The sequence below is a fragment of the Janthinobacterium rivuli genome, from assembly GCF_029690045.1.
Lineage (GTDB): Bacteria > Pseudomonadota > Gammaproteobacteria > Burkholderiales > Burkholderiaceae_D > Janthinobacterium > Janthinobacterium rivuli.
In genome coordinates, this window is record NZ_CP121464.1 from 457,618 (window position 1) to 515,288 (window position 57,671).

Below are 57,671 nucleotides of genomic sequence, written 5' to 3' on the forward strand. Positions count from 1 at the left end.
ACGCGCAGGTAGGCGGCCAGCCGGCGCTGGCCATCGACCGTTTGCCAGCCCAGCAAATGCATGGCTTGCTGGTCATGGCCGTCCAGGTCCGGGTAAATGCATTGCTGTTCGATGACGAACACGCGCTGGCGCAAGGCCAGCACCTGGTACAAATCGTGGGGGCCGAGTTCGTCGAACGTGTTCCATTGCCAGCTGATCATGGTTCATCCTTGATTGAGAGTGGCCATGATTTTACCGGCTTCACGCAGCCGGCGCGGGATAGCGCTGCGCATACCACTGCTTCAGGTGCTCGATGCAGCGCGTCACGCGGGGCGCCACCAGCTGGCGCGACGGATAGATGGCGAACAGCGCCAGGCTGGGCCGCTCGATGTCCGGAAACAGCTCGACCAGGGCGCCGCTGGCCAGTTCCTCGCGGCAGACGAAAGTGGGCAGGATGCCGATGCCCAGGCCGCGCAGGATCAGGCTGCGCATGAACAGGGTGTTGTTCGTGCGCACCCAGTTCGGCACTTCGATGTCGCTGTGCGGTCCCGCATGGCGCAGCGGCCAGCGGCTGCCGAACAGCGCGTGGCTGTAGATGAAGCAGCGCTGGCGCGTCAGGTCCGTGGCTTCCCGCAAGGGGCCGTGGCGTTCCAGGTAGGCCGGGGCGCAGCAGATGTGCAGGCGGTAGTCGTGGATATGGCGCGCCACGTAGCTCGAATCGGTGAGCGCGGTGGTGACGCGAAAACCCAGGTCGTAGTTGGCCGCCGCCAGGTCCACGTATTCATCCTTCAGGTCGACGTCCAGGCGCAAGGCCGGCCAGTCGGCCATGAAATCGGCCAGGCCCTCGGCCAGTTCGCCCACGCCCAAGGTCAGCGGCGCGTTGATGCGCAGGCGGCCCGTCACGTGCGCCGTCGAGTGCGCCACCATGTCTTCCGCCTGCGCCAGTTCGTCGAGCAGCTTGCGGCAGTGCTCGAGGTAGGCGGCGCCCGTTTCCGTCAGGGCCAGCTGGCGCGTGGTGCGCGTCATCAGGCGCCCGCCCAGTTCCTGCTCCAGCTGGCCGATGCGCCGGCTCACATAGGAGGCCGACAGGTCCAGTTCATCGGCGGCGCGGCGAAAGCTGCCCAGCTCGGCCACGCGGCGAAACAGCTGCATCGCCTGCAATTTATCCATTTCATTCCTATTCGGCGCTTCTATTCGGTCTTATTCTGCATCAGTGCTGTGCATTATTCATCATTTTTCCATATTTTGATTCGGAATATGCTGGTGACCTCTCTACAGAAAGGCCACACCATGAAAAAATTACTGATCAGCAGCCTGTTGCTCGCCGCCTTTTCCACGGCCCAGGCGGCCGAGGTCCTCGTCGTGCTGTCGGACGCCAATCACCTCGACCTGCGCGACGGCAAGGTCTTCCCGACGGGCTTTTATCTGAATGAATTGATGCAACCCGTGAAAAAACTGCTCGACGCGGGTCACACGGTGACGTTCGCCACGCCGCAGGGCCAGGCGCCCACGCTGGACGCCAGCTCGGATACGGTCGACTATTTTGGCGGCGACGCGGTCGCGCACGCGGCGCACAAGGCGCTGCTGGACCAGCTGGTGCTGACGGTGCCGGGCCGCTCGCCCGTGATCAGCCTGAAGCGCGTGGAGCAGATCGGCTATGGCCACTACGCGGCCGTGCTGGTGCCGGGCGGCCACGCGCCGATGCAGGATCTGTTGAAGGATGCCAGCCTGGGCGCCTTGCTGCGCCAGTTCCACGCGGACGGCAAGCCGACGGCGCTGCTGTGCCATGGCCCCATCGCTTTGCTGTCGGCCTTGCCGCAGGCGGCAGCGTTTGCGGCCGCGCTGGAAGCGGGCCGCCCGCCGCCCACCCCGGCGCACTGGATCTACAGCGGCTACCGCATGACGGTGATCAGCAATCAGGAAGAGCTGGCGGCGCAGGGCGCGCTGCAGGGCGGAACGATGAAGTTCTATCCGCAGTCGGGCTTGCAGGCGGCCGGCGCGCAGTATGTGCAGAACCAGGCGCCGTGGAGCAGCAACGTGGTGGTCGACCGCGAACTGATCACGGGACAGAATCCCGCCTCGGCGCCGGCCCTGGCGGACAAGCTGCTGCAGGCGCTGCAGGTGTCTCGTTAACGTCTCGTTAACGAAAAATCCCCGGCGGCGCCAGGGCGCGGCCGGGGAGGCAGTGCGTGCAGCGGAGATTACACGATCGTCAAGGTCACGTCGATGTTGCCGCGCGTGGCGTTCGAGTACGGGCAGACGATGTGGGCGGCGGCGACCAGCGCTTCGGCGGCGGCGCGTTCCATGCCTGGCAGCGAAATTTTCAGTTCCACTTCGATGCCGAAGCCCGTGTCGATGGCGCCGATGCCGACGTTGCCTTCGATCGACAGGTCCGCTGGCAGGGCGATCTTGTCGCGGCCGCCGACGAATTTCATGGCGCCGATGAAGCAGGCCGAGTAGCCGGCGGCGAACAGTTGTTCCGGATTGGTGCCGACGGCGCCATTGCCGCCCAGTTCTTTTGGCGTGGTCAGCTTGACGTCCAGCACATTGTCGGACGATACGGCACGGCCTTCGCGGCCTCCGGTGGCGGTAGCTTGAGCGCGGTACAGGACTTGTTTGATCGACATGATGGTTTTCCTCGGTGAGTTAAATAGTTAACGACTAAATAGTGTACTACTTGTTTCGTGGGCTGTCGCCCCAGGATCCCCGTCTGCAGAAGCGCTTGCCGGCGTCCATGTACACAATATATATCGCGCGCTATTTAATTGCAAGCGATTTTATTTCGGAGTGGCGCGGATTGACGCTTTATTTTGATGCCTTTGTCGCCACTACCGGGCTTCCATCGCATAATGGCCACCGCCGGTGGGGCCGATGGTTATGCTTGGCTCCACTTCACACCCCAAGGAAAAATCATGACTAGCCTCTTCTTTATCCTGCGCATCACCGTGGCCACGATGGTCGCCTACATCATCGCCACGGCGATCCTGGTCGAGAATTTCTTGCGCTATATCTTCGGGCACACGGAAGGCTTCTTTGTCATCGTTGGCGCGCTGCTGGCCAGCGCCGTCATCACGAATGCGTTTTCGCACGTGCGGCGCGTGCGCCTGATCGCCGGCACCGTCAACGCCGGCACCCTGTCGAGCCGCCAGCGGCGCCAGATCGAGATTCCGTTCGAGGCGGGCGAGGCGTTCGACATGATCGACGCTGCCATCCGCGAACTGCCGGGCAGCGAAGTGGTCGAAAGCGCGCGTGACAGCCTGCAGGTGCAGGCTAGAGTGCGCCGCGCGGCGCCGTACACGCACACGGGCTTGCCGCGCATGCGCCTGCTGGGCTTTCTCGAGCCGCGGCCGAACCAGATCCTCGCCACCGTCACGCCGAATGGCGAAGCGGGCAGCGTGACCCTGATCTGCGAACCGGCGCGCAACGCGTGGACGGACTGGTTCCTCGTCGACCATGGCAGCAACCTGGAAAACGCGGAAGCGGTGACGCGGGCGATGACGCGCCGCGTGGCGCAGCGCCGGCGCGGTGAGCAGGCCGAGGCGCGCCAGACGGTGACGGAAAAGGAACTCACGGTGGCCAAGCTGAGCCTGCTGCATGCGCAGGTGGAACCGCACTTCCTGTACAACACCCTGGCCAGCGCGCAGCTGCTCACGCGCAGCGACCCCGTGCGCGCCGACGAGATGCTGGGCAACCTGATTTTGTACCTGCGCCACTCGCTGCCGCGCACGGAGCAAGCCATGTCGACCCTGGGCACGGAGCTGGAGCGGGCGCGCGCCTACCTCGACATCCTGAAAATCCGCATGGGCGGGCGCCTGAACCTGCAGATCGAAGTGCCGCAATACCTGCGCCAGGCGGAGCTGCCGCCGATGATGCTGCAAACCCTGGTGGAAAACGCCATCAAGCATGGCCTGGAGCCGAAAAGCGGCGGCGGCACCATCTGGATCATGGCGCGCAGCGGCAATGGCACGGTGATCGTCACGGTGGCCGACGACGGCAAGGGGTTCAGCGATGACGGCGCCGGCACGGGCATCGGCCTGCGCAATGTACGCGAACGCCTGCGCCTGACCTACGGCAATACCGCCGCGTTTGCCATCGTCGCCAATTTCCCCGATGGCGTGACGGCCACCATCACGGTGCCCGACAGCACGGCGCAAGGAGTGTCCCATGCATCAGCCTGAGATGACTTGCGTCATCGCCGAAGATGAAACCCTGCTGCGCGATGCGCTCGTGGCCCTGCTGGCCGAGGAGTGGCCCTGCTTGCGCATCGTCGCCGCCTGCGACGACGGCGGCACGGCGCTCGAGGCCATCGCCACGCACAAGCCCGACGTCGCCTTCCTCGACATCCGCATGCCGGGCCTGACGGGACTGGAAGTGGCGGCCGGCGTGCTCGACGCGAGTCCCGCCACGCAGGTGGTGTTCGTCACGGCCTACGACCAGTACGCGATCGACGCCTTCGACAAGGGCGCCGTCGATTATCTGTTGAAACCGATCGCCCGCGAGCGCTTGCAAGCGACCTTGCAGCGCGTGCAGGCGCGGGCCGGCAAGACCCGTGCGGGGGACGGCGCGCTGGCCGGCTTGCTGCAGCAATTGAGCAGTGCCTTGCCGGCCGCCGCCAAGTCGCCGCCGCTGGTGTGGCTGACGGCCAGCAGCGGCAAGGATACGCGGTTGATCATGGTGGAAGACATCGCCTATTTTCAGTCCGACACCAAGTACACGGCCGTCATGACGGCGGAAGGCGAGGCGCTGCTGCGCAAGCCGATCCGCGAACTGCTCGACGTGCTCGATCCGGCCATCTTCAAGCAGATCCACCGCTCCACCATCGTCAACATGAAGATGGTGGCGTCCGTCACGCGCGACGAGGTGGGCCGCGGCGCCTTGCGCCTGAAGACGCGGCCGGAAACCCTGGCCGTGAGCCAGCCGTTCATGAGTTTGTTTCGGAATATGTAGCGCTGCTAAAGCCGGGGTCAGACCCTCAACACCGCTAACGCCAGGCTCACCGTCAACGTGGACGGGGGGTCTGACCCCAGAATTACTCCGCCGTTTCAAAACCTTCCAGCACATTGACGACATTGATGCCGATTTCCTTCACCGCATAGCCGCCTTCGAGGATGAAGGCGGTGGGCAAATTCAAATGCGCGAGGCGCTCGCCCACGCGCAGGTAGTCGCCGCTTTGCAGGGCGAAGTGCGACAGCGGGTCGCCGGCGAAAGTATCCACGCCGAGCGAGACCACCAGCGCGTCGGGCGCATACATATTGATGCGCAGGCAGGCCGTTTCCAGCGCGGCGAACCAGCTGGCCGTGGTGCTGCCGGCCGGCAGCGGCAAGTTGACGTTGTAGCCGAGTCCCGCGCCGCTGCCCGTCTCGTCGGCGTGGCCCAGGTAAAACGGATATTCGCTGCGCGGGTCGGCGTGGAGGGAGGCGAACAGCACGTCGTCGCGCTGGTAAAAGATGCTCTGCGTGCCGTTGCCGTGGTGGTAATCGATATCGAGGATGGCGACCTTGCGCGCACCGTCGTCGAGCAGATGCTGCGCGGCCAGGGCCGCGTTGTTCAGAAAACAGTAGCCGCCAAAGAAATCGCTGCCCGCGTGGTGGCCCGGCGGGCGCGTCAGGGCGAACGTGGCCCGCTCGCCCAGGCGCAGTGCGTGGGCCGCGTTGACGGCGCAGTCGGCGCCCGTCTTGGCCGCCGTCCACGTGCCAGCCGTCAGCGGCGTGCCGTTGTCCATCGAGTACAGGCCCAGCCTGGCCGTGAAGTCGTCCGGTTCGATGTCGCTGCGCAAGGTGCGCACGGGCCAGACGGATGGCAGCGCGTCCTTGCCCGCATTGTCCGGGTCGAGCGCCAGCCAGTCGTGCCAGGCGTGGCGCAAAAAATGCAGGTAACGGGGCGTGTGGATGCGCTCGAGCGAGGTCAGCGGCACGCCGTGGGGCGTGACGATGCGGCCCAGGTTGCGCCGCCCTAGCTCGGCCACCACCATGTCGGCCCGTTCCGGTGCCTCGAAGCACGGCACCATGGCGCCGCGAAACCATTCGAAACGGCCTCGATGCTGGCCGTGCAATTCATTGTAGAAGGTCAGCATGGGGGCGTTTTGCGCAAGGTCCGGCTCAGGTGTGCGAACACAGGGTGCTGGCGCGGTAGGCGGCGACGAAAGCGTCGAAGCTGCCGGCTGGCGCCGCTTCCATGGCGCGCTGCTCGGTCAGCGAGCTGGCGGCCATCGCGTCGAAATACGCACTTTGTTCCGATGTTGGCGGATGCGCGCGGAAAAACGCCGCATGGCGTTCGCTTTGCTGCAGGCCGAAGGCGGCAAATGAGCCGCCATTGGCGCGCAGTTCGGCCAAGACTTTGGCCGATGGCGTCGCATCCGGGTCGGCCAGTTTGACGGCTTGCGCCGCCAGGCTGTCCGCGTGCTGCGTGCCGCCATGGCGAGAGTCGAGCAGGGCCGCCACGGGGGCGATGCGCGCCAGCAATTGCTCGCCCCAGGCCTGCAGGGTGATCTCTTCGCCATCGCGGCGCAGGGTCAGGCCCGGCTTACGGCCTTCCTTGACGGTGCGGGCGAAATTGTTCGTGTAGCAGGCGCTTTGCTCGGCCGAGATGGGAGCGCTGTCGTCGAGCGCGCAGAACAGCAAAAAGGCGTCGAGGAAGCGGCCCGTTTCCAGGCTGATGCCCACCGGTTCGAACGGGTCTACATCCATGCAGCGCACTTCGATGTATTGCACGCCGCGCAGGCACAGGGCCTGGATCGGGCGCTCGCCCGTGCGGATCACGCGTTTCGGGCGAATGGTCGAATAGTATTCATTTTCGATCTGCAGCACGTTGGTGGACAGCTGAATCCACTCGCCATCTTTTTTGGTTCCCAGCGCTTCGTACGGCGGATACGGGTCGTTGACGGCGTGCGTGAGCGCGTTGACGTAGTCTTCCAGGCTGTTTTCGTGCGGGCGCAAGCCGGACTGGGCATCGTTCTGGTAACCGAGGTCGCTCATGCGCAGGCTGGTGGCGTAGGGCAGGAACAGGGTGTCGTCGGACAGGGTGTCGAGCTTGTGCGCGCGGCCGCGCAGGAAACCGGCGGACAGGGCCGGCGAGGCGCCGAACAGATACATCAGTAGCCAGCTGTAGCGGCGGAAATTGCGGATCGTCGCCAGATAGCTCTCCGACTGCACGTCTTTCGGCGTGGCCACCGCTTGCGTGGCGCTGGCGCTGGTGTCTGGGTTGCTGGCCAGCACTTGCCACAGCTGCTCGTCGAGCGAGTAGTTGTAATGGATGCCGGCGATGCATTGCATGGCTTTGCCGTAGCGCAAGGCCAGGCCGCGCCGGTAGACATGCTTGAGCATGCCCATGTTCGACGTGCCGTAGTTGGCGATTTCGATGTCCGCTTCGGGCGGCAGCTGGCACGGCATCGACTGGCTCCACAGCAACTCGTCGCCGAGGCGGCTGTAGGCATGGCGGTGCACGGTGTCGAGCTTGTCGAGCGTGACGCCGATGTCGGCTTCGGCCGGGGTGATGAATTCGAGCAGCGCTTCGGCGTAGTCGGTGGTGATTTCAGGGTGCGTCAGCGCCGAGCCCAGGGCTACCGGGTGGGGCGTGGAAGCCAGATGGCCGGCGTGGTCGACGCGCAGGGTTTCACGTTCGATGCCGCGCAAGCCGCCCAGCAGCGCGCGGTTGGCATCTTCAGTCAGCAATGCCAGGCGGCGAGTCAACAGGTTGGGCAATTTGAGCTTCCTTTCTTGTGCAGCATATAAATAATTTGTGCTGAGATTAACCGAATTTTGGCAAATGCGTCGGCGCCGGCCCAAAAAACGCCGCGTCGCCAGCGTCCGCCCCGAGGAACGTGGGCGGCGCTTCGGTCAGGAATTCGCTTGATATTTTAACAAACTGCGATGGCATCTGGCGCGCCGCCGGATCAAGCTTTGCGCAGGTGGCGGCGGTCAGCCGAGGCGGGCGCCGCTGACTCGTTCGATGCCGGCCAGGTCGCGCCAGCTTTGCACTTTGTTGTAGCCGGCGTCGGCCAGCAAGCCACGCACGGATGCGGCCTGGTCGTAGCCGTGCTCCATCAGCAGCCAGGCACCGGTTGCCAAGTGGCGCGCGGCGCCGGAGACGATGCTGCGCAGGGCCGACAGGCCGTCCGCATGGTCGGTCAGCGCGCCCGCCGGTTCAAAGCGCAAATCGCCTTCAGCCAGGTGGCGGTCGCCGCTGGCGATGTAGGGGGGATTCGAGACGATCAGGTCGAACTTTTCCGTGCCCAGTGCTTCGAACCAGTCGCTGGCCATGAAGGTTATGTTGACGCCGTTGGCGCTGGCGTTGCGGCGCGCCACGGCCAGCGCCGCGCTGCTCACGTCCAGAGCCGTGACGACGGCGTCGGGCCGCGTATGCGCCAGCGCGACGGCGATGGCGCCGCTGCCCGTGCCCATGTCGAGCACCCGTCCGCCGGGCGGCAGGCGCTCGAGCGCCAGTTCCACCAGCACTTCCGTGTCAGGGCGGGGGATCAGCACGGCGTCGTTCACTTCGAACGGCAGGCCGAAAAATTCGCGCTGGCCGACGATGTAGGCGATCGGCTCGCCCTGCAGGCGGCGCGCCAGCAAGCCGGATAAACGTTCGGCTTCAGCGGGAGTGAGTACGCGCTCCGATTGCGTGATCAGGCTCACGCGCGACAGGCCCAGCGCGTGGCCCAGCAGGATGCGGTTGTCGAGCGGATCGAGCAGTGGACGGATTTGCAGGGCGCCGACAGTGCTGCCGGCGGGAATCAAGGTTTCTGTCATGGTGCTTTCAATTATTTCTGACGGCGCAGCAAGGTCCACAGCATGGCGATGGCGAAGATGGCGAACCAGGCGAATGCCCATTGCGGGATCGACAGGCCGAAGAACGGTTCGCCGGCGCTTTCGCAGGCGCCATACGATTCAAACATGAAGGGCATGAGTTCGGCCGTGAAGACCTTGTTCAGCGCCGTTTCCACCGGATCGATGCCGCACGAGAAGCCGGGGTTGGCCAGCACGTACAAATGCTTGGCGCCCACGCCCAGGCCGCCCAAGGCTGCCAACAAGCCGACGCTGGCGCCGATTTTCGGTTTGTTTGCCGCCGCGCCGGCCAGGCAGGCGATGCCGATAGCGAGGAACAGGTAGCGCTGGATCACGCACAGCGGGCACGGCGCCATGTTCATGGCATGCTGTAAATACATGGCCACACCGAGCATCAGGAAACACAGGGCGGCGATCGACAGGAGGACGGTGCGTGAATTTTTCATGGGCGACACGGTGAGGTGGATGGAATCGAGCTGGTCATTTTCGCACAAGGCTGGATTTTTATTGCTTAGCCGCTACTTAAACCCCGGGGTCAGACCCCCGCTTGCGCCGACGCCTGATCTGCCGTCAGCGGTGGAGAGGGTCTGACCCCAGCCGTTAGTCCCCCAGCGCCGCCAGCAACTCCGCCTGGTGCTCCGCCGCCAGCGCATTCGTCAAATCCGTCAAATCCCCATCCATGATGAAGTCCAGCTTATATAAGGTCAGATTGATGCGGTGGTCCGTCAGCCGGCCTTGCGGGAAATTGTAAGTACGGATGCGCTCGCTGCGGTCGCCCGAGCCGATCAGGCTCTTGCGGGTGGCCGCTTCCTTCGACTGCTGCTCGCGCAGCTGCACGTCCTTGATGCGCGCGGCCAGCACTTTCATCGCCTGCGCCTTGTTCTTGTGCTGGCTGCGGTCGTCCTGGCATTCCACGACGATGCCGGTCGGCAAGTGGGTGATGCGCACGGCCGAATCCGTCTTGTTGATGTGCTGTCCACCGGCGCCCGAGGCGCGGTAGGTGTCGATGCGCAAGTCGGCCGGGTTGATGTTGACGTCTTCCACCTCGTCCGCTTCCGGCATCACGGCCACCGTGCAGGCGGACGTGTGGATGCGGCCCTGCGTTTCCGTGGCCGGCACGCGCTGCACGCGGTGGCCGCCCGACTCGAATTTCAGTTTCGAATACGCGCCATTGCCCACCACGCGCACGATCACTTCGCGGTAGCCGCCCAGGTCGGAATCGGACGAGGACACGAGTTCCACCTGCCAGCGGTTGCGCTCGGCAAAACGCGTGTACATGCGCAGCAGGTCGCCGGCGAACAGGGCCGATTCATCGCCGCCCGTGCCGGCGCGAATTTCCAGGAAGATATTGCGTTCGTCATTGACGTCCTTCGGCAGCAGCATGGTCTGCAATTCGCGTTCGAGGCGCGCCATGGTGGCCTTGGCCGCTTCGATTTCTTCCTGGGCGAATTCCTTCATGTCGGGATCGCCCAGCATCTCTTGCGCCGTCGTAATATCATTGCCCGCTTCCTGGTAGGAACGGTACAGGGCCACCAGCGGGCCCAGTTCGGCGTGCTCGCGCGTCATCTTGCGGTAGCTGTCCATGTTCGACGTGGCGTCCGGATGCATCAGCAGTTCGTCGAGTTCGACCAGGCGGTTCGCCAGTTGATCGAGTTTGGCCAGCATGGATGGTTTCATAGCGATTCGCGGTAAAAGAGTGTGGGGATGAAGCAGGCCCGGCAGGCGGGCAGGGGGTGGCCGCGCGGGCGGCCAGCGGGGCTGCGCTAACGGCGGGGGCGGAACAGTTTCGGCAGCAGGGTGACGAGCTGCTTGCGCTCGTCGCCTTGCGCGTGGTGCAGCGCCTGCTGCGGACCGTGCAGGAACTTGGCCGTCAAGCCTTTTGACAGCGCTTCCAGGACGGCGTCGATATCGGCGCCCTTGGCCAGCATTTTGCGCGCCCGTTCCACTTCCATCAGGCGCAGCGCTTCGCTGTTTTCATGCAAATGCTGGATGACGGGCACCATGGCGCGGTCGTCGACCCAGCTCATGAACGATTGCACGCGCGTCTCGATGATGGATTCGGCTTGCGCCACGGCCGCTTGCCGGCTTTCCAGGCCCGTCTGCACGACCTTGCCCAGGTCGTCGACCGTGTACAGGAAGACGTCGTTCAAACGGCCCACTTCCGCTTCGATGTCGCGCGGCACGGCCAGGTCGACCATGAACATGGGCTTGTGGCGGCGCGCCTTGATGGCGCGCTCGACCAGGCCCAGGCCCAGCAGCGGCAAGGACGACGCCGTGCACGAGATGACGATGTCGAATTGGTGCAGCTGCTCCGGCAGATCCGCCAGGCGGATGGCCTTGCCGTTGAAGCGGTGCGCCAGTTCCTCGCCCCGTTCCATGGTGCGGTTGGCAATGGTGATGCTTTTCGGGTTTTGCGCCGCGAAGTGCGTGGCGCACAATTCGATCATTTCGCCGGCGCCGATGAACAGCACGTTCTGCTCGGCGATCTTGTCGAAGATGCGCTGCGACAGGCGTACGGCGGCGGCCGCCATGGACACGCTGTGGGCGCCGATTTCCGTGCTGCTGCGCACTTCCTTGGCGACGGAAAAGCTGCGCTGGAATAACTGGTGCAGATACGTGCCCAGGCCGCCCGCCTCGTCGGCCGTGCGGATGGCATCCTTGATCTGGCCCAGGATCTGCGTTTCGCCCAGCACCATCGAATCGAGCCCGGAGGCGACGCGGAAGGTGTGGCGCACGGCATCGTGCTGCGGCAGCATATATAAGTGGGGGCGCAGCTCGCTGTAGTTGAGCTTGTGATAGTCGGCCAGGAAATGCGCGCCCGCGTCGAGCGGGTTCGGCACGTGGCTGGCCGCATACAGCTCGGTGCGGTTGCAGGTCGACAGGATGGCCGCTTCGTCGTTGTCGCGCAAGTCGATGCGCTGGAACCAGGTACGCGCCGCCATCACCGCCGAACCCAAGTGCTCAGGCGCAAACGCCAGCTGTTCGCGGAGCGACACTGGAGCGGTGGTATGGTTGAGGCCGACGGCGAGCAGTTGCATTTCAGGGCTGTTGGGGTGACTTATGCCGACATTATAACGCTTTGTGCCCGCGCTTTGAGCAGGTCAGCCGTTTGCCGCCATTCAGCCGCCCAGTTTTTCCAGGCGATAACCGTAGCTGTAGACGGGCACGAGCCTGTAGCCGTGTTCCGGTTTCAGCTGCAACTTGTTGCGCACGCGCGAGACGTGGGTATCCATGGTGCGCGAAGGCAGGGCCGTGTCGCGCTGCCACACGGCTTCGTGGATGTAGGCGCGTGACAGGGGACGGCCCAGGTTGCGGAAAAACAGCAGCGCCAGGGCGAATTCCTTGTGCGTCACATCCAGCACTTCGCCATCGCGCAGCAGGCGGCCGGGGCGGGTTTCAAACGTATATTGACCGAATTGCAAGGTCTCGGCGCCATTCTGGGCCGGGTAGGCCACGCGCAGCAGCGCCTGGGTGCGCAAGGTCAGTTCGCTGCGCCGCAGGGGCTTGATCATGTAGTCGTCGGCGCCGGCCGTCATGCCCGCCACCACGTCGTCTTCGCCCGAGCTGTTGGTCATAAACAACACGGGTGCCTTGGGCGCCAGTTTTTCCCGGGCACGGCGCAAGACCTCGGCACCGTCCAGATCGCTCACATGCCAGTCGAGGATGAGCATGTCGCAACTGTCCTTGCGCAATTGGCCCAGCATTTCCTTACCACTTTGAAACTCGTGGCAAGCGTGGCCGGCGGCGGTGAGCACCTGGCAGATCAGTTCTGCCTGGCTATGGTCGCTATCGAGTACGGCAATTCGCATAATTGGCTGGAGTGTGTAGCAACAAACAGACGGTCCGCTCTGCTTATCGTAATGTTAAGGAATGCTCAAGTGAAATATAACAGAGATTGCAACTGTGTCCAGTGAAATCGGCAGCGCAGGCCTTTACGTTACACTTGTTCATCTACCCCCCTACTGTGGAGAAACGGCCATGTCAGACAAGAGCACTACCGATTGGACCCTGATACCGGCCAGTCGTGCGGACATCGAGCAAGTGCGCGAGCGTTGCCGGCGCCTGGTGCAGCGGCGTGCCATGATGTCGGCGGGCGCGTCGGCCATTCCCATTCCCGGCATCGACCTGATGTCCGACGTGGGCCTGTTTTCCATGCTGATCAACGATATCAACCACGAATTCGGCCTGACGCCCGAGCAGATCGAGCGCCTGAACCCGCAGTTCAAGATGATGGCCTACCGCGCGGCGGTGGGCATGGGTGGCATGCTGGTGGGAAAGCTGGTGTCGCGCGAACTGATCCTCCACCTGCTCAAGCGCAGTGGCGTCAAGATAGCCACCAAGCAGGTGGCGCGCTTCGTGCCGTTCGCCGGCCAGGCGGTGGCGGCAGCCATCGGCTACGCCGTGTTCCGCCAGATCGGCAACCAGCACGTGAACGCCTGCGCCGCGGTGGCGCAGGAGTTGCTCGCGGTGAGGCCGGATTAACTATTATGCGTCCGGCAGCACCACGTTGACGTCGAGCACTTCCAGGTTGCCCTGGCGGTCCAGCGAAATCTTGATGTCGTCGGCATTGACCTTGGTGTACTTGGAAATGACGGCGATCAATTCCTTGTGCAGGGCGGGCAGGAAGTCCGGACCATCGCGTCCGCTGCGTTCGCGGGCGATGATGATCTGCAGGCGTTCCTTGGCCGCGGTGGCCGTCTTCGGCTTGGGGGGGAAGAGGAAAGAAAGCAAGGCCATATCACTTCGCCCCAAAAATGCGCTGGAGTAATCCAGGCTTTTCATAGTTGGTAAAGCGCAACTCGACTTCTTCGCCGAGGAAACGCGAGACCACGTCTTCATAGGCTTGCGCCACGTCCGTGCCCGTGAAATGGATGGCCGGGTTACCCTGATTTGAGGCGGCCAGCACTTGCTCCGATTCCGGAATGATGCCTACCAGCGGGATGCGCAGGATTTCCTGCACGTCCTGGTAGGACAGCATTTCATCCGATTCCACGCGTTTCGGCGAGTAGCGGGTGATCAGCAAATGTTCCTTGACCGGCTCGCCGCCCGTCTGCGCGCGGCGCGACTTGGCTTGCAGGATGCCGAGGATGCGGTCCGAATCGCGCACCGACGACACTTCCGGGTTGGTGACGATGATGGCTTCGTCGGCGAACGTCAGCGCCATCAGCGCGCCATGCTCGATGCCGGCCGGCGAATCGCAGATGATGAATTCGAAACCCATGTTGATCAGGTCGTTCAACACGCGTTCCACGCCTTCTTCCGACAAGGCATCCTTGTCGCGCGTTTGCGACGCGGGCAGGATGAACAGGTTGTCGCAGTGCTTGTCCTTGATCAGGGCCTGGTTCAGGGTGGCCTCTTTATTGATCACATTGATCAGGTCGTAGACGACGCGGCGCTCGCAACCCATGATCAGGTCGAGGTTACGCAGGCCCACGTCGAAGTCGAGCACGGCTGTCTTGTGGCCGCGCATGGCCAGGCCAGTGGAAAAACTGGCGCTAGAGGTCGTCTTGCCGACACCGCCCTTGCCGGACGTCACAACAATAATTCTTGCCACAAATAATCCTTTTCAGATATCTCTTGAATTGTGCAGCTTAAGAGCGGTTCACGGGAGTGACCGGATTGACAGAGTGTATATCGATTCTGTCGCCAGCCAAACGAATTTGCGCGGGTCCGCGCGCCATTTCTGCGGGGAAACCATCCTCGAACGTGCGGTACACGCCGGCGATCGAGACCAGTTCCGGTTCCATGGCCAGCGCGAAGATGCGGGCCTGGGCATTGCCCGAGGCGCCGGCCAGCGCGCGGCCGTACAGCGAGGAATATACGTGGATGCTGCCGTCGGCGATGATTTCGGCGCCATTGTTGACGACGGCGGTGATGATCAGGTCGCAGCCGCGCGCATAAATGCGCTGGCCGGCCCGCACGGGCGTGTCGATCACCATCACCTGGGCGTCGGCGCCCGACTGGGCGGCGGCCGTGGGCGTATCCTTGGGGCCATCCTTGGGCGGCGCATCGTCGCGCGTCTTGCCGCTGTCGAGGCTCAAGCCTTGCGCCAGGATGGCGTCATGCATGTCGGCTGGCGCATTGCGCACGGCCACGGCATTCAAGCGGTATTTTTTCAGCAGGGCCACGAGGGCGGCCCAATCAATGGGCACGCTGCCGGGCGGCAAGGCCGCCACGTCCAGCACGGCCAGGTCGTCCTCGAAAAAGTCGGCCACGCCGCCCGTCATGTCGCGCAGGGCGGCATCGAGTGCCTGCGTATCGGCGCTATGCAGAATGGCGGAGACAGCAACGACGGTGGAAATCTTGATTTCGATAGGCTTCTGCGACGGGCTTTTGGACATAAACATTTATCAAAGTGAAACTGCGGCAGGCCAGATGTTCCGTACGGCAACAATGGGAGCAGTAAATTTCTTGCATTCTACTGCAAAAAAATCAGCATCAGGGGCCTGGCGCGTGCTATTCCGCAGGGCAACACCTACTTCAGGTCAAAAAAAACGGACGGCGCCCCGGAAAACCGTTGCGCCGCCCTGAAAGCAGCCGAGAATGCGCCCTGAGGGCGCGGTCCTAGATCAAGCTGCGCGCATCTGTCGCGCCGCCACGAGCATATTCTTTAAAGCCGCTTCCGTTTCCGCCCAGCCCCGCGTCTTCAGGCCGCAGTCCGGGTTGACCCGTAACTGGGCTGGCGGAATGACGGCGATGCGGTAGGCGCGCGTGGCCCAGTCCAGCCAGGCGTCCCACTGGCTGCGGCGCAGCGGCAAGCCTTCGCGCATGGCCGGTTCGTCGATCTGGATGATGCCGATGCCGGCCGTTTCCAGGTCCGCCACTTCATCGCGGATGGCCAGGGCCAGTTGCAGCGCCGTCGTGGCGCGCGGCTGGTCGTCGCGCACGAACGAGCATTGCAAGATCGTCACCGGGCCCGTCAGCATGCCTTTCACCGGTTTATTGGTCAGGCTTTGCGCGTGCACCGTCCAGGCCACCGTCATGGCGGCCGGGCGCTGCACGTCGCCGTAGATGACGGGCGGTTTCACACAGCGCGAGCCGTACGATTGCACCCAGCCGTGGCGCGTGAAGATAAAACCGTCGAGTTGCTCGTCAAAGTAGTCGACCATGTCGTTGCGTTCCGCCTCGCCATGCACGAGCACGTCCAGGCCCAGCGCTTCCTGGCGGCTGACGGCGTGGGCGATTTCAGCGCGCATCGGTGCTTCATACTCGGTGGATCCAAGTTCGCCCCGCTTATGGCTGGCGCGGCGGCTGGCAATGGCCTGACGGGAAGTGGCCAATGCGGCCAGTGCGCTGTCATCGGGGTGGCCTTCAAGCGCGTCCTTGAGAACGGCGATTTCCGTCAGTTTTTCCGTGGCGAACGCCAGCCAGGTCCGGATTTCACCGTCGAGCTCCGTTTCCGCTTCCAGGCTGAACGGCACGTGCAGCAGCGAGCACGACGGCGCCAGCCACAGCTGGCCGTTGCGCTTGGCCGCCAGCGGCTGCAGCACGGCCAAGGCCGCGTCGAGGTCGGTGCGCCAGATATTGCGCCCGTCGACGATACCGATCGACAAGACTTTATGCGCTGGCAGCCAGTCCGTGACGCTGATCAGTTCATGCGGCGCGCGGATGCCGTCCACGTGCAGGCCGGCCACGGGCAGGCGGCAGGTCAGGCTGAGGTTTTCTTCCAGCGGCGAGAAATATGTGGCCAGCAGGATATTGATACCCACCTGGTTCAGTTGCCAGTACGTGCTTTCGAAGGCGCTGCGCCACGCGCCGGGCAAGTCCAGGCCCAGGATCGGCTCGTCGACCTGCACCCAGGCCACGCCTTGCTGCTTCAGGCGGTCGAGCAGGGCGCCGTAGACGGGCAGCAATTGTTCCAGCAGAGCCAGACGATCAAAGCTCGACTCGCCTGGCGTCTTTTCCTTGCCCAGCCAGAGGAAGGTGAGGGGGCCGATCAGGGTCGCCTTGATCTGGTGGCCGAGCGCCTGCGCCTCGGCCACTTCCGCCAGCAGGTGCTCGCCAGCGAGAGAAAATTGGGTTTGCGGCGACAATTCGGGCACCAGGTAATGGTAATTGGTGTCAAACCACTTGCTCATTTCCAGCGCGGCAGTGCCTGCGGCGTTGCTATGGTGCGCATGGCCGCAGCCCGCGTGCTCCGCATGCGTTGCTTCACCGCGCGCCATCGTGAAATAGCGCGCCAGCGGCGATTGCTCTGGCGCAAAGTTGAAACGGGCCGGTTCGCAGCCCAGCAGCTGGATATGGCTGGCGACCTGGTCATACAAGGCGAAGTCGCCCACGGTCACGTAATCGAGACCGGCATCGCGCTGCAGCGCCCAGTGGCGCGCGCGCAATTGCTGGCCCGTCGCTTCCAGCGCCGCCTCGGACAGCTCGCCGCGCCAGTGGCTTTCCAGCGCCAATGTCAGTTCACGCGCGGCGCCGATGCGGGGAAAGCCCAGGGTGTGGGTACGAATGGTCATGATGTCATCGAGATTTAATGTGAATGCGCTAGAGTGTGCGGCAACTTGGTCTATAATCAAAACGAAACATTTTATCGAATAACATGAAAATAATTCACGCACATCCCCCAACTTCCCGATGCTAGAAATCCGCCACCTGCGCACCCTGAGTGCCCTGCGTTCGTCCGGCAGCCTGGTGCGCGCCGCGCAGCTGCTCAACCTGACCCAGTCGGCCCTGTCGCACCAGATCCGTTTGCTCGAAGAGCGCTACAAGGCGCCTTTGTTCGAGCGCAAATCGATGCCCATCGCCTTTACGGCCACGGGCAGCCGGTTGCTGGAGCTGGCCGACAAGCTGCTGCCCGAGATCGAGCTGGCCGAGCGCGACGTGGCGCGCCTGTCGCAGGGCGACAAGGGGCAGCTGCGCGTGGCGCTCGAATGCCATACCTGTTTCGACTGGCTCATGCCCGTGATGGATGCGTTCCGCCAGCGCTGGCCGGAAGTGGAGATCGATCTTGTCTCCGGCTTTCACAGCGAACCGGCGGACTTGCTGCGTTCGGGCGAGGCGGACCTCGTGATCGGCTCGCCGTACGGCCCCGATTTCACCGTGTTCCCATTGTTCCGCTTTGAGATGCTGGTGGTGATGGCGCAGAAACACCGGCTGCAGGCGCAGCGCCGGCTGGTGGCGGCCGATTTTACGGGCGAGACCTTGATTACCTATCCGGTGCCGGAAGAGCGCATCGACCTGATCCGCGAAGTGCTGCGGCCCGCCGGCATCCAGTTTGAACGCCGCACGGCCGAATTGACGGTGGCCGTGCTGCAGCTGGTGGCGAGCCGGCGCGGCATCGCCGCCTTGCCGAACTGGGCCACCAAGAATTACGTCGATTACGATTATGTGGTGGCGCGCCCGGTGGGCGAGCACGGCCTGTGGAGCGATTTGTACGTGTCCGTGCCGGACAATCTGCAGGACAAGGCATACGTGCGCGATTTCGTCAGCGTGATACGCGAGCAGTGCGCGGCCTCGCTCGACGGTATCAAGTTGTTGTCTTGATCAACGTTGAGTTGGAAACAAACCAACAGGAAAGCTTGATAAATATCAAGGTTCAGCAATGAACCACCGCTTACAGTTGAGCACTGTGCGGCGCAACATGGCGTCGCCTACTCTTTGGGGAGAAACGACATGTTTTCATTTTCCGAACAATGGGCACTGGCCGGCAAGGCCGTGGTGGAAGCACAATTGATCAGCGCGCAAGCGTATGCCCAGGCCGTCGTCGACAGCGGTGCCAGCGTGTTGGAATTGCAGCTCGATACGGCCCGCTCGGCGCTGGCCGCCGCTACGGTAGCGGGCAATCAGCTGCTGTCCGTGAAGGATACGCAAGCGCTGCTGCAACTGTCGCGCACGCAGTCGCAACTGGCCATCGAGCGCATCGGTGCATATGGCCGCCAGGCAAAGGATGTTGCTCAAGAAACCCAGGAGAAATTCGAGACTGTGACAAAGGGTGAGTTTGCTGCATCGCGTCAAAAATTTGGCGAGCTGTTGCAGGTGGTAAAGCAAACGCCCGTGCCCTTGATTATTCCCTTCAATAATTTTCTAAAAACCACTTTCGGCGGCGCCGATGAAGGGTATGATAAAAATAAAAATACGCGTCCTGCTCGCCAGGCGTAAGCGTGTTGCGGCCCGGCAGCGGCTATCCGCCGCGCCAGTCCGCCCGCCAGTACCGCAAGCAGGTTGTCATCGCCGCCGCCTGCGGTGCGGCGCTGGAACTGCGGCGCATGCCGCGCTAGAATGAAACGCAGCTTGCTGTGTCTTCCCCGGATTCTCATTGGATTCTATTAGCACCTTGACCTTGGCCCTCGTGGCCTGCATATCGGAGAAATAAATGGATGATGTCGTAATCGTGGCCGCCGGCCGTACCGCAGTCGGCAAATTCGGTGGCAGTCTGGCCAAGATTCCTGCGTCCGAACTGGGCGCGCATGTAATCAAGGGCTTGCTGGCACAAACCGGCATCGACCCGAACCTGATCGGCGAAGCGATCCTGGGCCAGGTACTGACGGCCGCCGTTGGCCAGAACGCCGCGCGCCAGGCCGTCATCAAGGCTGGCCTGCCCAGCTCCATCCCGGCATTCACCATCAACAAGGTATGCGGCAGCGGCCTGAAGGCCACGCACCTGGCGGCGCAAGCGATCAAGTGCGGCGACGCCAACATCATCATTGCTGGCGGCCAGGAAAACATGAGCGCCTCGCCGCACGCGATGAACGGCTCGCGCGACGGTTTCCGCATGGGCGACTTCAAGATGATCGACACCATGATCGTCGACGGCCTGTGGGACGTGTACAACCAGTACCACATGGGCATCACGGCGGAAAACGTCGCCAAGAAGTACGAAGTGACGCGCGCCGAGCAGGATGAGTTCGCGCTGCAGTCGCAACTGAAGGCGGAAGCGGCGCAAAAAGCGGGCAAGTTCAAGGATGAAATCCTGCCGCTGGAAATCGCCAACAAAAAAGGCACCGTCGTCTTCGACAGCGACGAATACATCAAGCCCGGTTCGACCCTGGAATCGCTGTCCGGCCTGCGCCCCGCGTTCGCCAAGGACGGTACTGTCACGGCCGGCAACGCTTCCGGCCTGAACGATGGCGCCGCCGCCGTCATCATGATGTCCGCCGCGCAAGCGAAGGAACTGGGCTTGAAGCCGCTGGCGCGCATCAAGGCCTACGCTTCGTCGGGCCTGGACCCGGCCGTCATGGGCATGGGCCCCGTCTCCGCATCGCGTCTGTGCCTGAAAAAAGCCGGCTGGACGCATGAAGAGCTGGACCTGATGGAAATCAACGAAGCGTTTGCCGCGCAAGCGATTGCCGTCAACAAGGAAATGGGCTGGGATACCAGCAAGATCAACGTGAACGGCGGCGCGATCGCCATCGGCCACCCGATCGGCGCGTCCGGCGCGCGCATCCTGGTCACCCTGATCCACGAAATGATACGCCGCGACGCCAAGAAAGGCCTGGCAGCATTGTGCATCGGCGGCGGCATGGGCGTGGCTCTCGCGATCGAGCGCGATTAAGTAGCTGGCACCGCACCCAAGCTACTACGCGGCGCGCTTTGCGGCCTGCGATGCTCACCGTGCTAGAGCACGGTTGCGCTTCTTAGCCACAAATCATCGCCGCTCGCTACGCTTGGGTGCGATGCGGTACGCCGCCGTCATGCGGCGGTTTTGTGCTGCTTTATTTAAATAATTAACTTTTTAGCAACAGAACGACACTGAGGGGATGAAAATGGCAAGAGTTGCATTGGTAACTGGTGGCATGGGCGGTCTGGGCGAAGCGGTGTGTTTCAAGCTGGCGGCGCTTGGCTATCGCGTGGTGACCACATATTCCCCAGGCAATCCGAAGGTCGCGGAGTGGCTGGCGACGACGAAGGACATGGGCTATGACTTCAAGGCCTATCCGTGCGACGTGGCCGACTACGATTCGGCGGCTGCCTGCGTGGCGGCCGTGGAAGCGGAAATCGGTCCTGTGGACGTGCTGGTGAATAACGCCGGCATCACGCGCGACATGACGTTCAAGAAGATGGACAAGCCGAACTGGGACGCCGTGATGGGCACCAACCTCGATTCCGTCTTCAACATGACCAAGCCCGTCTGCGACGGCATGGTGGAACGCGGCTGGGGCCGCATCATCAATATCTCGTCCGTGAATGGCCAGAAGGGCGCCTTCGGCCAGACCAACTATTCGGCCGCGAAAGCCGGCATGCATGGTTTCACCAAGTCGCTGGCGCTGGAAGTGGCGCGCAAGAACGTCACCGTCAACACCATCTCGCCAGGCTACATCGGCACCAAGATGGTCATGGCGATTCCGCAGGAAGTGCTCGACAGCAAAATCATCCCGCAAATTCCGATGGCGCGCCTGGGCAAGCCGGAAGAAGTGGCCGGCCTGGTCGCTTACCTGGCTTCTGATGAAGCGGCGTTCGTCACGGGCGCAAACATCTCGATCAACGGCGGCCAGCACATGTCGTAATCGTTGTTGAGGTAAAACGGAAAAGACAGCTGCGGCTGTCTTTTTTTATGCTTGCCAGCAAAACAAGGGGATGGCCGGATTTGCCTTAGAATCAGCATTTCCTCACCGCATCATTCCATGACCCTAGTTCCTGCCTTGCGCCGCGCCAGCGTGGCCGCCATCTTTTTCCTGGGCGCCAGCGCGGCCCAGGCCAGCGTCGCCTTCCACGTCACGGTGACGACCGAGCGCATCCTCAAGCCCGGCGTGAAAACCAGCCTGCCCGCGCGCGCTACGCAGGACAGCGATGTCGTGCTGGGCGAACATTACCTCAGCGTGCGTGATGGCAAGAGCTTGACCGTGCTCGACTTTGCCACGCGCCGCCGCCACCTGATCGATATGGCGGCGTCCACCTACGATAGCTATTCACTGTTCGACGTGGCGGGTTTCCGCCGCATCGAGATCGCGCACCGCCAGGGCATGGCCGGCGCGCTCCAGGCTGGCGGCTTGCAAGCCCACGTCACGCCGCCCGTGTATGAAGAGCAGGCGTTGTCCGTGCCGGCGGCAAGGCGGCGCAACGCGCTGGCGCCGCACGTGCTCGACGGCGCTGTGCTGTGGTCGCTCGACGGACAGCCCCTGCTGCGCCTGGGGATAGCTGGCAGCCCCGTCAGTAATGACGATGCGACGGCGTTTGCCCAGTACTTGCGCTACACCTGGGGCGGCCATCCGCTGGTACTGAAGCTGCTGGCCGACGGCAAGCGTATTCCCGCCGACTTCACCTTGCACTATGAGGAAGTGGGCGGCAAGGTCGCGCGCCATTTCCGCATCAGCGCCATGACGGTGGGGGCGCCCGCCACGTATTCCCTGGCCGCTTACCGGCCTCGCCCGCTGGCGGCCGATGCGCCGCCGCTCGAAAGCGTGCTGGCGCAGGCGGCGTCGCTGCCGCCGCTGGGCCCGCAGGCACATCTCGCGCTGCGGGCCGAAGCGGAGCGCCTGTTTGCGGCAGACAAACCCTTCGAGGCTTTCTTGACCATGCTGGAAGACCATTTTTCCACGGGCGAACTGGTCGACAAGCTGTCGCCCCAGCAGATACGGGCCATGCAGGAATGTCAGCCCATCCACGATCTGACGCGGGGATTGCTGGCCAAGGACAAGGAGGGCATCGCGGACGCGCTGGCTACCGTGCAGGAATTGAGAAGGCAAACGGGGATGGCGCAGCCCGTCCTGGCCTTGTTCGAGGGAAATTTGCGTGCCAAGCTGGGGCAATGGCCGGAAGCAACCGCCTTGTATCTGCAAGTGCTGCAGGCCAGGCCGCAGATGGCGGCCGCGTACCAGGACCTGGGCGACGCCTTGCTGGCGCAGTTCGATGCGCCGAATGCCTGGCGCAGCTGGGATGCGGGACGTGCCATGGCGCCGTCGCTGCGGCAATTTCGCAAGGCCAACGATTTGGAGCGCAGCCTGCTGAACGATTACCCCGCCTTCTTTGCCGAAGGCACGACGCTTCCGCCTGAAGGTCAGCCCAGCACCAGCCGCCCGGCCAACAGCACGAAGACGGTGGGCAGCACGAACTTGCCGTAAGGCGAGGGTTTGCCGCGCAGGCGGCGCGCCAGGCGCGCGGCCAGGACCGCATACAGGGCATCGAACAGCAAGCCCATCAGCACCAGCACGGCGCCCAGGCGCAGGTATTGCATGCCGACCTGCTCGCTGCCGACGACGAATTGCGGCAGGAACATGCTGCAAAACAGCAGTGCCTTCGGATTGAGCAGATTCGTCAGGAAGCCGCGCACCAGGCTGGCGCGGGCGCCATGCGCCGTGGCGGGAGCGGCTGCTTCCTGCGCCGTTTTGCTCGACAGGGCCGACTGCAGCAAACGCAGCGCCAGGTACAGCAGGTAGGCGGCGCCCGCCCATTTGACCCACTGCAAGGCTTGCGGATGCGTCACCATCAAGGCCGCCAGGCCAGCGCCCGACAGCGCCACATGCACGGCGCGCGCGCCGGCAATGCCCACGGCCGTCACCAGCGCCGTGGCCACGCCGCGCGCGGCGCCCGTCGCCAGCACCAGCGCCATATCGGGGCCTGGTAATAAAAAGGCGCCAGCCAGTGCCAGCAGGTACATCAGGAAGGTAGAATCGGACATGGGCCAGTCGAAAAGAAAGCGGGAGCATGCGCACGGTGCAGCCTGCTCGCCGGAGCTCATTATGTTCTTGCTGCGATGAAATGTGCTTGCTTTTCCTGCCCTGCATGCCCTAGTATTCGGGTAGATTCCACTCGTATAAAAACAAAAATTAGATGAAAATTTCAGAAGTTAGCCTCGACGCCACCGATTTGCAGATACTCAGGCTGTTGCAGGATGAAGGACGGCTGTCGAATGCGCGCCTGGCCGAGCGCTTGAAACTGAGCGAAACCCCCGTCTGGCGCCGCTTGCGCCGCCTGGAAGAGGAAGGTTTCATTACCGGCTACCAGGCTTTGCTCAACCGCAAGAAGCTGGGCATCGGCCTGGTGGCCTTCGTGCGGGTCGTGTTTGCCAACCATGGCGGCGAGCAGCCGTCGCAGTTCGAGCAAGCCATCGCGACGATTCCCGAAATCTTGTCGTGCCACAATGTGGCGGGCGAAGCCGATTACTTCCTGCAAGTGGTGGCGCGCGACCTGGAAGCGTATGGCGAATTCGTCTCGACCGTGCTGCGCCGCCTGCCTGGCGTGGCGGAGATCCAGTCCAGCCTGTCGATGCGCGAAATCAAGTCGTCGAACCGCCTGCCCTTGCTGCTGGCCTGAGGCGCCGGGGGCGCACTATAATTGGAATAGTTGCCAGGACTCGCGCCTGGCGCCCTGACCGCCACTCCAAGGACCGCCATGCCAGATACCCTGTCACCCCTGTTTCCCGCCCTGTCGCCGAACCGGCACGGCATGCTGGCGGTCGATGACATCCACACCATTTATTGGGAAGAGTGCGGCAACCCCGACGGCATTCCCGTGCTGTTCCTGCATGGCGGCCCCGGCGCGGGCCTGTCGCCGCAGCACCGCCGCTTTTTTGACCCGCAGCGCTACCGCGTGATCCTGTTCGACCAGCGCGGCGCCGGCAAGTCCACGCCGCTGGGCGAATGGCGCAACAACACGACGCAGTTGCTGATCGAGGACATCGAACGCCTGCGCGCCCAGTTCGGCATCGGTCAATGGCTGGTGTTTGGCGGCTCCTGGGGGTCGACCCTGGCGCTGGCGTATGGCCAGGCGCATCCGGCAGCGTGCCTCGGTTTCGTGTTGCGCGGCATTTTTCTGTGCACGCAGGCGGAAATCGACTGGTTCATCGAAGGCGTGCGCTGGTTTTATCCGGAACTGTACGAAGAATTTGCCGCGCCCATTCCGGCCGTGGAGCGGGGCGACTTGCTGGCGGCCTACGTGCAACGCATCCTCAGCAGCGATCCTGCCGTGTACTGGCCGGCGGCGCGCGCCTGGAGCCGCTTCGAAGGGCGCCGCGTATACCTGATGCCGCAGCCGGAAGATGCGCCGAACGATGCGCTGGACCTGGGCGTGGGCCGGCTCGAATCGCATTACATGGCCCATCTCGGTTTCTTCGAGGAAGACCAGCTGATCCGCAACATGGGGCGCATCGCGCATTTGCCGGCCGTCATCGTGCAAGGACGCTACGACGCCATCTGCCCGCCGCTGTCGGCCTACCGTTTGCAGCAAGCCTGGCCCGGCGCGCAGCTGGAAATGATCCCCGATGCGGGCCATGGCGCGCTCGAACACGGCATCGCTTCGGCGCTGGTGCGCGCCACCGAGCGCTTCGTGCCGGGGCGCGGCTTCGCATGACGCCAGACCACGCCGGTTGGCAAAGCGGCCAGCCGGCGTGCGCCACCTGCTACACTATGGCCTGTGCTGGCGCCAGGGTCGGGCGCCGGTGTGAACCCACGACTTTTTATCCATGAACATACAGATCGGCGACATCGGCCATATCATCCAGCTGGCGATTGCGCCGGTTTTCCTGTTGACCGGTATCGGCACCATGCTGGTGGTGCTGACCAACCGCCTGGGCCGCATCATCGACCGCACGCGCGTGCTGGAAGACCGGCTCGACATCGGCTACAACGATTTCTATATGGATGAGCTAGATACCTTGTATCAGCGTACCCATCTGATCAATTATTCGATTTCGCTGAGCACGGCGTGCGGTTTCTTCGTCTGCGTCATCATCGCCATGCTGTTTTTGGGCGATATTCTGAACCTGACCCTGGACAAATACATCGCGGCCTTCTTTGTGCTGGCCGTGATTTGCCTGATCGGCTGTTTTATTTATTTACTGCGCGAAATTTATCTGGCCGCGACGGCCCAGCGCATCCGGCGCCATATCCGCCCGCCACGGTAAGCGGCGCGCCGGTTTACCCTACTATTGAAGAACGAGTCCAGCATGCACGATTACAAACGTCCCCCCACCCTGCACCGCTACGGCCAGCGCAGCGAACTCGAGCTGGCGCTGAGCCTGGGCCAGTTCCGCCTGGCGCCTGCGGGCAATTGTTTGACCCTGAGCTTTTCGCAAGTGTGGGACAAGCAACTGTTCGACCTGTTCGCCCCGGCCGACGCCTGTCTGATCATCCACAATACGGAAGAATTCGGCGAACGCCTGCACCGCGCCGTGCAGCGCACCCTGCCCAGCTGGGCCGGCATCGATGGCGTCGTTGAGTATGGCCAGCGCGCCGCCCTGGGCGCCGCTTTCACCAAGACGCGCGCCGAAGCAGCCGAGCAGGAATGGCTGTTCGCCTGGCGCTCGATGCAGCCGCAAGCGAGCCTGAACCCCGTGACGGTCAAGCTGGGCAGCCTGGAAAACTTCGCGGAAATCCGCGACCGCGACACGTATCTGGCGTAATTCAGCCTGACTTTTCCATGTGCTGGCTGTCGATGCGGGTGAGCACGGCCGCCATCATGCGCTCGATATCGCCGCGTATCATGGTCGTGCCCAGCATGCCGGGCACATAGAAGCCTGGCATCAGCCGGCTGGAAAAGACGATGCGCGTGCCGCCCGTTTCGGGGATGGGATACAGATTCCAGCGCGATTCGTAGTGCCGCATGTCGCCTGAAACGAGGGCGATATCGATGGCCGTGAACGGCGTTTCCGTGGCCCGCACCACCAGGTGGATGGGGTGGTTCATGAACAGGAAGCGCGCCATGCCCTGCTGCTCGATGATGACTTCATTGCCGTTGCGCGACAGCACGCGGCAGGAACTGAGGTCGGGCACGAATTCATTCATGCGCTCGTAGGTGGTCAGGGTCTTCCACACGGACGCCGGCGGCGCCTGCACGCTGCCGCTGGCATCGACTTCATACATGCGCTGCCCGTCGACCTCGATGCGCTTGACGTCGACCTTCAGCTTGTCCAGGCGTGTCGCCTGTGCCAGCGCGGTCGCGGGGACGGCGCACAGCATCAGCAGGCAAAGGAAGAGTCGCGTCATGCACCTAGCCTACGGGAAACTTGCGCCCGGCACAAGCTGTACCCATCGCCGGCCCGCGCGCCGGGCGATTTAGAACTCCCGGTCTAGAGAAATACACTGCGGCGATCGGCAATGCTTGCTACCGTACGGCCTGCATACCACCTCTACCGGACCGATCACCATGACTGCCTATCCCCACCTGCTGGCCCCGCTCGACCTGGGTTTTATCTCTTTGCGCAACCGAGTCATCATGGGGTCCATGCACACGGGCCTGGAAGACCGCTTTTATCATTATGGCAAGCTGGCCGCGTTTTACCGCGAACGGGCGCGCGGCGGCGTGGGGCTGATCGTCACGGGCGGCATCTCGCCGAACCGCCAGGGCTGGCTGCTGCCGTTCGGCGGCACCCTCAATTTCCTCGGCGACGTGCCGAACCACCGCAAGGTGACGCGCGCCGTGCACGAGGAGGGCGGCAAGATCGTCATGCAGATCCTGCATGCGGGCCGCTACGGCTATCAGCCGTTCGTCGTGTCGGCATCGGCCAAGAAGTCGCCGATCTCGCCATTCCGTCCCCGTCCCCTGAGCGAGCGTGGCATCGAACGCACCATCTGCGACTACGTGCGCTGCGCGCGCCTGGCGCAAAAGGCGGGCTACGACGGCATCGAAGTGATGGGCAGCGAAGGATATTTGCTGAACCAGTTCCTGTGCGCGCGCACGAATCTGCGCCAGGACCGCTGGGGCGGCACGATCGAGAACCGCATGCGCCTGCCCGTGGAGATCGTGCGCCGCATCCGCGCCGCCGTCGGCCCCAACTTCATCATCATGTACCGCCACTCGCTGCTCGACCTGGTCGAGGGCGGCAATACCTGGGACGACGTGGTGACGGTGGCCAAGGCGCTGGAGCAGGCCGGCGTGACGATTCTGAATACCGGCTTCGGCTGGCATGAAGCGCGGGTACCCACCATCGTCACCTCGGTGCCGCGCGCCGCCTTCGCTTCCGTGGCGGGCCGCTTGCGCCGCGAAGTGACGATACCCGTGGTGGCGTCGAACCGCATCAACATGCCGCACGAAGCGAACGCCATCCTCGAGCGGGGCGACTGCGACCTCGTGTCGATGGCGCGCCCTTTCCTGGCCGACCCCGACTTTGTCGCCAAGGCCGCCTCGGGCCGCGCCGACGAGATCAACACCTGTATCGGCTGCAACCAGGCGTGCCTGGACCACACGTTCGCCAACAAGCGCGCCAGCTGCCTGGTCAACCCGCGCGCCTGCCATGAAACGGAACTCGTGTACGCGAAAAAGGCCGTGCCGCGCCGGGTGGCCGTCGTCGGCGCTGGCCCGGCCGGCCTGTCCGCCGCCTGCGTGGCCGCCGAATGCGGGCACGCGGTGACCCTGTTCGACAGCAGCGACAGCGTCGGCGGCCAGTTCAAGGTGGCCATGCAGATACCGGGCAAGGAAGAATTTACGGAAACCATCCGCTATTTTGCGCGCCGGCTGGCGCTGCTGGAAGTCAAGCTGCGCCTGGGCCAGCGCGTCACGCGCGAGCAATTGCTGGCCGGCGGCTATGACGACGTCATCGTCGCCACCGGCATCAAGGTGCGCTTGCCGGCCATTCCCGGCATCGACCATCCGAAGGTGCTGTCGTACCTCGATGTGCTGCAAGCCAAGAAGCCCGTGGGCGCGCGCGTGGCCATCATCGGCGCGGGCGGCATCGGCTTCGATGTGGGCGAGTATCTGCTGCACGACCCGGCGCATCCATTGCCGCAACCCGTGGCCACCTGGGCGGGCGAGTGGGGCGTGGACTTGAACGCGGCCACCGGTGGCGGCCTGGTGCCGCCCGTGGCCCCCCATCCCGTGCGGCAAATCTTCCTGTTGCAACGCAAGACCTCGAAAGTGGGCGCTGGGCTGGGCAAGACCTCGGGCTGGGTGCACCGCGCGGCGCTGGCGAGAAACGGCGTGGCCATGCTGGCCGGCGTGAGCTACGACAAGATCGACGAGCAGGGCTTGCACATCACCGTGGGCGGCGAGCAGCGCCTGCTGGCGGTGGACAACGTGGTCATCTGCGCTGGCCAGGACAGCTTGACGGAACTCATGCCGGAAACGGACAAGGACGGCAAACCGCTGGCTGCAGGCGGCCCGCGCTTCCATAAAATCGGCGGCGCCGCGCTGGCGGCGGAACTCGATGCCAAGCGGGCGATACGGGAAGGGGCGGAGCTGGCGGCGAGTTTATAACCCGGAGAAAAACTGGGGTCGGACCCTCAGGGTCCGACCCCGGCATTTGCATGGGTCAGAGGTTCGGCATCAAAGAACCTTAATGGCCATGCCCCTTCTTCGCCGTCTCAAAACTCTGCAGCACGTGCTCGGCCATGCCATTGGCCAGCTCGTGCTCGCCGATAAAGACCTTGCCCGCGTTTTCCGCGCGCAGCAATTCCGCCTCTTCCTCGCTGTGTGTGCGCACCACTGTCAGAATGCCCGGGTTCAGCGCGCGCGCCGTCTCGATCATGGCGCGCACGTGGAAGGTATCGGGCGTGGCGATGACGAGCATGGTGGCGTGCGTGATGTGCGCCTGGATCAGCACGGCCGGTTCGCCCGCATTGCCGGCCACGGCCGGGATGCCCTGCTTGCGCAGCTGATCGACGATTTCGCGGTTCTCCTCGGCGACGACAAAATGAATACCGCGCTCCATCAGGGCGGCGGCGATGCGCCGGCCCACGCGGCCATAGCCGACCAGGACGATCTGGCCCGACAGCTTTTCCTGCGGCACCGTCATCGGCAGCTCGGCCAGCGGGTCCGTGGTGCGTTCGAACTTGCGCGCGAAATCGCTGTTGTTCATCACGCGCAGCAGCGGCTTGGCCATGCTGAAGACGAGCGGGTTGAGGGCGATCGACAGGATGGCGCCAGCCAGGATCAGGCTTTGGCCTTCCTGCGGCATCAGGCCCAGGGAGAGGCCCAGCGCGGCCAGGATGAACGAGAATTCACCGATTTGCGCCAGGCTGGCCGAGACGATGATGGCCGTTTTCGGCGGATAGCGCAGCGCCATCACCAGCAAAAAGGCGGCGATCGACTTGCCGAAGATAATGATGGCGCACACGGCCAGCACTTGCAGGGGCTTGTCGATGAGGATGTTCGGTTCGAACAGCATGCCGACGGAAACAAAGAACAGCACGGCAAACGCGTCGCGCAGAGGCAGCGACTCTTCCGCGGCGCGGTGGCTCAGTTCGGATTCGCGCAGCACCATGCCGGCGAAGAAGGCGCCCAGCGCGAACGACACGCCGAACAGCTTGGTCGAAGCGTAGGCGATGCCGACGGCGGCGGCGATCACGCACAGGGTGAACAGCTCGCGCGAGCCGGTGCGCGCCACTTGCCACAGGATCCATGGGAACAGCTTGCGGCCGACCACCAGCATGAAGACGATAAAGCCGGCTACTTGCCCCAAGGTCACGGCCAGGGTTTGCCACAGGCTGACGGCCTCGGCATCCGGCGCGACCTTGCCGCCCAGCACGCCGGCAAACGCCGGCAGCAGCACGAGGACCAGCACGGTGACGAGGTCTTCCACCACCAGCCAGCCGACGGCGATGCGGCCATTGAGGGAGTCGAGGATGCCCCGTTCTTCCAGCGCGCGCAGCAGCACCACGGTACTGGCCACGGACAGGGCCAGTCCAAAGATCAGTCCGCCACCGAGGGTCCAGCCCCACCAGTGCGCCAGTCCCATGCCCATCGCCGTGGCGACACCGATCTGCAGGATGGCGCCGGGCAGCGCGATCTTGCGCACGTCCCACAAGTCTTCAATGGAAAAGTGCAGGCCGACACCGAACATCATCAGCATCACCCCGATTTCCGCCAATTGTCCCGCTATTTCCGCATCCGCCACGAAACCGGGCGTGGCCGGTCCGATGATGATGCCGGCGGCCAGATAGCCGACCAGTGCCGGCAGTTTCAGGCGCGCGGCGATGAAGCCGAAGATGAGGCCGAACCCGAGGGCGGCGGCGATGGTGGTAATCAGGCTGATGTCATGGGGCATGCGTGTGGGGTTCCTTATGGGGACGTGCGGATAGAAAAAGATGTTGCTCAGCGACCAAGTATAAACGCATCAAAGCCCCTGCCGGAAAATTTCCTGCGGCTTTATTGCAAAAAACCTGTGCTATATCTTCGTCCAGGTGGCCGCGAACGCATGTCATCCACCTCGAACATCGCCTAATTCAGGAGTCAGGCGATGTTACACCCATGCGCTCAGAGCTTGCGCACGACCACGCAGCCGATGGAATAGCCGGCGCCGAACGAGCAGATGACGCCCGTGGCGCCCGCCGCCATGTCATCCTGATATTTATGGAAGGCGATGATGGAACCGGCTGACGAGGTATTGGCATAGGTGTCGAGGATCACGGGCGCTTCGTTCTCTTGCGCGTCGCGGCCCAGGATCAGGCGCGCGATCAGCAAATTCATGTTCAGGTTGGCCTGGTGCAGCCAGTAGCGCGAGACTTGCGCCACTTCCACGCCGGCCTTGGCCAGGGTCGCCTTGATCATCTCGGCCGCCATCGGGCACACTTCCTTGAAGACCTTGCGGCCTTGCTGGCGGAACAATTTGTCCGCCTGGCCCACGCCGGATTCGTCAAAGCGGTTGAGGAAGCCGAAATTGTTGCGGATGGCATTCGAGAAGCGCGTTTTCAGTTCCGTGCCGATGATCTCGAATTGATGCTGCGACACGGCCGTGTCTTTTGCTTCGACGATGATGGCGGTGCAGGCGTCGCCGAAAATGAAATGGCTGTCGCGGTCGCGCCAGTTCAGGTGGCCGCTGGTGATTTCGGGATTCAACACCAGCACGGCGCGCGCCTGGCCGCTTTGCACGGCGGCCACGGCTTGCTGGATGCCGAAGGTGGCGGACGAGCACGCCACGTTCATATCAAAACCATAACCATCGATGCCCAGCGCATCCTGCACTTCCACGGCCATGGCCGGGTAGGCGCGCTGCATATTGCTGCAAGCGACCAGTACCATGTCGATATCGGCCGGCGTGCGGCCGGCGCGGGCCAGCGCATCGTGCGCGGCGGCGACAGCCATTTCCGCCTGCAGCGACAGTTCGTCATCGCCCCGTTCCGCAATGCGCGAGACCATGCGCGCCGGATCGAGGATGCCTTCCTTTTCCATCACGAAGCGCGACTTGATGCCGGACGCCTTTTCGATGAAGGCCACGCTCGACAGATCCAGCGCCGTCACTGTGCCCGCGGCGATCGCGTCGGCGTTGTCGGCATTGAATTTTTCCGCGTAGGCATTGAAGCAGGTGACCAGCTCTTCGTTGGAGATCGAAAATGGCGGCGTGTACAGTCCGGTACCGCTGATGACGACTTGTTTCATGGTTAAACTTTCAAATTTGGCAATCGACGTGGCGCCGATAAGTGAAGCAAATTTTACACAAACAGGCTCGACTGTAGAGAGTTTCGTGTTGCGGGGCAGGGGAAGTGTGGCGGAAGATTGATTTTTGTCGCGTGGAGCGGTGCTGGGGGTATTGCGTGTGATGGGGTCAGACCCGCCGGGTCTGACCCCAAACTGCTTACTTCTTCTGTTCTTTCTTGACGTCGGCCTGCACCACCACCGGTTCGGCCTTGGCCAGCTGCACCGGCAAACCTTTCAGGTGGTTCAGCGCCTGGTGCAATTGGAAATCGTCCTTGCTGCCAAATTCCAGCGGCTTGCGGGTCTTTTCCAGCGCGATGATGCGCAATTGTTCTTCCATCTCGTCGTTGACGGGGGCCGCCTTGGTGCTTTCCTTGTCGCGGTCGTTGCTCAGGTGTTTGGTCAGGTCCGCTTCGCGGATGCGCAAGCCGTTCAGGCCGTCGCCGTCCGCATTTTCATCGACCAGCAAATCGGGCACGATGCCCTTGGCCTGGATCGAGCGGCCGTTCGGCGTGTAGTAGCGGGCCGTCGTCAGCTTGACGGCCGTGTCGGCCGTCAATTGACGGATGGTTTGCACAGAACCCTTGCCGAAGGTTTGCGTGCCGATGATGGTGGCGCGCTTGTAATCCTGCAAGGCGCCGGCGACGATTTCCGAGGCCGAAGCCGAGCCCGTGTTGACGAGCACCACCAGCGGCACTTTCTTGATGGCGGCCGGCAATTTCGCCAGCGCGTCGCCTTCCGAGCGGAAGGTATAGTATTCGGCGCGGCCATAAAACACCTGTTTCGAGTCCGGCAACTGGCCATTCGTCGAGACGATGGCCGCGTCTTTCGGCAGGAAGGCGGCCGAGACGCCGATGGCGCCCTGCAGCACGCCGCCCGGATCGTTGCGCAGGTCCAGCACCATGCCCTTGATGTTCGGATCTTGTTTATATAGCGCCGTGATCTGCGCGGCCATGTCGTCGACGGTCGGTTCCTGGAATTGCGACACGCGCAGCCAGGCGTAGCCCGGCTCGACCATCTTCGCCTTCACGCTTTTTTGATGGATTTCTTCGCGCGTGATGGTAAAGGCCAGCGGCTGCGCTTCATCCTTGCGGGCAATCGTCAGCGACACTTTGGTGCCCGGCTCGCCGCGCATGCGCTTGACGTTGTCGTCCAGGCTGACGCCCTTCACGGGCTGGCCATCGAGGCGGGTGATCAGGTCGCCGGCCTTGATGCCGGCGCGGTAGGCGGGCGAATCCTCGATGGGCGAGACGATCTTGATGTAGCCGTCTTCGCTGAGGCCAATTTCAATGCCCAGGCCGACGAATTTGCCTTCGGAGCCTTCGCGCAGTTCGGCGTAGGCTTTCTTGTCGAGGTAGGCGGAATGGGGGTCGAGCGAGGCAACCATGCCGGAAATGGCGTCTTCCAGCAGTTTCTTGTCTTCGACGGGTTCCACGTAATCGGACTTGATCAGGCCAAACACATCGGCCAGCTGGCGCAACTCTTCCAGCGGCAGGGGCGGCTCGACGTTTTTTTGCGCCATGGCGGAAAATTGCAGCGACACGGCGACGCCGGCCACCACGCCCAGGCCGATCAAGCCGGTATTTTTGAGTTTGCCCATCATTGCACCTTTGCAGCTAGCGTGTCTTGCACAAGCGCCAGTCCCCGTGGAGCGGCGCTTTGTTGAAAGTATAGACCTGAATCTCTGCCGGCGTGGGCCGGCCATGGAAAAAGCGTGCCTGGGCCCAGTCTACGCGCGAAAACGGGGCTGCCAGCTTGCCATATGTTGCGGTTTTGTATGCGATGTATAGTTACTCTTGAGGGGAGTAAGCATTTGTAAGAGTCGAAAAAAAGCGTGTGCCGCGGCCCTATAGTGGACTCGCATTCTCGACCCGAAGTGGTTTTGCCTGCGTCCACGGACGCAGGCTTTTTTTATCTGCGGGCTGCGGCTCATTTAGACTGGAGCTTCTTTCTTCCCAGCAGATAAAAAATGTTAACTGATTTGCAGGCACGTGTCTCGCTCGAAGCGCTGATTGAAAAGTATCTGAGGGGGCGGGATCCTGATGTCGGCCTGCTGATCGACATCGTTCAGGATCCGTCACGGCAAGTGCCGATTAGAAGCGTGCTCGAAGCTATCGGGCAGTTCAACAACACGCAGTTCACGCAACAGGAACTGGCGCTGATCGACGACCTGTTCTATCTGTATGGATAAACGCTGCATGCGCTGTTCCAGCCCACGCCATGCTCGCCGGACTGGACAATGAAAGCCCCTTGAGCTTGGCCGAACTGAGCGGCGCGTGCTACATTCCTGCAGCACCTGGCGCGGCAGGCTATCCGCCCGAAGCTATCCGCCCGGTCTTTTTGACATGCCCCATAAGGACAATCCGTGAATCGCTATCTCTTGAGCAGTCTGACCCTGACCCTGTTGGCTGCGTTTGCCCATGCCGCCGAACCGGTATCCGCCGCTGCCGCCCCGACCGTGGCCCCAAGCGCCGCACCTGCCGCCGCTGGCGTCGTTTCCGGCATCGACGTGCAGTACATCGACCCCGCCGTGCGCGTGCAGGACGATTTCTTCACCCATTTGAATGGCAAGTGGCTGGCCACGGCCGAGATTCCTGCCGATAAGTCGAGCTGGGGTTCGTTCGCCAAGTTGCGCGATGACACGACGCCGCAATTGCGCGGCATCATCGTCGCTACGCAACAGGACAAAAACAAGAAGGCCGGTTCCGAAGCGCAGAAAATCAGCGACCTGTACGCCAGCTACATGGATGAAGCCAAGCTCGAAGCGCTGGGCACGAAGCCGCTGGCCGGCGAATTGAACCGCATCCGCTCGCTGCGTGACAAGAAGGGCGTGCCCGCCCTGATCGCCCACCTGAGCCAGGCGCGCGTGTCGACCCCGTACGCCGTCTACGTGGGCCAGGATGCGCGTGCCTCCACCAAATACGCCGTGTATGTGAGCCAGAGCGGCCTGGGCATGCCTGACCGCGATTACTACCTGGAAGCCAAGCAGGCTGGCGTGAAAGAAAAATACCAGGCGCACGTGGAAAAAATGCTGGCCATGGCCGGCGACAAGAATGCCGCCGCCCGCGCCAAGGCTGTCGTTGCGCTGGAAACGGCCCTGGCCGAAGTGCAATGGACCAAGGTTGAGAACCGCGACCCCGTGAAACGCTACAACAAGACCGACATCAACAAGCTCAACGAGCTCACTCCCGGCTACGACCTGAAGTCCAGCCTGGCTGCCTTGGGCATCGCCAACAAGGTCGATTACGTCATCGTCAACCAGCCGAGTTACCTGGCCGGCTACAACAAGGTACTGGCCGCAAGCGACCTGGACACCGTGAAAGCCTACTTCGAATGGCAGTTGCTGAACAGCTATGCCAGCTATCTGTCGAAAAACTTCGTCGACGAGAACTTTGCCTTCTATGGCACGGTACTCAGTGGCGTGACGGAAAACCAGCCGCGCTGGAAGCGTGGCGTGGGCGCCGTCGAAGGCGTGCTGGGCGAAGCCGTCGGCAAACTGTATGTCGCGCAATATTTCCCTGCGGAGCGCAAGGCGCACATGCAGGAACTGGTGAAAAACGTGCTGGCCGCCTACAAGGACAGCATCGACACCCTGGACTGGATGAGCCCGGAAACCAAGAAGGAAGCGCAAGCCAAGCTGGCCAAGTTCACGCCGAAGATCGCGTATCCGAACAAATGGCGCGATTACACGAAGCTGCAAATCGTCCAGGGTGACCTGGTGGGCAACATCATGCGCGCGGCGAATTTCGCTTCGGCGCGCCAGGTGGCCAAGCTGGGCAAGCCGATCGACCGCGAAGAGTGGGGCATGACGCCGCAAACGGTGAACGCCTATTACAGCTCGACGATGAATGAAATCGTCTTCCCGGCCTCGATTCTGCAGCCGCCGTTCTTCGACGCCAACGCGGACGACGCCGTCAACTATGGCGCCATCGGCGCCGTCATCGGCCATGAAATCAGCCATGGCTTCGACGACAAGGGCAGCCAGTCCGATGGCGACGGCAACCTGCGCGACTGGTGGACCCCGGCCGACCGCAAGAATTTCGCCGCCAAGGCCGACGCGCTGACCAAGCAATACGATGGCTACAGTCCATTGCCGGGCTACAACGTCAACGGCGCGCTGACCCTGGGTGAAAACATCGCCGACAACTCGGGCGTCGCGATCGCCTATAAAGCCTACAAGATTTCGCTGGGCGGCAAGCCGGCGCCCGTACTCGATGGCTTGACGGGCGACCAGCGCTTCTACATGGGCTTTGGCCAGGTCTGGCGCAGCAAGATGCGCGAAGCGCAGCAGATCGTGCAAATCAAGACCGATCCGCATTCGCCGGGCCAGTACCGTGCGAACGGCACCATGGTCAACCAGCCTGGTTTCTATGAAGCGTTTGGCGTGAAACCGGGCGACAAGATGTATGTTGCCCCGGAAAACCGCGTGATCATCTGGTAAACGTCATATCCATGTAAACGTTATCTTGTCACAACAAAAAAGACCACTTGCGTGGTCTTTTTTGCATTCTGGTCAAAGTTTTTTCTGTCGTTTCGGCCGGTATGCTACAGTCAAAAACCGGGCCAGAAGCCTTGGGCCTTCTGACCCTTATATTCCACACAATATAATATAGAGGACAATCGTGAATCGTTATTTGTTAAGTGCATTGACCCTGAGTTTGCTGGCCGGCGTGTCCGGCATGGCTGGCGCCGCTGATAGCGCCAAGAAAGCCGCTCCCGCCACGGCCGTCGCCGCCGCGGCGCTGACGTCCGGCATCGCCGTCGAATACGTCGATCCTGCCGTGCGCGCGCAGGACGATCTGTTCCAGCACCTGAATGGCAAATGGCTGGCGGAAACCGTGATTCCTGCCGACAAGTCGAGCTGGGGCAGCTTTGCCAAGCTGGCTGATGATACGCAAACGCAGCTGCGCGGCATCGTCGAAGGCGCCGCCGCTGACAAAGCCCGCGCGGCCGGTTCGAATGCACAGAAAATCGGTGATTTTTATAACAGCTTCATGGATGAAGCCAAGCTGGAAAGCCTGGGGTTGAGCCCATTGAACGCGGAACTGGCGAAGATCGCCGCGCTGCAGGACAAGGCGGAATTGCCAGCCGTGATTGCCCACTTCAGCAAGCTGGGCGTGACTTCGCCTTACGACTTCGGCATCCACCAGGACGCCAAGGATTCCACCAAATACGTGGCCGACATCGTGCAAAGCGGCCTGGGTTTGCCTGACCGCGATTACTACCTGGAAGCGGGCAAGGCCGATACGCGCGCCAAATACCTGGCCCACGTGGAAAAAATGCTCAGCCTGGCTGGCGACGCGAATGCCGCCGCCAATGCCAAGGCCATCCTGGCGCTGGAAACGGAACTGGCCAAGGCGCAATGGAGCAATGTGCAGAACCGCGATCCCGTCAAGACCTACAACAAGGTGGAATTGGCGAAACTGGCCAGCGTGGCGCCAGGCTACGACTGGGCCCGTTACCTGAAGGACACGGGCATTGCCGGCAAGGTCAATTATGTGATCGTCAGCCAGCCCAGCTATCTGAAAGGCTTTGCCGAGATCGCCAACAAGACGCCGCTGGACACGTGGAAAGCATACTTCCAGTGGCACTTGCTGCACGCTAACGCCGGCTATCTGCCAAAAGCGTATGTCGATGAAAACTTCGCTTTCTATGGCACCACCCTGACGGGTGTGACGGAAATGCGTCCGCGCTGGAAACGCGGCGTGGGCGCCGTCGAAGGCGCGCTGGGCGAAGCCGTGGGCCAGCTGTACGTGGAACAATATTTCCCGGCCGAACGCAAGGTGCGCATGGAAGCGCTGGTGAAAAATCTGATGACGGCCTACCAGCAAAGCATCGACAAGCTCGACTGGATGAGCCCTGTCACCAAGAAACAGGCGCAAATCAAGCTGGCCAAGTTCACCACCAAGATCGGCTACCCGAACAAATGGCGCGATTACTCGGGCCTGACGGTGGCGCCGGACGATTTGATCGGCAACATCCAGCGTTCGCACTTGCTGAACTACAACCGTGAATTGAACAAGCTGGGCCAGCCGATCGACCGCGACGAGTGGGGCATGACGCCACAGACCGTGAACGCCTATTACAACCCGGAACTGAACGAAATCGTCTTCCCGGCCGCTATCCTGCAAGCGCCGTTCTTCGACGCCAACGCGGACGACGCCGTCAACTATGGCGCCATCGGCGGCGTCATCGGTCATGAAATCAGCCACGGCTTCGACGACCAGGGCGCCCAGTACGACGGCGACGGCAACCTGCGCGACTGGTGGACCAAGGCCGACCATAAAAACTTCGCCAAGAAAACCAAGCAGCTGGTGGCGCAGTACAACAGCTTCAGCCCCGTCAAGGACCACTTCGTCAATGGCGAACTGACCCTGGGCGAGAACATCGCCGACAATTCCGGCGTGGCGATTGCGTACAAAGCGTATAAATTGTCGCTGAACGGCAAGAAAGCTCCCGTCATCGACGGCTTCACGGGCGAGCAGCGTTTTTATGCTGGCTTTGCCCAGGTATGGCGCATGAAGATGCGTGAAGCGCAGCAACTGGTCTTGCTGAAAACGGACCCGCACTCGCCAGGCCAGTTCCGCGCCAACGGCACCATGCGCAACCAGCCCGGCTTCTATCAAGCCTTCGACGTGAAACCGGGCGACAAGATGTACCTGCCACCGAAAGACCGCGTCATCATGTGGTAACAGCAGTGCTAACGCGCTAGCACCGGGCCGCCCCGCTATCAAGCCGGGCGGCTTTTTCACGCCGTGTGATCTGGCACAAACTGCGGACGAAAAAAAACCGCCCATCCGGGCGGTTCCTGGTTCAGCGCGCTGGCTGAATTATTTGGCAGGCTCGGCTGCAGGAGCAGCGCCATCAGCGGCCGCGGCTGGTGCCGGCACTTCCGGTTCCTTGAACTTGCCGCCCGACGCGTTGGCGATATAGACGACGGCGCGCGCCACTTCCACATCGTCGAGGTCGGGATTGCCGCCCTTGGCCGGCATCGCGCGCAAGCCTTCGATGGCGTGTTTCAGGACCGTATCGTAACCCTGGGCCAGGCGGGCCGACCAGCCACCCGCGTCGCCAAACTTCGGTGCACCGGCCACGCCGGCGCCATGGCAAGCCACGCAGGTCGCCGTGTACACGGCTTCACCGCTTTGCAGCACTTTCGGACCGCTGGCATCCTTGAAGGTAAAGCCGGCGTTGGCCACCGGGCTCAAACGCTCGGCAATGGCTTCCGGCGACTGGCTGTCCGTACCGGCGCCCGTCAGTTTTTGCGCCGTGACGAACTGCACCAGCAGGATGATGCCGATGACGGTGATGAGGAAGAAGCCAGCTACGGCGGCAAGCAATTGTTTAGGCGTTTTGATCGCTGATTGTTGTTCGTTATGTGCGTCGCTCATGATGTCCTTAGTCCAGATTTGAAACTGATGGCCGTGTAAGGTAGCATTTTTACATGCTTGGATGTAAACCTTTATGAAACCCACAATTATAGGCACAAAAATTGAGCAGTGACATGCAATTGCCAGCGATACGACAGTTTCCGTAGACGTAGGTAAAGAAAAACGGTATCCTTCGCATCACTTCAGAAATTCCCCCTACGCGGCTGTAGCTCAGTGGATAGAGTATTGGCCTCCGAAGCCAAGGGTCGTGGGTTCGATCCCCGCCAGCCGCACCAAGATGTCCCTCGTCGTTTCCTCAATTATTCTTCCCCTCTGTTCGCAGTTGATGGCTTGCCCCGTGCTTGTCCCTGCACACATTGTTATACTATTTTGGTTGCGTTTATTGCGTTTGACTCGTAAGCTTGAATGAAAAGCAGGGAGGAATGCCATGTCGAATGTAATCGATCGTCTGGAAAATAAAGAAGATCTGGAACTGGCGAAAGCGGCGCAACGCTGTCTGGTCAGTGCGCTGGATCATTCGCGTGCCGTGCAGATTGCCGTTCTGGAGGAGGGAGCGCAAGACTTGGGCGATGCCCCCTTGCTGCGCTTGCCGCCGAATGTGTTGCGCCTGTTTGCCGATGTCCTGGGTACCCTGGCGCAAGGTAAGGCCGTGACGGTCATGCCGAAGGAACATGATGTGACAACGCAGGAAGCGGCGATGTATTTGAATATGTCGCGGCCTTATCTGGTGCGCCTGCTGGAGGCTGGGAAGATTCCCCATCATAAGGTGGGTACGCACCGACGGTTGCGCTTTGAGGATGTGGTGCAATACAAGGATGAGCGCAAACGGCGTTCGCAACAGGCCTTGCAGGCCTTGGCAGATCAGGCGCAGGAGCTTGAACTGGGGTACTGATGGCCGGATACCACCGTTACACTGCCGTCCTCGATGCCTGTGTGTTGTACCCGGCATCCTTGCGCGATTTATTGCTGAGTTTGGCGGCGGACGGTATCTTCAGCGCACGCTGGACTGCGCAGATACAGGAGGAGTGGCAGCGCAACTTGCTGCTCAAGCGGCCTGATCTGGACCCTTCGGCCTTGGCGCGCACCAGCGCGCTGATGGCCGAGGCAGTGGAGGACGGCGTAATCGAGTCATACGAATATCTGATTGATGCCTTGGTCTTGCCCGATGCCGACGACCGGCACGTGTTGGCGGCAGCCATCGTGGGGCATGCAGACGCTATCGTCACATTCAATCTCAAAGACCTCCCGGACGCGATCATGCGAGGGCACAACATTGAAGTCTTGCACCCCGATGATTTTCTGGTAGCGCAGTATGAACTCGCGCCGATACGCACGCTCAGTGTCGTCAAGGAAAACCGGGCGCTATTGCGAAAACCAACCAGATCCGCCGCCGAACTGATTGCCACTTACGAAGCGCAAGGCTTGCCGCAACTGGGCAAGTTGCTGCGTTCCGCGATTGCCTTGCTCTAGCGCCCGCTCCCACCACTCCGCTGCGACCCTTGAATACATGCCTGCGTTTTTCTGAGGCTTGAACTGCCGTTTTTTCAGGCATGATCCTGCCTGAAACATCCCTGACGCCCCTGCCGTTGTCGCTTTACAACCTCCAAAGTCCTTCCAGCGCCGATATCAAAATTGATATCGAAACAGTGGAAAAATTGATTGGAGAGATTATCGCCCAGCCCCTAAGATAAACGCCGAGCATGCGAACGACATGCAAGCGATACAAAAAATATCAATACAATATCTGGAGATTCATGATGCGCAACGCCACCGGCCCGCTCGCGGCCACTTCCCCTCGTCCATTCACCTTGAAGGCAGCCGTTGCGGCACTGGCCGGTATTGGCTTGCTGAGCACGGCTTCGGTCTGGGCGCAGGAGGCGGTGGCGGCCGGTGCCAGTGCCGAGTCGGCTGCGGAAGTGTCGGTCGTGACCGTCAGCGGCGTGCGCCGCTCGGCCCAGAATTCCCAGCAGATCAAGATGCGTTCGGACCAGGTCATCGATTCCATCGTTGCCGATGATATCGGCAAATTCCCCGATAACAACGTGGCCGAGACGCTGGCGCGCATTTCCGGCATCCAGATCCGCCGCGATTCGGGCGAGGCGAGCGCCGTCATGATCCGCGGCTTGCGCGATGTCACGACCCTGCTCAATGGCCGCGAACTGTTCACCACCACGGGCCGCTACGTCAACCTGGCCGACATTCCCGCCACGATGCTGCAGCGCGTGGACGTCTATAAGTCGCAGGGCGCGGACCAGGTCGAAGGCGGCGTGGCCGGCATCATCGACGTGCGCACGAATCGCCCCTTCGATTTCAAGGAGTTTACCGCCAGCGTGAATACGCGCGCCGTCTACAGCGACAAATCCAAGGCTACCGACCCGAACATCAGTGGCATGCTGTCGAACCGCTGGAAGACGGGCATCGGCGAAGTGGGCGCGCTGCTGGGCTTGTCGCAGCAGCAGCACCGCTACCATGAAGAACGCGCGTTCAATACGGCGCCCGTGGATAAAAGTTTCCTGTTGCCTGGCTTGACGGGGCCGGATCAGGTGGGCTTGCTGCCGATCAAGGGCGACCGCCGCCGCACGACCGCCAATGCCGTGCTGCAATGGCGCCCGAACGCCGACGTCGAACTGTATGCGGAAGGCATGGCCACGCGCTTCCTGCTCGATGCCGAGTCCGATTACTTCGTCGGCTTGCCGTGGTGGGGCACGGCCGTGTCGGCAACAAAAATTCCCGGCACCGACCAGCTGCAAACGCTCACATCCACCAACGTCAACACCATCATGTCGACGCAGGCGAACAAGAACCAGACGAAGACGCATCAGTTTGCCGTGGGTGGCTTGTGGGATATCAATCCGGAATGGCGTTTCACGTCGGAAGTGGCCAGCACCAAGAGCACCTATGCCTGGCGCAACCCGATTCTCGATGCGATTACGGTCGTGCCGAATGCCCGCATCAATACCAATCAGAACGGCACCTTGCACGTCGACTACACGGGCGTCGATTTGCAAGACCCGTCGAACTACTATCTGAAGGGCTTTTTCGACCGCTACGGCCGGGATCAGGGCAGCTCGAACGATGTGCGCGCCGACCTGGCGTACACGCCGAGCGCCGGCGGCATCTTCAAGGAAATCAGCGTCGGCTTGCGCGGCGTGAAGCGCGAAGCCGAATCGATCAAGAGCTTCGAGGGCAATGCGGAAGCACCGGACGTGTCCGGCGCCGCGTTTCCGTTCAGCCGTCAGAGCGTCACGTCGATTCCGGGCCTCAATTGCCTGTCGGAACCGATGTCCAGCGGCGGCCCCGACTATGGTTTGAAGCAGTGGTACACGCCGTGCGCCAGCTTCCTGCTCAATAACACGGGCACCATCCGCGAAGCCGTCACGGGCAGCAGCGCGGCACGGGCCATGGACCCGGGCTCGTTCTTCAAGGACACGGAAAAGACGTATTCGATCTATACCAAGGCCAAGGTCGCCTTCAAGCTGGGCGCCTACCCCGTCGACGGCACTGTGGGCGTGCGCGTCGTACGCACCGAGCAAAGTCTACAAGGCAACAGTTCGCAAGATGGCGTCTACACGCCCGTCATCAGCGACACGGCCAGCACCGACGTGCTGCCGAGCGTGGCCTTGAAAATCAAGCTGCGCTCTGACCTGGTCGGCCGCTTCGCTGCGGGCCGCACCATCAGCCGTCCGGGCTTTTCCCAGCTGAACCCTGGCGTGGCTCTGGTCAACTCGACGGAAACGGTGAAGGCGACGGGCGCGGGCGGCAATCCGAACTTGAAACCGGTGACGGGCGACAATGTTGACGCCGCACTGGAATGGTATTTCGCGCCAGCCGGTTCCGTGACGGCCACCGTGTTCCACCACAAGTTCGACGGCTATATCCAGCAACGCATTTCCAGCGAAACCATCGCCGGCAAGACCTATGATGTGGATCGCCCGTACAACACCGCCGCCGGCAAGTTGCAAGGCCTGGAAATTGGCTACCAGCAGTTTTATGACGGCTTGCCTGGCCTGTTGAGCGGCCTGGGCTTGCAAGCGAACGGCACCTACATGAGCGGCAAGACCAACGACGAGACGGGCAGCCATGCCATCACGGGCGTGTCGCGCTATGCCTACAACCTGGTCGTGCTGTACGAAAAAGATGCCTGGTCGGGCCGCCTGGCCTACAACTGGCGCTCGAAATTCATCGACAGCTACAACCAGGGCGGCCCTGGCCTGGACTTGAAAGTGGCGGCCACGGCCCAGCTCGACGGTTCGCTGTCGTACAAGATCAATGACCAGTTCACCGTGACCCTCGATGGGAATAACTTGCTCGACACCAAGTTCAAGGATTACTGGAACGAGCCGGGCGTGTATGCGCGCGATACGCGCCGCTATGACCGGACAGTTGGCGTATCACTGCGCTGGAAGATGTAGCTTGATCGCATCGTAAAAAATCAAGGGCGTTGCCAAGGTTTCGGCCGGCAGCGCCTGTGTCAGTTGGGCAGTCACGCACGATTCATCATAAAAAGAATGGACGGAAAGCATGGAGACGCAAAAATTATCTACCGTTGAAAAGGTCGGCTTCGGCGCCGGCGACATGGCGCTCAATGTCGTCATCTCGTCGATGATGTTGATCATCACCTTTTTCTATACCGATATCTATGGCTTGAAAACCACCGACCTGGCCCTGCTGTTCGTGGCCGTGAAAGTGGTGGGCGCCATCGCCGACCTCGTCATGGGGCAGATCACCGACCGCTACAGCTTCGCCTCGGGCCGCTACCGCCCATACCTGCTGTGGCTGGCCGTGCCCTTCGGCATCAGCGTGTTTTTCGTCTTCACCACGCCGGAATGGGGCTATGACGCCAAGCTGATCTGGGCATATTCCACGTATATCCTGATGACCATCATGACGGCCGGCGTGGGCATTCCCTATATCTCGCTGATCAGCGGCCTGACCAGCGACCCGCATGAGCGCCTGTCGGCCAATGGCTACCGCTTGTTCTTCGCCAAGATCGGCGCCTTTATGGTGACCATCGTCGTGCCGATCCTGTCGCAGCGCTGGGGCGGCGGCAACCCGGCCGTCGGCTACCAGGCCGCCATGGCCGTGATGGCCGTCATGGGCGTGGCCCTGTTCCTGTTCTGCTATTTCACCACCACCGAGCGCGTCGTACATGTGGTGGAGAAGCAATCGCTGCTGGCGCAATTGAAGGTGCTGCTGCAGAACGACCAGTGGCTGGTGCTGTGCGGCGTGTGCGTCACGGGCACGGTGGGCTACGTGGTGCGCGGCTCCGTCGCCATTTATTACGCGAAATATTACTTGGGTGGCAGCACGGAAACGGTGGCCGCTTTTCTGACCACGGGCGTGGTGGCCGCCATCCTGGCGATGATCGCCTCGACCTGGATCACCAAGTTTTATTGCAAGGTCAAATTGTTCCGCTACACGCAGATCGGCGTCGCGCTGATCAGCCTGGCGATCTATTTCTTCGTCACACCGAGCGACACCGTGCTGGCCTTCGCCCTGTATTTCCTGCTGTCCTTCGTGGTCGACTTGCATGCGCCCGTGTTCTGGTCGGCCATCGCCGAGACCATCGACTATGGCCAAGTGAAAACGGGCAAGCGCGTCTCCGGCTTCGCCTTTGGCGGCATCTCCGTGTGCCAGAAGGCCGGCATGGCGGTGGCCGGCTTTTTGGTCGGCATGCTGCTGTCGTATTTCGACTACCAGCCCAACCATGAGCAAACGCAATTCGCCCTGAACGGCATCGCCCTGATGCTGTCGGTCATCCCCGGCTTCTTCCACTTGCTGATGGGCTTGCTGATGTTCAAATACCGCATCAGCGATACGTACTACAGCGGCGTGAAGTCGGAAATGCACAAGCGCGGCTACGTGGCCGCCTAAGAATAATTGAATGGAGCAAGCAACATGGCTGACATCTTGAAACCGCTGATCGAACAGCGCGCCGACCCGCATATCTACCGTCACAGCGACGGTTACTATTACTTTACGGCCTCCGTGCCGCAGTACGACCGCATCGAACTGCGCCGCGCCGACAGCATCGCCGGCCTGGCCGGCGCGCAAACGGTCGACGTGTGGCACAAGCCGGAAACGGGGCCGTACAGCGAACTGGTGTGGGCGCCCGAGCTGCACTTCAACCAGGGTGCCTGGTATGTGTATTTCGCCGCCGCGCCGAGCCGCGAGATCAAACATAAACTGTTCCAGCACCGCATGTATGCGATCCGCAATACCAACGCCAATCCGCTTGAAGGTGAATGGGAATTCATGGGCCAGATCGATACAGGCATCGACACCTTTTGCCTGGACGCCACCACGTTCGAGCACGACGGCGTGCTGTACTACCTGTGGGCGCAGAAAGATGTGGCCATCGAGGGCAACTCGAACCTGTACATCGCGCCGATGGCCACGCCGTGGCAGCTGGCCGGGCCGCCCGTGATGCTGAGTAAACCTGAATTCGACTGGGAAATCCGCGGCTTCTGGGTCAACGAGGGGCCATCCGTGCTGAAGCGCAACGGCAAGATCTTCATCAGCTATTCGGCCAGCGCCACCGATGAAAACTACGCGATGGGCTTGCTGTGGGCCGCCGACTCCGCCGACTTGCTCGATCCGGCGGCGTGGACCAAGTCGCCCGAGCCCGTGTTTGCCACCTGCTACGAGCACGGCATCTATGGCCCCGGCCATAACAGTTTCACGACGGCCGGCGACGGCGACGGCGATGGCGTATTGCTGGTGTACCATGCCCGCACCTACACGGAAATCGTCGGCGACCCTTTGTGGAACCCGGACCGCCATACCTTTGTCAAACCGCTGCGCTGGGATGCGCAAGGCATGCCCGTGTTTGGCCGCTCATCGACCCTGTAACGCTTCGGACCCGACGCCATGACCCCAGTTGATTCTGTTTCAGTGACGCAAGCGCCGTTCGGCATCCTGCCCGATGGCCAGCCCGTCAGCGTATTTACCCTGACGAACCGCCAGGGCATGCAAGTCAAGGTGCTCGACTTTGGCGCCATCATCAGTGAAATTCACGTGCCTGACCGCGATGGCAGCTTTGCCGACGTGGTGCTCGGTTTTGATCGCATCGAGCCGTATCTGGCCAACGGCGCTTTCCTGGGCGCCGTCATCGGCCGCTACGGCAACCGCATCGCCGAGGGACGTTTTAGCCTCGACGGCAAGGATTACCAGCTGGCCGTCAATAATGCGCCGAATCACTTGCATGGTGGAAACCAGGGCTTTCACCAGGTCATGTGGCAAGCCGAGCCGTTCACCCGGGACGATGCCGTCGGCGTGACGTTTACGCGCAGCAGCCCGCACGGCGAAGACGGTTATCCGGGCAAGCTGGACGTCACCGTCGTGTACGAACTGGACAACGACAATGCGCTGAGCCTGCGTTACCACGCCGTGACGGACCAGGCCACGCCGATCAACCTGACCAACCACAGCTATTTCAATCTGGCGGGGCAGGGCACTATCCTCGGCCATGAGGTGACGATCAACGCGGACCGCTACCTGCCCGTGGACGCGGGGTCGATACCCACGGGCGAACTGGCGGACGTGTCCGGCACGCCGTTTGACTTGCGCCAGAGCACCATTATCGGCGACAGCATAGCCCTGCCGCATGAGCAGCTGCGCATCGGCCGCGGCTACGACCATAACTTTGTGCTCAATAAACAGGCAGATCACGGGCTGAACCTGGCCGCCACCGTGCGCGATCCGCAATCGGGCAGGGTGATGCAGGTGTACACGCAGGAGCCCGGTGTCCAGTTTTATTCGGGCAATTTCCTCGACGGCAGCCAGCCCGGCAAGCTGTGCGCCAACAGTTATCGCAGCGCGCTATGTCTGGAAACCCAGCATTTCCCGGATTCGCCGAACCAGCCGCATTTCCCGAATACCATTTTGCGCCCGGGCCAGGTGTATCAGACGGAAACGGTCTATCGGTTTTCCGCAGAATAATCGTTTAACCCCAAACGAAATCTGGGGTCGTACCCTTAGGGTACGACCCCGGCCTTTGCTGGGGTAACGCGGACTGAAAACCTTCCACGCCCTGCCGCCACGCGCGCGCAGGGCGTTTTCATTGGTGCTGATGGATATCGTTTTCGATATCGGAACGCATTAAAAATTGATTGGAAAGGCATGGCAGGATTCTTTAGTATTCCAACATCGCTGCCCGGGCCGACGACCTTAGATCCGGCATGGCACAACCAGGAGAATGGCATGTCTGAGACAAAAAAGAAGGTAGCCCTGCGCTCGGCCGAGTGGTTCGGCTCGCAGGACAAGAATGGCTTCATGTACCGCAGCTGGATGAAAAACCAGGGCATACCTGACCACGAATTTCATGGCAAGCCCATCATCGGCATCTGCAATACCTGGTCCGAACTGACCCCCTGCAACGCGCATTTCCGCCAACTGGCCGAGCACGTCAAGCGCGGCATCCTGGAAGCGGGCGGTTTCCCAGTGGAATTTCCTGTCTTCTCGAATGGCGAATCGAATTTGCGCCCGACAGCCATGCTGACGCGCAACCTGGCCTCGATGGATGTGGAAGAATCGATCCGCGGCAATCCGATGGACGCCGTCGTGCTGCTGGTCGGCTGCGACAAGACCACGCCAGCGCTGCTGATGGGCGCTGCCAGCGTCGATATCCCGACCATCGTCGTCAGCGGCGGTCCCATGCTGAACGGCAAGCTGAACGGCAAGGACATCGGTTCCGGCACGGCCGTATGGCAGTTGCACGAGCAGATGAAGGCGGGATCGATCACCCTGCACCAGTTCATGTCGGCCGAATCGGGCATGTCGCGCTCGGCTGGTACCTGTAACACCATGGGCACGGCTTCGACGATGGCCAGCATGGCGGAAGCGCTGGGCACGTCCCTGCCGCACAACGCCGCCATCCCCGCCGTCGATTCGCGCCGCTACGTGCTGGCCCATATGTCGGGCATCCGCATCGTCGAAATGGTGCATGAAGACCTGCGCCTGTCGAAAGTGCTGACGCGTGAAGCGTTTGAAAACGCCATCAAGGTCAACGCCGCCATCGGCGGCTCGACCAATGCCGTGATCCACCTGAAGGCGATTGCCGGCCGCATCGGCGTGCCGCTGGAGCTGGAAGACTGGACCAAGGTAGGCCGCGGCACGCCGACCATCGTCGACTTGCTGCCGTCGGGCCGTTTCCTGATGGAAGAGTTCTATTATGCGGGCGGCTTGCCGGCCGTGATACGCCGCCTGGGCGAGGGCGATCTGCTGCCGCACAAGAATGCGCTGACCGTCAACGGCAAGTCGTTGTGGGACAACTGCGTCGAAGCGCCGATCTACAACGACGAGGTGGTGCGCACGCTGGACAACCCATTGCTGGCCGATGGCGGTATCTGTGTGCTGCGCGGCAACCTGGCGCCACGCGGCGCCGTCTTGAAACCGTCGGCCGCTTCGCCGCATTTGATGCAGCACCGCGGCAAGGCCGTCGTGTTCGAAGACTTTGAACATTACAAGGCCCGCATCGTTGATCCTGATCTCGATGTGGACGCGAACTCCGTGCTGGTCATGAAAAATTGCGGCCCGAAAGGCTATCCCGGCATGGCCGAAGTGGGCAACATGGGCTTGCCGCCGAAATTGCTGGCGCAAGGCATCACCGACATGGTGCGCATCTCGGATGCGCGCATGAGCGGCACGGCCTACGGCACGGTCGTCTTGCACGTGGCGCCGGAAGCGATGGCCGGTGGCCCGCTGGGCATCGTCAAGGATGGCGACATGATCGCCCTCGATTGCCACAACGGCAGCCTGAACATCGACATCAGCGACGCGGAAATCGCCGAGCGTCTGGCAGCTCGCGAACTGGGCAGCGCGCCTGGGCCGAAGAGCGGCTACCAGCAGCTGTACATCGAACACGTGTTGCAGGCCGACGAAGGCTGCGATTTCGACTTCCTGGTCGGCAATCGCGGTTCCGCCGTGCCGCGCCACTCACACTAAGCGGAGAATCCCATGCTGTTGCTGCAATTTACAAATGAACACGGCGGGCGCCTCGTCGGCCTGCTGCAAGACGACGTCATCCGCGTCATCGAAGGCTACAACACGACCTATGCGCTGGCGCAAGACGCCATCCGGAAAAAGGTCAGTCTGGCGGACCTGGTGAACGCCACCGTCGGCAATACCACGCATTCCTATGCCGACGTGGCCGCTGCCGGCCGCGTGCTGCCGCCGCTCGACCACGCCGATGAAGCGCACTGTTACGTGACGGGCACGGGCCTGACCCACCTGGGCAGCGCCGGCGCGCGCGATGCCATGCACAAGAAGATCGGCGGCGACGCGGAATCCTTGAGCGACTCGATGAAAATGTTCCGCCTCGGCGTGGAAGGCGGCAAGCCGGCTGACGGCACGGCTGGCGCCCAGCCAGAATGGTTCTATAAAGGCGACGGCTCCATCGTGCGCGCCGGCGGCCAGCCGCTGCGCATGCCGGACTTTGCTCTCGATGGCGGCGAAGAGCCGGAAATCGCCGGCCTGTACGTGATCGGCGACGACGGCCAGCCCTACCGGGTCGGCTACGCCATCGGCAATGAATTTTCGGACCACATCACGGAGCGCCAGAACTATCTGTACCTGGCCCACTCGAAACTGCGCGCCTGCAGCGTGGGACCGGCCCTGCTGGTGGGCGAATTGCCTGCGCATATCGCCGGTACTTCGCGCGTGCTGGACGCGGCTGGCAATGTGCGCTGGGAAAAAGCGTTCGTCAGCGGCGAAGAGAATATGTCGCACACGATTGCCAACCTGGAACACCATCACTTCAAGTATCCGCTGTTCAAGCGCCCTGGCGACGTGCACGTGCACTTCTTCGGCACGGCAACGTTAAGCTTTGCCGATGGCGTGAGCGTGGCGCCGGGCGAAACCTTTGAAATCGAAGCGCCGGCCTTTGGCCCTGCCTTGCGCAACCGCCTCGATGTCTTCCCAACCGAATTTGCGAAAGTGAGCACATTATGAGTTTCAATATCACCGGTGATGCATTGATCGGCGGCGTCGCCGTCAAGGGCAATGGCGGCTCCTTCGAAGCGTGGGACCCGGCCGCGCGCGCGCACATCGCGCCCGCCTTCCACATGGTTGACGTAGCGCAAATCGACGAGGCATGCCGCCTGGCGCAAGCCGCATTCGACCCGTTCCGCGCCACCACGGATGCGCAGCGCGCCGATTTTCTCGACACCATCGCCGCGCAAATCGGCGAACTGGGCGACGACCTGATCGTGCGCGCCATGACGGAAAGCGGCTTGCCGCGCGCACGCCTGGAAGGCGAACGTGGCCGCACGGTGGGTCAATTGAAACTGTTCGCCGGCTTGCTGCGCGAAGGATCCTGGACCGATGCGCGCATCGACAGCCCGCTGCCTGACCGCACGCCACCGCGTCCTGACTTGCGCTTGCGCATGATCGGCCTCGGCCCCGTCGCCGTGTTTGCGGCCAGTAACTTCCCGCTGGCCTTCTCGGTGGCCGGTGGCGATACGGCCTCGGCCCTGGCTGCCGGCTGCCCTGTCGTGCTGAAAGCCCACTCGGCCCATCCGGGCACGTCGGAGCTGGTGGCGCGCGCCATCGTCAAAGCGATTGCCATCTGCAAGCTGCCGGCCGGCGTGTTCGCCTTGCTGACGGGCACGGGCAATGGCATCGGCCAGGCCCTGGTCGCCCATCCCGCCATCCAGGCCGTCGGTTTTACGGGTTCGCGTTCGGGCGGCATCGCCCTGATGAAGGTGGCGGCGGAACGTCCACAGCCAATTCCCGTGTATGCGGAAATGAGCAGCATCAACCCTGTGTTCGTGCTGCCGCAAGCGCTGGCCGCCCGTGGCGCGGCGATCGCCAGCGGTTTTGCCGCCTCGCTGACCATGGGCGTGGGCCAGTTCTGCACCAATCCCGGCCTCGTGCTGGGCCTGGAAGGTCCTGACTTTACGGCCTTTGCCGCCGCTGCCGCCGAAGCGCTGGCGCCGGCGCCGGCCGCCACCATGTTGACGGCCGGTATCGCCAGCAGCTATGCCAAGGGCGTCGCCGCCCTGGCGCAGCACGCCGATGTGACGCCGCTGGTGCAAAATACGGGCGATGAAGGCAAGGGCGCCGCCGCCCTGTTCGTGACCTCGGGCGAGGCTTTCCTGGCCAAGCACGATCTGCGCGACGAAGTCTTCGGCCCGGCCTCGCTGCTGGTCGCTTGCCGCGACATCGAGCAATTGCTGGCGATCACGGAAAGCCTGGAAGGCCAGCTGACGGCCACGCTGCAGATGGATGCCGGCGACGTGGACGATGCGCGCCGCTTGCTGCCCGTGCTGGAGCGCCGCGTGGGCCGCATCCTGGCCAACGGTTTCCCGACGGGCGTGGAAGTGTCGACGGCCATGGTGCACGGCGGCCCGTTCCCGGCCACCTCGGATGGCCGCAGCACCTCGGTCGGCACGGCGGCCATCAACCGCTTCCTGCGTCCTGTGTCCTACCAGAATCTGCCGCAAGACTTGCTGCCAGAGTCGCTGCGCGACGATAATCCGCTGGGGATTTGGCGCCGTCACGATGGCGTGCTGGGCAAAGACTAAAACCTACTGCGCGGCGCGATTTGCGGCCTGTGATGCTCACTGTGCATGCGCACAGTTCCGCGTCTCGGCCACAACTCGTTGCCGCTCGCTACGGTTTTATTGGTAAAAATAAAAAATAAACAGGTGGAGACAAGATGAAGCAATTGGCGAAATATGGCAGCTTGCAGGGCAAGCGCGTGTTCATCACGGGTGGCGGCAGCGGCATCGGCGAATCCCTGGTGGCGGAGTTTGCCGCCCAGGGCGCGCTGGTGGCGTTTGTCGATATCGCCGTGGAAGCGAGCGAGGCCCTGTGCCGCCGCCTGGCCGAAGCGGGCCTGGCGGCGCCATTGTTCCGCCATTGCGACATCACGGATATTCCATCGCTGCAAGCCGTCATGGCCGAACTGGCCGGCAAGCTGGGCGACTTCGATATCCTCGTCAACAATGCCGCCAACGACCAGCGCCACCAGGCGCAGGACGTCACGCTGGAATACTGGAACGAGCGCATTGCGATCAATCAACGTCCCATGTTCTTCACCTGCCAGGCCGTTTTCGAGGGCATGAAGCGCAAGGGTGGCGGTTCCATCATCAACGTCAGCTCGATTTCCTGGCACATGAAGTCGGGCGGCTACCCTGTGTATGCCACCACCAAGGCGGCCGTCGTGGGCCTTACGCGGGGCCTGGCGCGCGATTATGGCGCGCACAATATCCGCGTCAACACCGTCACACCGGGCTGGGTCATGACGCAGCGCCAGATCGACCTGTGGGTCGACGACGCGGCGGAAGTGGAAATCAAGAAAAGCCAGTGCTTGCCAAGCAAGCTGATGCCACAGGACATCGCCGCCATGGTGCTGTTCCTTGCCTCGGACGATGGTGCTATGTGTTCCTCCCAGGAATTCATTGTGGATGCCGGCTGGATCTAAGCCTTAGCGCATCGTTCAATCCGCGCCGGGACTGACCGGCACCTCCGATCTAGAAATACCCTCTTGCCGCCCCAACCCCGCGGCAGGAGAGGCCTCGCCATTACATCGCCGGGTTGATCCCGGCCCTTGCTTTTCACTAAAAAACAGGAGACAGCATGAAATTCATCCATACCAGCATCGTGGCCCTCAGCCTGGCCATGGCCGGCAGCGCCTTTGCCGCGCCCGTCAGCGTCACCATCGACGTGGCCAAGCCCGGTTCCGTGATCAACAAGAACGTGTACGGCCAGTTCGCCGAGCATCTGGGTACCGGTATCTATGAAGGCATGTGGGTGGGGCCGGAGTCCAGCATTCCGAATACCAAGGGCTGGCGCAATGACGTGCTGGGCGCGCTGAAACAGTTGCACGTGCCCCTGGTTCGCTGGCCGGGCGGCTGTTTTGCCGATGAATACCACTGGAAGGACGGCATCGGCGCGCGCGCCCAGCGTCCGACCAAGGTCAACACCAACTGGGGCGGCGTGGAAGAGTCGAACGCCGTCGGCACGCATGAATTCTTCGACCTGGCCGAGCTGCTTGGTGCGCAGACCTACATCAACGGCAACCTCGGTTCCGGCACGCCGCAGGAAATGTCCGAATGGCTCGAATACATGACCTCGGACAGCAAATCGACCCTGGCCGAGCTGCGCCGCAAGAATGGCCGCGCCCAGCCGTATAAAGTCGATTACTTTGGCATCGGCAATGAAGCGTGGGGTTGTGGCGGCAATATGCGTCCGCAGTACTACGCCGACCTGTACAAGCACTATCACACCTTCATGAAGACGCCGGAAAGCGCGCGCCCGAAATTCATCGCCAGCGGCGGCAATGACGACGACATCAGCTGGTCCAGCACCCTGAGCCGCGAAATCAAGCCGAACATGATGGACGCCATCAGTTTCCACTACTACACGGTGCCGACCGGCGTGTGGGAAAAGAAGGGCGCCGCCACGGGTTTTGGCGAAAATGAATGGATATCGACACTGAGCCGCACCTTGCGCATCGATAGCTTGATCAAGAACAATATCGCCGCCATCGACAAGAACGACCCATCGAAAAAGACGGGTTTGTACGTCGATGAATGGGGCACCTGGTACGACGTCGAGCCGGGCACCAACACGGGTTTTTTGTTCCAGCAAAACAGCTTGCGCGATGCGCTCGTCGCCGCTCTGAACTTCAATATTTTCCATGCCCACGCGGACCGTGTGCGCATGACGAATATCGCGCAAATGGTCAACGTGCTGCAGGCGATGATCATCACGGACAAGGACAAATATTTCCTCACGCCTACGTATCACGCGTTTGAAATGTATGTGCCGTTCCAGGACGCCACCTCGCTGCCGGTCGCCATCAGTGGCAATGGAAAATACAGCCTGGGCAAGGTCAGCATTCCGGAAGTGAGCGCCTCGGCCGCGCGCGCCAAGGATGGCAAGGTGTATCTGTCGCTGGTCAACACGAACCCGCACAAGGCCGTCGACGTGAGTGTGGCGCTGGCCGGCAAGCAGGTGGCCAGCGTGACGGGCCGCGTGTTGACCGCAGGCAAGATGGATGCCGTCAACAGCTTTGCGCAACCGCAAGCCGTGCAGCCGGTGGCGTTCAATGCCAAGGCGCAAGGCGGCAAGCTGACCGTGTCGGTGCCCGCCAAGGCTGTCGTGGTGGTGGCCGTCGAATAAACCTGCCGATTTTGATGTATCCAGCCGGCCCGCATGACGGGCCGGCTGGTCATGTGGAGAACACGATGCGATTTTCGATAACGATGGCCTTGGCGGCCATGCTTGCCTTCAGCTCCGTCCAGGCGGCCCAGGTCAGCGTGCACGACCCCGTGATGGCGAAAGAAGGCGACACGTATTATTTGTACAGCACGGGGCCCGGCATCACCTTTTACAGTTCGAAAAACATGGTCGACTGGCAGCCGGAAGGGCGCGTCTTCGCGGGCCAGCCGACCTGGGCAAAAACAGCTGCCCCCAGCTTTGACGACCATATCTGGGCGCCCGACGTGCAATTTCACGACGGTAAATATTACCTGTACTACTCGGTATCCGGCTTCGGCAAGAATACGTCCGGCATCGGCGTGACCGTCAACACGACCTTGAATCCCCGCGCGCCCGACTACCGCTGGGTCGACCAGGGCATGCTGCTGCAATCGGTGCCCGAGCGCGACGAGTGGAACGCCATCGACTCGAACATCATCACCGATGCCAAGGGCACGCCATGGATGTCGTTCGGCTCGTTCTGGAACGGCATCAAGCTGGTGAAACTCAACAAAGACTGGACCCGCATTGCGGAACCGCAAGAATGGCACTCGCTGGCCCGCCGCGTGCCGCTGCCGCCAAGGGCTGGCGAATTCAAGCCCGCACCGGAGGAAATCGAGGCACCGTTCGTCTTCCAGCGCGGCAACGATTACTTCCTCTTCGTTTCCTGGGGCTTGTGCTGCCAGAAAGAAAAAAGCACCTATCACCTGGCCGTGGGGCGCTCCAACAGCGTGACGGGTCCGTATCTGGACAAGGATGGCCGCGACATGGCGCAGGGCGGCGGCACGGTGCTGCTGAAAGGCGACAAGGATTGGAAGGGCCTGGGCCACAACAGCGCCTACACGTTCGACGGCAAGGATTACCTGGTGCTGCACGCGTATGAAACGGCGGACAATTATTTGCAGAAGCTCAAGATCCTGCCCATGACGTGGGACCCGGATGGCTGGCCGCACGTCGATGCGCGCGACTTGAACCGCTATCAAAGCCGCCAATTGCCGGCCGCCAAACCCTAAGGGCGCGCCATGCACAAGACCTTGTTGACGCTGGCGCTGGCCGCCAGCGGCCTTGCCACGCCTATCCTGCAGGCAGCCGAGCTGTTTCCCCTCTCGTCCGTGCGCTTGAAAGCGGGCCCATTCCTGGACGCGCAAACGACGGACTTGCACTATCTGCTGGCCTTCGAACCGGACAAATTACTGGCGCCGTTTCGCCGCGAGGCGGGCTTGCCGCAAATCCAGTCCAGCTATGGCAACTGGGAAGCGACGGGGCTCGATGGCCACATGGGCGGGCATTATGTGTCCGCGCTGGCGCTGATGGTGGCGTCCACGGGCGACGCGCAGGCGCGCGAACGCCTGAACTATGTGGTGGCGGAACTGAAGAAATGCCAGGACGCCAATGGCAATGGTTATCTGGGCGGCATCCCCGATGGCAATGCGGCCTGGCAAGCCATCGCCAAGGGAGAGTTGCAGGCGGACACCTTCTCCGTCAACGGTAAATGGGTGCCGTGGTACAACCTGCACAAGGTGTTTGCAGGCTTGCGCGACGCGTATCAGTATGCCGGCAATGCCGAGGCAAGGAGCATGCTGATCGCCTTGTCGGACTGGGCCGTGAAACTGTCGGGGTCCTTGAGCGATGAGCAGATGCAAGCCATGCTGCGCGCCGAGCACGGCGGCATGAACGAAGTGCTGGCCGACGTCTACACGATGACGGGTGACCAGCGCTACATGGACCTGGCCGTGCGCTTCTCGCACCAGGCGGTATTGCAGCCGCTGGTGGAGCAACAGGACAAGCTGACGGGCTTGCATGCGAATACGCAAATTCCGAAGGTGATCGGTTTCGAGCGCATCGGTGCGCTGACGGGCCGGCACGACTGGCAGCAGGCGGCGCAATTCTTTTGGCAAACCGTGCACGACAAGCGCACGGTGGCCATCGGCGGCAATAGCGTCAAGGAGCATTTCCACGACGAGCACGATTTTTCGTCGATGGTGGAAGAGGTCGAAGGGCCGGAAACCTGCAATACCTACAATATGCTCAAGCTCACCGAGCAACTGTTCAAGCGTGACGAGCAAGTGCGCTACGCGGATTACTATGAGCGCGCCCTGTACAACCATATCCTGTCGTCGCAGCGCCCGGGCACGGGCGGCTTCGTGTATTTCACGCCCATGCGCCCGAACCACTACCGCGTATATTCGCAAGTGGACAAGGGCATGTGGTGCTGCGTGGGTTCCGGCATCGAAAGCCAGGCCAAGTATGGCGAGTTCATCTATGCGCATGACGGCGACGCCCTGTACGTGAACCTGTTCATGGCGTCCACCCTGGACTGGGTAGAGCAGGGCGTCAAGATTGTGCAATCGACCCAGTTTCCCGACCAGGACACGACGCGCATCAAAGTGCAGGGAAATAAAACCTTCAGCATGAAGATACGCTATCCCCAGTGGGTAGCCAAGGGCAAGCTGCGCGTCAAACTCAATGGCAAGGCCACACGTGTGAACGGCGCACCGGGCGACTATGTGACGATTACGCGGGCCTGGAAGTCCGGCGACACCGTCGATGTCACGCTACCCATGACGACGCGTCTGGAACAGATGCCGAACCAGTCGAATTACTATGCCGTGCTGCATGGCCCCATCGTGCTGGCGGCCAGGACGCAGCCGTTCGCCAACGAAGCCTTGAACTATTTTGCCGACGACTCGCGCATGGGGCATATCGCGCAGGGGCAAGTGTGTCCGCTGGAATCGTCACCGCTGTTCGTCAGCGATGAGAAGGATTTCATGCGCAGAATCCGCCCCGTGAAGGGCCAGCCGCTGACGTTTACGGCGCCCGGGCTGATCCAGGGCAAGGATGCGGCGAAGATCAAACTGATCCCGTTCTTCCGCCTGCATGACTCTCGCTACATGCTGTACTGGCCCGTGTCCACGCCGGCCAGGCTGGCGCAGCTGCAGGAAACCACACGGCAAGCCGAAGCGCAGCGGCTGGCGCTCGATGCGCAAACCATCGACCAAGTGGCGCCGGGACAACAGCAGCCGGAATCCGATCATTTCTTCCAGGCCGAAGGTGGAGAAAACGGTGTCAACAAGGGCAGGCATTGGCG

50 protein-coding genes and 1 tRNA gene (2 of these 51 only partly in view) are annotated in these 57,671 nt (G+C 62.2%); 31 read left to right on the forward strand and 20 right to left on the reverse strand.

Annotated features, from left to right (window positions below):
- Positions 1-200 carry the beginning of a GNAT family N-acetyltransferase gene (locus tag P9875_RS02000; protein WP_176387892.1) on the reverse strand. It extends 271 nt beyond the left edge of the window, so the window shows 200 of its 471 coding nt (coding positions 1-200); it begins with the start codon at positions 198-200; its stop codon lies off the left edge, out of view.
- A gap of 40 nt (positions 201-240) precedes the next feature.
- Positions 241-1,149, reverse strand: coding sequence for a LysR family transcriptional regulator (locus P9875_RS02005; RefSeq protein ID WP_278317457.1), 909 nt, complete (start codon positions 1,147-1,149; stop codon positions 241-243).
- Positions 1,150-1,269: 120 nt separating this feature from the next.
- Here P9875_RS02005 and P9875_RS02010 point away from each other — a divergent pair, with 120 nt between their 5' ends.
- Positions 1,270-2,112, forward strand: coding sequence for a type 1 glutamine amidotransferase domain-containing protein (locus tag P9875_RS02010; RefSeq protein WP_278317458.1), 843 nt, complete (start codon positions 1,270-1,272; stop codon positions 2,110-2,112).
- A 68-nt stretch (positions 2,113-2,180) separates the two neighbouring features.
- Here P9875_RS02010 and P9875_RS02015 read toward each other — a convergent pair whose 3' ends face one another.
- The gene (locus P9875_RS02015; RefSeq protein WP_035823589.1) at positions 2,181-2,606 is read right to left on the reverse strand and encodes an organic hydroperoxide resistance protein; all 426 of its coding nucleotides are present in this window, start codon (positions 2,604-2,606) and stop codon (positions 2,181-2,183) included.
- A gap of 285 nt (positions 2,607-2,891) precedes the next feature.
- Between P9875_RS02015 and P9875_RS02020 the strand changes: the two genes are divergently transcribed.
- Both P9875_RS02020 and P9875_RS02025 read left to right on the forward strand, forming a co-directional pair.
- A complete protein-coding gene (locus tag P9875_RS02020) occupies positions 2,892-4,157 on the forward strand; it encodes a histidine kinase (protein ID WP_035823591.1) in 1,266 nt (421 codons plus the stop codon).
- Positions 4,144-4,926, forward strand: a complete 783-nt coding sequence (locus P9875_RS02025; RefSeq protein WP_225243091.1) for a LytR/AlgR family response regulator transcription factor — start codon at positions 4,144-4,146, stop codon at positions 4,924-4,926. Before P9875_RS02020 ends, P9875_RS02025 begins: the two co-directional genes overlap by 14 nt.
- A gap of 82 nt (positions 4,927-5,008) precedes the next feature.
- On the opposite strand, the gene P9875_RS02030 is transcribed toward P9875_RS02025, so the two are convergent.
- From P9875_RS02030 to P9875_RS02060, 7 genes are all read right to left on the reverse strand, one after another.
- Positions 5,009-6,052, reverse strand: coding sequence for a histone deacetylase family protein (locus tag P9875_RS02030; protein ID WP_278317459.1), 1,044 nt, complete (start codon positions 6,050-6,052; stop codon positions 5,009-5,011).
- 25 nt (positions 6,053-6,077) lie between these two features.
- Positions 6,078-7,679 (reverse strand): glutamate--cysteine ligase, encoded by a 1,602-nt coding sequence (gshA, locus tag P9875_RS02035; RefSeq protein WP_278317460.1) that lies wholly within the window; start codon positions 7,677-7,679, stop codon positions 6,078-6,080.
- A gap of 216 nt (positions 7,680-7,895) precedes the next feature.
- A complete protein-coding gene (prmC, locus tag P9875_RS02040) occupies positions 7,896-8,726 on the reverse strand; it encodes a peptide chain release factor N(5)-glutamine methyltransferase (RefSeq protein WP_099401157.1) in 831 nt (276 codons plus the stop codon).
- Between the two features lie 11 nt (positions 8,727-8,737).
- A complete protein-coding gene (locus tag P9875_RS02045) occupies positions 8,738-9,208 on the reverse strand; it encodes a disulfide bond formation protein B (RefSeq protein WP_099401432.1) in 471 nt (156 codons plus the stop codon).
- Positions 9,209-9,362: 154 nt separating this feature from the next.
- Entirely contained in the window at positions 9,363-10,439 is a 1,077-nt protein-coding gene (gene prfA / locus P9875_RS02050) for a peptide chain release factor 1 (RefSeq protein WP_035823601.1), read from the reverse strand.
- A gap of 86 nt (positions 10,440-10,525) precedes the next feature.
- On the reverse strand, positions 10,526-11,800 hold the full coding sequence (gene hemA, locus P9875_RS02055; RefSeq protein ID WP_099401158.1) for a glutamyl-tRNA reductase: 1,275 nt from the start codon (positions 11,798-11,800) through the stop codon (positions 10,526-10,528).
- A gap of 81 nt (positions 11,801-11,881) precedes the next feature.
- On the reverse strand, positions 11,882-12,571 hold the full coding sequence (locus tag P9875_RS02060; RefSeq protein WP_035823604.1) for a response regulator transcription factor: 690 nt from the start codon (positions 12,569-12,571) through the stop codon (positions 11,882-11,884).
- Between the two features lie 169 nt (positions 12,572-12,740).
- On the opposite strand from P9875_RS02060, the gene P9875_RS02065 reads away from it, so the two are divergent.
- Positions 12,741-13,244: a hypothetical protein gene (locus P9875_RS02065; protein WP_099401160.1), complete on the forward strand. Its 504-nt coding sequence runs from the start codon at positions 12,741-12,743 to the stop codon at positions 13,242-13,244.
- Positions 13,245-13,247: 3 nt separating this feature from the next.
- Here the strand turns inward: P9875_RS02065 and minE are convergent, their stop codons facing one another.
- The 4 genes from minE to P9875_RS02085 form a co-directional block, all read right to left on the reverse strand.
- Positions 13,248-13,499 carry a cell division topological specificity factor MinE gene (minE, locus tag P9875_RS02070; RefSeq protein ID WP_034752886.1) on the reverse strand — a complete coding sequence of 84 codons (252 nt, stop codon included), beginning with the start codon at positions 13,497-13,499 and terminating at the stop codon, positions 13,248-13,250.
- A 1-nt stretch (position 13,500) separates the two neighbouring features.
- Positions 13,501-14,316 carry a septum site-determining protein MinD gene (minD, locus tag P9875_RS02075; RefSeq protein ID WP_034752889.1) on the reverse strand — a complete coding sequence of 272 codons (816 nt, stop codon included), beginning with the start codon at positions 14,314-14,316 and terminating at the stop codon, positions 13,501-13,503.
- 37 nt (positions 14,317-14,353) lie between these two features.
- Entirely contained in the window at positions 14,354-15,103 is a 750-nt protein-coding gene (gene minC / locus P9875_RS02080; RefSeq protein WP_035828495.1) for a septum site-determining protein MinC, read from the reverse strand.
- A 228-nt stretch (positions 15,104-15,331) separates the two neighbouring features.
- Positions 15,332-17,221 carry a 5-methyltetrahydropteroyltriglutamate--homocysteine S-methyltransferase gene (locus tag P9875_RS02085; RefSeq protein ID WP_278317461.1) on the reverse strand — a complete coding sequence of 630 codons (1,890 nt, stop codon included), beginning with the start codon at positions 17,219-17,221 and terminating at the stop codon, positions 15,332-15,334.
- Between the two features lie 118 nt (positions 17,222-17,339).
- On the opposite strand from P9875_RS02085, the gene P9875_RS02090 reads away from it, so the two are divergent.
- From P9875_RS02090 to P9875_RS02110, 5 genes are all read left to right on the forward strand, one after another.
- Entirely contained in the window at positions 17,340-18,248 is a 909-nt protein-coding gene (locus P9875_RS02090; protein ID WP_278317462.1) for a LysR family transcriptional regulator, read from the forward strand.
- Positions 18,249-18,377: 129 nt separating this feature from the next.
- Positions 18,378-18,863, forward strand: a complete 486-nt coding sequence (locus P9875_RS02095; RefSeq protein WP_035823613.1) for a phasin family protein — start codon at positions 18,378-18,380, stop codon at positions 18,861-18,863.
- A 214-nt stretch (positions 18,864-19,077) separates the two neighbouring features.
- Positions 19,078-20,256 (forward strand): acetyl-CoA C-acetyltransferase, encoded by a 1,179-nt coding sequence (locus P9875_RS02100; RefSeq protein WP_278317463.1) that lies wholly within the window; start codon positions 19,078-19,080, stop codon positions 20,254-20,256.
- A 211-nt stretch (positions 20,257-20,467) separates the two neighbouring features.
- Positions 20,468-21,208 carry an acetoacetyl-CoA reductase gene (gene phbB / locus P9875_RS02105; RefSeq protein ID WP_035823615.1) on the forward strand — a complete coding sequence of 247 codons (741 nt, stop codon included), beginning with the start codon at positions 20,468-20,470 and terminating at the stop codon, positions 21,206-21,208.
- A 117-nt stretch (positions 21,209-21,325) separates the two neighbouring features.
- Positions 21,326-22,762 (forward strand): hypothetical protein, encoded by a 1,437-nt coding sequence (locus P9875_RS02110; protein ID WP_158300058.1) that lies wholly within the window; start codon positions 21,326-21,328, stop codon positions 22,760-22,762.
- On the opposite strand, the gene P9875_RS02115 is transcribed toward P9875_RS02110, so the two are convergent.
- Entirely contained in the window at positions 22,699-23,319 is a 621-nt protein-coding gene (locus tag P9875_RS02115; protein WP_035828500.1) for a LysE family translocator, read from the reverse strand. The two genes, P9875_RS02110 and P9875_RS02115, sit on opposite strands and share 64 nt — an antisense overlap.
- Before the next feature lie 152 nt (positions 23,320-23,471).
- On the opposite strand from P9875_RS02115, the gene P9875_RS02120 reads away from it, so the two are divergent.
- The 4 genes from P9875_RS02120 to P9875_RS02135 all read left to right on the forward strand — a co-directional run bounded on the left by P9875_RS02120 (position 23,472) and on the right by P9875_RS02135 (position 26,040).
- Positions 23,472-23,954, forward strand: a complete 483-nt coding sequence (locus P9875_RS02120) for an Lrp/AsnC family transcriptional regulator (RefSeq protein ID WP_034752896.1) — start codon at positions 23,472-23,474, stop codon at positions 23,952-23,954.
- A 78-nt stretch (positions 23,955-24,032) separates the two neighbouring features.
- Positions 24,033-24,989, forward strand: coding sequence for a prolyl aminopeptidase (gene pip, locus P9875_RS02125; RefSeq protein WP_278317464.1), 957 nt, complete (start codon positions 24,033-24,035; stop codon positions 24,987-24,989).
- Between the two features lie 112 nt (positions 24,990-25,101).
- Positions 25,102-25,542, forward strand: coding sequence for a DUF2721 domain-containing protein (locus P9875_RS02130; protein WP_035823621.1), 441 nt, complete (start codon positions 25,102-25,104; stop codon positions 25,540-25,542).
- 42 nt (positions 25,543-25,584) lie between these two features.
- Entirely contained in the window at positions 25,585-26,040 is a 456-nt protein-coding gene (locus P9875_RS02135; RefSeq protein WP_035823624.1) for a hypothetical protein, read from the forward strand.
- A 1-nt stretch (position 26,041) separates the two neighbouring features.
- Here the strand turns inward: P9875_RS02135 and P9875_RS02140 are convergent, their stop codons facing one another.
- Positions 26,042-26,623 carry an SRPBCC family protein gene (locus P9875_RS02140; RefSeq protein WP_278317465.1) on the reverse strand — a complete coding sequence of 194 codons (582 nt, stop codon included), beginning with the start codon at positions 26,621-26,623 and terminating at the stop codon, positions 26,042-26,044.
- A 160-nt stretch (positions 26,624-26,783) separates the two neighbouring features.
- Here P9875_RS02140 and P9875_RS02145 point away from each other — a divergent pair, with 160 nt between their 5' ends.
- Complete coding sequence (locus P9875_RS02145) at positions 26,784-28,829, forward strand: NADPH-dependent 2,4-dienoyl-CoA reductase (protein WP_278317466.1); 2,046 nt, start codon at positions 26,784-26,786, stop codon at positions 28,827-28,829.
- Between the two features lie 79 nt (positions 28,830-28,908).
- On the opposite strand, the gene ybaL is transcribed toward P9875_RS02145, so the two are convergent.
- From ybaL to P9875_RS02160, 3 genes are all read right to left on the reverse strand, one after another.
- Positions 28,909-30,618, reverse strand: a complete 1,710-nt coding sequence (gene ybaL, locus P9875_RS02150) for a YbaL family putative K(+) efflux transporter (RefSeq protein WP_278317467.1) — start codon at positions 30,616-30,618, stop codon at positions 28,909-28,911.
- Between the two features lie 209 nt (positions 30,619-30,827).
- The gene (locus P9875_RS02155) at positions 30,828-31,949 is read right to left on the reverse strand and encodes a beta-ketoacyl-ACP synthase III (protein ID WP_176389838.1); all 1,122 of its coding nucleotides are present in this window, start codon (positions 31,947-31,949) and stop codon (positions 30,828-30,830) included.
- Between the two features lie 196 nt (positions 31,950-32,145).
- Complete coding sequence (locus P9875_RS02160) at positions 32,146-33,588, reverse strand: S41 family peptidase (RefSeq protein ID WP_278317468.1); 1,443 nt, start codon at positions 33,586-33,588, stop codon at positions 32,146-32,148.
- Between the two features lie 366 nt (positions 33,589-33,954).
- On the opposite strand from P9875_RS02160, the gene P9875_RS02165 reads away from it, so the two are divergent.
- The 3 genes from P9875_RS02165 (at position 33,955) to P9875_RS02175 (ending at position 38,677) form a co-directional block, all read left to right on the forward strand.
- Positions 33,955-34,176, forward strand: coding sequence for a hypothetical protein (locus tag P9875_RS02165; RefSeq protein WP_278317469.1), 222 nt, complete (start codon positions 33,955-33,957; stop codon positions 34,174-34,176).
- A gap of 174 nt (positions 34,177-34,350) precedes the next feature.
- Positions 34,351-36,426: a M13 family metallopeptidase gene (locus P9875_RS02170; RefSeq protein ID WP_278317470.1), complete on the forward strand. Its 2,076-nt coding sequence runs from the start codon at positions 34,351-34,353 to the stop codon at positions 36,424-36,426.
- Between the two features lie 181 nt (positions 36,427-36,607).
- On the forward strand, positions 36,608-38,677 hold the full coding sequence (locus P9875_RS02175; RefSeq protein ID WP_035823635.1) for a M13 family metallopeptidase: 2,070 nt from the start codon (positions 36,608-36,610) through the stop codon (positions 38,675-38,677).
- 138 nt (positions 38,678-38,815) lie between these two features.
- Here P9875_RS02175 and P9875_RS02180 read toward each other — a convergent pair whose 3' ends face one another.
- Positions 38,816-39,376 (reverse strand): c-type cytochrome, encoded by a 561-nt coding sequence (locus P9875_RS02180; protein WP_035823637.1) that lies wholly within the window; start codon positions 39,374-39,376, stop codon positions 38,816-38,818.
- A gap of 199 nt (positions 39,377-39,575) precedes the next feature.
- On the opposite strand from P9875_RS02180, the gene P9875_RS02185 reads away from it, so the two are divergent.
- From P9875_RS02185 to P9875_RS02250, 14 genes are all read left to right on the forward strand, one after another.
- Positions 39,576-39,651, forward strand: a tRNA-Arg gene (locus P9875_RS02185).
- Between the two features lie 152 nt (positions 39,652-39,803).
- Positions 39,804-40,268 (forward strand): helix-turn-helix domain-containing protein, encoded by a 465-nt coding sequence (locus P9875_RS02190; protein WP_035823639.1) that lies wholly within the window; start codon positions 39,804-39,806, stop codon positions 40,266-40,268.
- Positions 40,268-40,846, forward strand: a complete 579-nt coding sequence (locus tag P9875_RS02195; protein WP_099401173.1) for a PIN domain-containing protein — start codon at positions 40,268-40,270, stop codon at positions 40,844-40,846. The genes P9875_RS02190 and P9875_RS02195 overlap by 1 nt, the downstream gene beginning before the upstream one ends.
- Before the next feature lie 284 nt (positions 40,847-41,130).
- Positions 41,131-43,788, forward strand: coding sequence for a TonB-dependent receptor (locus tag P9875_RS02200; protein WP_278317471.1), 2,658 nt, complete (start codon positions 41,131-41,133; stop codon positions 43,786-43,788).
- A gap of 109 nt (positions 43,789-43,897) precedes the next feature.
- The gene (locus P9875_RS02205) at positions 43,898-45,250 is read left to right on the forward strand and encodes an MFS transporter (RefSeq protein ID WP_099401175.1); all 1,353 of its coding nucleotides are present in this window, start codon (positions 43,898-43,900) and stop codon (positions 45,248-45,250) included.
- A gap of 24 nt (positions 45,251-45,274) precedes the next feature.
- The gene (locus P9875_RS02210) at positions 45,275-46,228 is read left to right on the forward strand and encodes a glycoside hydrolase family 43 protein (protein ID WP_278317472.1); all 954 of its coding nucleotides are present in this window, start codon (positions 45,275-45,277) and stop codon (positions 46,226-46,228) included.
- Positions 46,229-46,246: 18 nt separating this feature from the next.
- Positions 46,247-47,317, forward strand: a complete 1,071-nt coding sequence (locus P9875_RS02215) for an aldose epimerase family protein (protein WP_278317473.1) — start codon at positions 46,247-46,249, stop codon at positions 47,315-47,317.
- Positions 47,318-47,578: 261 nt separating this feature from the next.
- On the forward strand, positions 47,579-49,321 hold the full coding sequence (locus P9875_RS02220; RefSeq protein ID WP_139091362.1) for an IlvD/Edd family dehydratase: 1,743 nt from the start codon (positions 47,579-47,581) through the stop codon (positions 49,319-49,321).
- A gap of 12 nt (positions 49,322-49,333) precedes the next feature.
- A complete protein-coding gene (gene araD1, locus P9875_RS02225; protein WP_219328535.1) occupies positions 49,334-50,326 on the forward strand; it encodes an AraD1 family protein in 993 nt (330 codons plus the stop codon).
- Positions 50,323-51,900: an aldehyde dehydrogenase (NADP(+)) gene (locus P9875_RS02230; RefSeq protein ID WP_278317474.1), complete on the forward strand. Its 1,578-nt coding sequence runs from the start codon at positions 50,323-50,325 to the stop codon at positions 51,898-51,900. Before araD1 ends, P9875_RS02230 begins: the two co-directional genes overlap by 4 nt.
- A gap of 134 nt (positions 51,901-52,034) precedes the next feature.
- On the forward strand, positions 52,035-52,802 hold the full coding sequence (locus tag P9875_RS02235; RefSeq protein WP_278317475.1) for an SDR family NAD(P)-dependent oxidoreductase: 768 nt from the start codon (positions 52,035-52,037) through the stop codon (positions 52,800-52,802).
- 155 nt (positions 52,803-52,957) lie between these two features.
- Complete coding sequence (locus P9875_RS02240; RefSeq protein ID WP_099401181.1) at positions 52,958-54,505, forward strand: alpha-N-arabinofuranosidase; 1,548 nt, start codon at positions 52,958-52,960, stop codon at positions 54,503-54,505.
- 65 nt (positions 54,506-54,570) lie between these two features.
- Entirely contained in the window at positions 54,571-55,596 is a 1,026-nt protein-coding gene (locus P9875_RS02245; RefSeq protein WP_278317476.1) for an arabinan endo-1,5-alpha-L-arabinosidase, read from the forward strand.
- A 9-nt stretch (positions 55,597-55,605) separates the two neighbouring features.
- Positions 55,606-57,671, forward strand: the 5' portion of a protein-coding gene (locus P9875_RS02250; protein WP_278317477.1) for a glycoside hydrolase family 127 protein. 292 nt of this gene lie beyond the right edge of the window; only the first 2,066 of its 2,358 coding nucleotides appear in the window; the start codon lies at positions 55,606-55,608; its stop codon lies off the right edge, out of view.

Bases quoted from the DNA above. Each gene is read 5' to 3' on its own strand.
- P9875_RS02095 (WP_035823613.1), top strand. From the start codon at position 18,378: ATGTTTTCATTTTCCGAACAATGGGCACTGGCCGGCAAGGCCGTGGTG.
- P9875_RS02160 (WP_278317468.1), bottom strand. From the start codon at position 33,588: ATGATGGGCAAACTCAAAAATACCGGCTTGATCGGCCTGGGCGTGGTG.
- P9875_RS02045 (WP_099401432.1), bottom strand. From the start codon at position 9,208: ATGAAAAATTCACGCACCGTCCTCCTGTCGATCGCCGCCCTGTGTTTC.
- P9875_RS02130 (WP_035823621.1), top strand. From the start codon at position 25,102: ATGAACATACAGATCGGCGACATCGGCCATATCATCCAGCTGGCGATT.
- prfA (WP_035823601.1), bottom strand. From the start codon at position 10,439: ATGAAACCATCCATGCTGGCCAAACTCGATCAACTGGCGAACCGCCTG.
- P9875_RS02215 (WP_278317473.1), top strand. From the start codon at position 46,247: ATGACCCCAGTTGATTCTGTTTCAGTGACGCAAGCGCCGTTCGGCATC.
- araD1 (WP_219328535.1), top strand. From the start codon at position 49,334: ATGCTGTTGCTGCAATTTACAAATGAACACGGCGGGCGCCTCGTCGGC.
- P9875_RS02110 (WP_158300058.1), top strand. From the start codon at position 21,326: ATGACCCTAGTTCCTGCCTTGCGCCGCGCCAGCGTGGCCGCCATCTTT.
- P9875_RS02200 (WP_278317471.1), top strand. From the start codon at position 41,131: ATGATGCGCAACGCCACCGGCCCGCTCGCGGCCACTTCCCCTCGTCCA.
- P9875_RS02015 (WP_035823589.1), bottom strand. From the start codon at position 2,606: ATGTCGATCAAACAAGTCCTGTACCGCGCTCAAGCTACCGCCACCGGA.
- P9875_RS02190 (WP_035823639.1), top strand. From the start codon at position 39,804: ATGTCGAATGTAATCGATCGTCTGGAAAATAAAGAAGATCTGGAACTG.
- P9875_RS02205 (WP_099401175.1), top strand. From the start codon at position 43,898: ATGGAGACGCAAAAATTATCTACCGTTGAAAAGGTCGGCTTCGGCGCC.
- P9875_RS02120 (WP_034752896.1), top strand. From the start codon at position 23,472: ATGAAAATTTCAGAAGTTAGCCTCGACGCCACCGATTTGCAGATACTC.
- P9875_RS02230 (WP_278317474.1), top strand. From the start codon at position 50,323: ATGAGTTTCAATATCACCGGTGATGCATTGATCGGCGGCGTCGCCGTC.
- P9875_RS02135 (WP_035823624.1), top strand. From the start codon at position 25,585: ATGCACGATTACAAACGTCCCCCCACCCTGCACCGCTACGGCCAGCGC.
- ybaL (WP_278317467.1), bottom strand. From the start codon at position 30,618: ATGCCCCATGACATCAGCCTGATTACCACCATCGCCGCCGCCCTCGGG.
- P9875_RS02245 (WP_278317476.1), top strand. From the start codon at position 54,571: ATGCGATTTTCGATAACGATGGCCTTGGCGGCCATGCTTGCCTTCAGC.
- P9875_RS02195 (WP_099401173.1), top strand. From the start codon at position 40,268: ATGGCCGGATACCACCGTTACACTGCCGTCCTCGATGCCTGTGTGTTG.
- P9875_RS02240 (WP_099401181.1), top strand. From the start codon at position 52,958: ATGAAATTCATCCATACCAGCATCGTGGCCCTCAGCCTGGCCATGGCC.
- P9875_RS02065 (WP_099401160.1), top strand. From the start codon at position 12,741: ATGTCAGACAAGAGCACTACCGATTGGACCCTGATACCGGCCAGTCGT.
- P9875_RS02140 (WP_278317465.1), bottom strand. From the start codon at position 26,623: ATGACGCGACTCTTCCTTTGCCTGCTGATGCTGTGCGCCGTCCCCGCG.
- pip (WP_278317464.1), top strand. From the start codon at position 24,033: ATGCCAGATACCCTGTCACCCCTGTTTCCCGCCCTGTCGCCGAACCGG.
- P9875_RS02100 (WP_278317463.1), top strand. From the start codon at position 19,078: ATGGATGATGTCGTAATCGTGGCCGCCGGCCGTACCGCAGTCGGCAAA.
- prmC (WP_099401157.1), bottom strand. From the start codon at position 8,726: ATGACAGAAACCTTGATTCCCGCCGGCAGCACTGTCGGCGCCCTGCAA.
- P9875_RS02010 (WP_278317458.1), top strand. From the start codon at position 1,270: ATGAAAAAATTACTGATCAGCAGCCTGTTGCTCGCCGCCTTTTCCACG.
- phbB (WP_035823615.1), top strand. From the start codon at position 20,468: ATGGCAAGAGTTGCATTGGTAACTGGTGGCATGGGCGGTCTGGGCGAA.
- P9875_RS02020 (WP_035823591.1), top strand. From the start codon at position 2,892: ATGACTAGCCTCTTCTTTATCCTGCGCATCACCGTGGCCACGATGGTC.
- P9875_RS02025 (WP_225243091.1), top strand. From the start codon at position 4,144: ATGCATCAGCCTGAGATGACTTGCGTCATCGCCGAAGATGAAACCCTG.
- minE (WP_034752886.1), bottom strand. From the start codon at position 13,499: ATGGCCTTGCTTTCTTTCCTCTTCCCCCCCAAGCCGAAGACGGCCACC.
- minC (WP_035828495.1), bottom strand. From the start codon at position 15,103: ATGTCCAAAAGCCCGTCGCAGAAGCCTATCGAAATCAAGATTTCCACC.
- hemA (WP_099401158.1), bottom strand. From the start codon at position 11,800: ATGCAACTGCTCGCCGTCGGCCTCAACCATACCACCGCTCCAGTGTCG.
- P9875_RS02115 (WP_035828500.1), bottom strand. From the start codon at position 23,319: ATGTCCGATTCTACCTTCCTGATGTACCTGCTGGCACTGGCTGGCGCC.
- P9875_RS02030 (WP_278317459.1), bottom strand. From the start codon at position 6,052: ATGCTGACCTTCTACAATGAATTGCACGGCCAGCATCGAGGCCGTTTC.
- P9875_RS02220 (WP_139091362.1), top strand. From the start codon at position 47,579: ATGTCTGAGACAAAAAAGAAGGTAGCCCTGCGCTCGGCCGAGTGGTTC.
- P9875_RS02155 (WP_176389838.1), bottom strand. From the start codon at position 31,949: ATGAAACAAGTCGTCATCAGCGGTACCGGACTGTACACGCCGCCATTT.
- P9875_RS02005 (WP_278317457.1), bottom strand. From the start codon at position 1,149: ATGGATAAATTGCAGGCGATGCAGCTGTTTCGCCGCGTGGCCGAGCTG.
- P9875_RS02145 (WP_278317466.1), top strand. From the start codon at position 26,784: ATGACTGCCTATCCCCACCTGCTGGCCCCGCTCGACCTGGGTTTTATC.
- P9875_RS02090 (WP_278317462.1), top strand. From the start codon at position 17,340: ATGCTAGAAATCCGCCACCTGCGCACCCTGAGTGCCCTGCGTTCGTCC.
- P9875_RS02165 (WP_278317469.1), top strand. From the start codon at position 33,955: ATGTTAACTGATTTGCAGGCACGTGTCTCGCTCGAAGCGCTGATTGAA.
- P9875_RS02180 (WP_035823637.1), bottom strand. From the start codon at position 39,376: ATGAGCGACGCACATAACGAACAACAATCAGCGATCAAAACGCCTAAA.
- P9875_RS02235 (WP_278317475.1), top strand. From the start codon at position 52,035: ATGAAGCAATTGGCGAAATATGGCAGCTTGCAGGGCAAGCGCGTGTTC.
- P9875_RS02085 (WP_278317461.1), bottom strand. From the start codon at position 17,221: ATGACCATTCGTACCCACACCCTGGGCTTTCCCCGCATCGGCGCCGCG.
- P9875_RS02210 (WP_278317472.1), top strand. From the start codon at position 45,275: ATGGCTGACATCTTGAAACCGCTGATCGAACAGCGCGCCGACCCGCAT.
- P9875_RS02060 (WP_035823604.1), bottom strand. From the start codon at position 12,571: ATGCGAATTGCCGTACTCGATAGCGACCATAGCCAGGCAGAACTGATC.